A 56,682-nucleotide genomic window follows, 5' to 3' on the forward strand; every position below is an offset into this window, starting at 1 on the left:
TCGTGCAGCCAGCCGATCGCCGAGCGGCGCGCCTCGACCGGGTCGGGCACCCGATCGCCCGCGCCCGCGGCCATCGCGGCGACGATCTCGGCCGGAACCCGCGTCACGTCGTTCAGGGCCGCTGCCATCGCGGCGGCATCGTCGCGCTCGAAGGCGGCACGGTACCGGTCGAGCAGCGGCGCGACCTGCGCCCCGGCCGCGTAGAGCGGCGGCTCGAAGATGGCCAGGGAACGTACGTCGCGCGGATCAGCCACTGCGGTGTGCAACGCCAGTGTCGCTCCGTAGGACGCGCCGACGAGATGGACCGGCTGGCCCGAGGATTGCCGGGCGGCCTCGATGACGGCGAGCAGATCGGCGGTCTCGGCCCGGAAGGACTTGGTGCCGGCCGGGACGTCGCTGGGACCGTATCCGCGCCGGGCCGGCAGCCATAGCTCGTGCTCCTGGGCCAGGTGCTCCGCGACGGTGGCCCAGGAGTGCAGCCCGCCACCCGAGCCGTGCACCAGGACGACGGGGTCTCCGACGCCCAGTCGTCGTGCCACAAGGTGGGTCCCGTCGGCCGACTCGACCGTCTGATCGTGGCTGTTCACCGCTGCTCCTGTTTCTGGGTTGGCCAGTTGCTCAACGTGGTGTGCACCGCGTCGAGGATCGACTGCCACGACGCGTCGACAGCGCGGGGATGCCCGAAACCGTCGACCGTCTCAAGGCTTGCGAAGCCGTGGAAGGTGCTTCGGACGAATCGCATCGCGTCGGTCAGGGCCGGCTCGTCGAGCCCGTACCCGCGCAGCATCGCGTAGCTCAGCTCGATCATCCGTAGGTGCCCGGCCGACCCTGTGCCGACCTCGGGCGGCAGCTGAAGCTGGGTGGCCGCGTACTGCCCCGGATGGGCGACGGTGAACGCGCGCCAGGCGTCGGCGAACCCGATCAGGGCCTGGCGGCCGGCCCGCCCCGCCACCGCTATCGCGAGCGCGTCGGCGAACGTGGCCGCGGCCCGGACTGCGACGTGTTCGATCAACGCGTCGCGACTGCGGACGTGTACGTACAGGGCGGCGTCCGAGACCCCGAAGTGCCGGGCGACGGCCGCGACGGTCAACCGGGACAGGCCCACCGAATCCGCCAGCTCGGCTGCGGCGGCCGAGACGCGCGAGCTGGTCAACCCCTGCCGTGGCATATCGAACCTTTGCTTCGCTAGGAAGAAACTTAGGGGCCCAAAGATAGCACCGCCACCGGCTGCTGGGTCGGGCAGGCATGAACGGCCCAGTCGGGGGAAGACCGGCCGTTCCACAGCCGAACAGGAGAGCAGGGATGAGAGCCGTCGTCTACGCGGACGTCCGGACGGTCGCGGTCCGGGAGGTGCCCGACGCGACACTGGAGGCGGAGACCGACGCGCTCGTGCGGATCACCTCCACCGCCCTGTGTGGCACCGACCTGCACATGTACGACGGACGGACCAGCGCCGAGCCCGGCCTGGTGCTCGGTCACGAACCGCTCGGCGTGGTGCAGGAGGTGGGCGCCGCGGTGCAGACCGTCCGACCGGGCACCCGGGTGGTGATCCCCACGCACCTGTTCTGCGGTACGTGCGTGATGTGTGCCCGCGGGCTCTCCGCGGCCTGCCTGCGGGCCCGGGCCGAGGGGCCGGGCGCGGCGTACGGGTACGCGGGGATGGGTCCGTACCGGGGCGCGCAGGCCGACCTGCTGCGGGTGCCGTGGGCCGACGCCAACTGTGTACCCCTGCCGGGCGAGCCGGGGGACGGGTACGAGGACGACTTCGTGCTGCTCGCCGACGCGTTCGTCACCGGGTGGCACGCCGCCACCCTCGCCGAGGTCGGGCCCGGTGACACGGTGGCGGTGTTCGGCGCCGGCACCGTCGGTCTGCTCGGCGCCCACGCGGCGCTGCTCCGAGGGGCCCGGGTCGTGTACTCCGTCGACGGGGTCGACGCCCGACTCGACAAGGCCGGCGAGATCGGCGCCGTGCCGATCGACTTCCGACGGGGCGACCCGGTCGAGCAGATCCGCGCCGACCGGGCCCGGACCGGGCTGCCGCTCGGCGAGGAGAAGCTGGGCGGGGTCGACAAGGTCATCGACGCGGTCGGGTTCCAGGCCCGCGACCGGGAGCACCCCGACCGGGAGCGTCCGAACCAGGTCATCACCGACGCGGCCCGGCTGGTCAACGCCGCTGGCGCGATCGCGGTCGCCGGTGTGTACCCGGACCAGGATCCACACCCCGCGCCCGGTGCGGACGGTCACGAGGATGTGGTCGCGCCGTGGGGAGCGCTGTTCAGCAAGGGGGTGGCCGTCCGGTTCGGTCGTACCCACGACCGCCGCTACACGGTCCTGCTGCGGGACCTCGTCGTCGCGGGCCGGGCCCGGCCCAGCATGATCGTCACCCACCACGGCACCCTCGCCGACGCCCCGGAGTTGTATCGCCACTTCGACCGCCGGCGCGCTTAACGGACGCCAAGGCATGGACCCGCCGTCATGTGCTCGCCGCTCCGTGACGGTGACCGTCGATGTGTCCGGCCGGCAGAGGCGTGGGTCACATCAGTTGTCCGAGACCCCTGGGCGCGCCGCTCGTACGACGTTGCGCCTGGTGCCGATCATCATCGCTCGATGGCACGGCGGGTGCGCTGTGTGACCGGCCCGATCCTCCCTAGCGCGTCTTGCCTGGTGGGAAAGCTGCCGGTAGCGGCACGGGTCAATCGGCGCGTTGTCGCAGGTCGGCGTGGGTGCTGTGCTCGAGCCGGGGCGCCGGGAGGGGCTGCGGTGGCCGCTGTGGCAGGCGAACACTGTGCCACATCTATATTGCCGGATTGTTACCTTTTCAACAGTCCCTCGCCTTGCGGATGGCCCTCCGGCCGCAATACGTTGCCGTCAACAACAAAACCAAGTGAAGGTTCAACCTTCCGGAGGCAACCGATGACGTTGGCGAGGTGGTACGAGCTATGAGCGACGTGCCCATCCTCCTTGAGATGCGCTCCATCACCAAGGAGTTTCCCGGAGTCAAGGCCCTCTCCGACGTCAACCTGGTGGTTCGCGCCGGCGAGATCCATGCCATCTGCGGCGAGAACGGTGCGGGCAAGTCCACCCTGATGAAGGTGCTCAGCGGGGTGTACCCCCACGGCACCTACGACGGCAAGATCATCTACCAGGGGTCGGAGAGCAAGTTCTCCGACATCCGGGCCAGTGAGAACGCCGGCATCGTGATCATCCACCAGGAGCTCGCGCTCATTCCAGGGATGTCGATCGCCGAGAACATCTTCCTCGGCAACGAACCGCGCAAGCGGGGCGCGATCGACTGGAAGGCCGCGAACCGGATGGCGCTGGACCTGATGGCCCGGGTCGGTCTGGAAGAGGACCCGGACACCCTGATCAAGGACATCGGGGTCGGCAAGCAGCAGCTCGTCGAGATCGCCAAGGCGTTCGCCAAGGACGTGAAGCTGCTCATCCTCGACGAGCCCACCGCGGCGCTCAACGAGGCGGACTCCAAGCACCTGCTGGACCTGCTGCGCGGGTTCCGCTCCCGTGGCATCACCTCGATCATGATCTCGCACAAGCTGAACGAGATCGAGGCGATCGCCGACCAGATCACCATCCTGCGCGACGGCCGGACCGTGGAGACCCTCGACGTCAAGGCGGACGGGGTCGACGAGGACCGGATCGTGCGGGGCATGGTCGGCCGCGAGCTGAGCAGCCGGTTCCCGGACCACACGCCGAAGATCGGTGAGGTCTTCTTCGAGGTCCGCGACTGGAACGTCCGGCACCCGATCTCCGCCGAGCGGCAGGTCTGCAAGAACGAGAGCTTCGTGGTGCGCCGCGGCGAAATCGTCGGCTTCGCCGGTCTCATGGGCGCGGGCCGCACGGAACTCGCGATGAGTGTCTTCGGCCGCTCCTACGGGGTGTTCGAGTCGGGCACGATCATCAAGGACGGCAAGGAGATCGTCCTGAAATCGGTGGCGGATGCCATCGACAACGGCCTCGCCTACGTCAGCGAGGACCGCAAGGCGATCGGCCTCAACCTGCTCGACGACATCAAGACGTCGACGGTGGCGGCCAAGCTGTCCAAGATCTCGCACCACGGCGTCCTGAACGAGGTCGAGGAATACCAGGCGGCTGAGTCGTACCGCAAGGAGTTGCGGACCAAGGCCCCGACGGTCGACGAGAGCGTCTCCAAGCTCTCCGGCGGCAACCAGCAGAAGGTCGTGCTGGCCAAGTGGATGTTCACCGACCCGGACCTGCTGATCCTCGACGAGCCGACGCGCGGCATCGACGTGGGCGCCAAGTACGAGATCTACGGCATCATCCAGCGGCTCGCCGACCAGGGGAAGGGCGTCATCGTCATCTCCTCGGAGCTGCCTGAGCTGATCGGACTGTGCGACCGCATCTACACAGTGTTCGAAGGCGCCATCACGGGCGAGATCGCCCGGGCGGACGCCACCCCGGAAACCCTCATGAAGCAGATGACCTCGACGAAGAAGATGGCCACACGATGAGCCGATTGAAGGACCTTCAGAAGAACCTGTTCGGAGGCACCACCTCCAACGCTCGCCAGTTCGGAATGATCTTCACCCTGGTGGCGATCGTCGTTCTGTTCCAGATCCTGACCGATGGCCTCACCCTTCGGTCGGACAACCTGATCGCGCTGTTCCAGCAGAACTCGTACATTCTGATTCTGGCCATCGGCATGCTCATGGTGATCGTGGCCGGGCACATCGACCTCTCGGTCGGCTCGGTCGCCGCCTTCGCCGGCATCCTGGTGGCCAAGTCGATGACCGAGTGGGACCTTCCCTGGCCCGCTGCCATCGTGTTCGGCCTCGCCATCGGCGCGGCGATCGGCGCCTGGCAGGGCTTCTGGGTGGCCTACATCGGGGTGCCGGCGTTCATCGTCACCCTGGCGGGCATGCTGCTCTTCCGGGGCGGCAACCAGTTCATCGGTAACGCGAGCACCGTCCCGGTGCCGGAGGGCTTCCGGGAGATCGGCTCAGGCTTCCTGCCCGAGTTCGGTCCGAACACCGGCTACAACAACGCCACGCTGCTGCTCGGCCTGGCCGCGGCGTTGGCGGTGGTGTGGCGCGAGATCCAGTCCCGCAAGACCCGACGGGCCATGGACGCCGACCCGGCGCCCATGTGGATCTCCATCCTGCGGATGGCCATCATGGTCGGCGTGATCGCCTTCGCGGCGCTGCGCTTCGCCAGCGGTCGCGTCGGCACCAGCTTCCCGATCTCCGGCATCATCCTGCTGGTCCTGGTCATCGCGTACTCCTTCTACACCCGCAACACGGCCGGTGGCCGGCACATCTACGCGGTGGGCGGCAACTCCCGGGCGGCCGAGCTGTCCGGTGTGAAGCTCAAGCGGGTCAACTTCTTCGTCATGATGAACATGTCCGTCCTGGCAGCGCTGGCCGGCATGATCTTCGTGGCCCGCTCGGCGGCCTCCGGGCCGCAGGACGGCAACGGCTGGGAACTGGACGCCATCGCTGCCGTCTTCATCGGTGGCGCGGCCGTCGCCGGCGGTATCGGCACCATCAGCGGCTCCATCGTCGGTGGTCTCGTCATGGCCGTGCTCAACAACGGCCTGCAGCTGATGGGCGTCGGCACCGACCGCGTCCAGATCATCAAGGGTCTGGTCCTGTTGCTGGCCGTCGCGATCGACGTCTACAACAAGAGCCAGGGGCGCTTCTCCATCATCGGGAGCCTGATGCGGCCCTTCCGCCGCGAGGATTCCGCCCCACCCGCCTCACCGCCGGACGCGGAGCGCGAGCCCGCCAAGGCAGCGGTGTCCGGCTGACGGCCACCGACCTCACTACCCGCCTCACCATCTAGAAAGGCAAGTCCTCACCATGCGTAAATTCTTCGGCACGTCGGTGGTGGCCATCAGCGCCGCCGCCATGCTGGCCCTCGCCGGCTGCGGCTCCGGCCGCGACGGCGACTCCGACACCAAGGGCGGCGACGCCAAGGGCTTCGCGGCGAACTCGCTGATCGGTGTCGCTCTGCCGGCCAAGACCTCGGAAAACTGGGTCCTCGCCGGTGACCTGTTCAGCAACGGCCTCAAGGAGGCCGGCTTCCAGGGTGACGTGCAGTACGCCGGCGCGTCGACCACTGTGGCCGACCAGCAGGCTCAGATCACTGCCATGGTCACCAAGGGCGCCAAGGTCATCGTCATCGGCGCGACCGACGCCGCGCAGCTGTCGACCCAGGTCGCGGCGGCCCACACGGCCGGCGTGAAGGTCATCGCCTACGACCGGCTCATCACGAACACCCCGGACCTCGACTACTACGTCGCCTTCGACAACTTCAAGGTCGGCCAGCTCCAGGGCCAGGCCCTGCTGGACGGCATGAAGGCCAAGAAGCCGAACGGCCCGTACAACATCGAGCTGTTCTCCGGCTCGCCGGACGACAACAACGCCGGTGTCTTCTTCAACGGCGCGATGGACGTGCTCAAGCCGGAGATCGACAAGGGCAACGTGGTCGTCGCCTCGGGTCAGAAGGACGTCAAGCAGACCGCCATCCAGGGCTGGAAGGCCGAGGGTGCGCAGGCCCGCATGGACCAGCTGCTGACCTCGACCTACGGCAACAAGGAGCTGGACGGCGTCCTCTCCCCGAACGACACGCTGGCCCGCGCCATCCTGACCTCGGTCAAGGGTGCTGGCAAGCCGACCCCGATCGTCACCGGTCAGGACTCCGAGGTTGAGTCGGTCAAGTCGATCGTCAAGGGCGAGCAGTACATGACGATCAACAAGGACACCCGCAACCTGGTGAAGGAGACCATCAACATGGTCAAGGCTCTCCAGGCCGGCGACAAGCCGCAGGTGAACGACACCAAGTCCTACAACAACGGCAGCAAGGTCGTCGACACGTACCTGCTCCCGCCGGTCGCCGTCACCAAGGCGAACGCGGCTGAGGCGTACGCCACCGACCCGAAGCTCGCGCCGCTCACCAAGTAATCACCGCACGGTAGGTAGTAACGCCGATGGGTCCCGGGTCTCCTCTACCGGGACCCATCGTCGTCCCTGCACCCCCGCACCAACCGGCCTCGACCCGGAAGGAGGTCTGACCGTGGCGACACCAGTACGGGCCAGGCCAGCCGGCGTCGGCCGCAACGCCGAATCCCCGCTGCCGTCGGTCCCCGGCGCCAGCCAGGAGGAGATCCGGCGGCAGAACCTCGGCGCTGTGCTGCGCTACGTCCACCTGCACGGACCGACGTCCCGCGCCGAGCTGACCAGCCGGCTCGGCCTCAACCGAAGCACCATCGGCGCCCTCGCAGCCGACCTGGTCACCAGCGGCCTGGTCACCGAGGAGGCGCCGACCACCGCTCGCCGCGCCGGCCGTCCCTCGCTGGTGGTCAGCCCCCGCTCCGACCGGGTCTACGCGCATGCGTTGAGCATCGACGCGGATCGGCTGCGTGCCGCCCGGGTCGGCCTCGGCGGGCAGATCCTCGATCTGCGGGAGATCCCCCGACCCAGCGGCATGTCGGCGATCGAAGCCGTCGGGCCCCTCGCCGGCCTGGTCCGCGACATGGAACGCGCGGTGGCGGGCGACGCGCTGCTGGTCGGCGGCGCCGCCGCGGTCACCGACACCACCCGCGACCCGGACGGCAGGCTCCGGATCGCCAGCATCGACGAGACGCTCGGCGCCGCGCTGGAGGCGGAGTTCAGCTCCGGCCCCGGCTTCGTGGCAGGGGACCTGGCCGACATCGCCGGCCTGGCCGAGCACGTCCGGGGCGTCGCGGTCGGCATCGACGACCTCATCTACCTGCACGGAGACCTGGGCATCAGCGCCGGCATCATCGTCGGTGGCCGACTGGTGATCGGCCATCGGGGTCACAGCGGCAAGGTCGGCCACATGGTCGTCAACCCCAATGGCCTGCCCTGCGGCTGCGGTTCACGCGGCTGCTGGGAAACCGAGATCTCGGAAGCCGCGCTGTTGCGGCACGCCGGCCGTGACCCGAGCGACCGCGCGGCGGTGGCCGAGGTGCTGCGCGCCGCGGCGGCCGGCGATCCGACCGCCCGCGCGGCCGTCGAGCAGGTGGCGGACTGGCTCGGCTTCGGCGTGGCGAACCTGGTCAACGTGGTCAACCCGGACGCCGTGGTGTTCGGTGGCTCGCTGCGCGACATCTTCACCGCCGGTGCGGACGTGGTCCGGGACCGGCTCGACACCATGCCGCTGCCCGCCTCCCGCGAGCACCTGCGGTTGCGCGCGGCGGCGCTCGGCCGCGACGCCGTCCTGATCGGCGCCGCCGAGTTGGCGTTCGACAAACTCCTGGCCGACCCGTTGAACGTCGGCGTCGCGGGCCAGGTCGGGACCGCCGAGCCCGCGTAGTCGCGCGACTTCCCGTCCGGTGTCGGCCCGGCTCCGAACGGGTGGCGTGTGACCCCACCCACCCTGCCGGCCCCGGACCCCGACACGGCGGCCACACGACGTGATCGACTCGGGTTCACGGAAATCGCGGCGTCCGGGCGCCGGGGACACGCCGACTTCATGAAACGCGAGTGGATCACGCCCGTCTGCGCCGTTCGGCCGCCCCGAACCGGTCCGAGGCGGGACAGCGCCAGGCAACAAGGCCGCTACATCCACAGTCGACAGCGACGGTTATCGCCGGCCCTTCATGCGTCTGTCCGTACGCGCTATCGTACGTTGTACGGTAGTGCGGGAAGACAGTTTCGGGAGGGGAGCGCTGTGACGACAAGAGCCGACGCGATAGTGGCGCAGGGGCTGCGCAAGCGGTATCGGGACCGGTACGCGCTGGACGGGTTCGACCTGCGGGTGCCGCAGGGAACGGTGTGCGGCCTGCTCGGCCCGAACGGGGCCGGCAAGACCACCTCGGTACGGATCCTCTCCACCCTGCTCCGACTCGACGAGGGTCGCGCCGAGGTGGCCGGCTTCGACGTGACCCGCCAGCCCGACCAGGTGCGCTACCGCATCGGGCTGGTGGGGCAGCATCCCGCCCTCGACGAGGCGCTGAGCGGCCGGCAGAATCTGGTGCTCTTCGGCCGGCTGTTCCACCTGGGTCGCCGCCGGGCCCGTCAACGGGCGGTCGAGCTGCTGGAACGCTTCGGTCTCGCCGACGCCGCCGAACAGCCGGTCAGCACGTACTCCGGCGGTATGCGCCGACGGCTCGACCTGGCGGCCGGCATGATCCTGGCCCCCGCGGTCCTCTTCCTCGACGAGCCCACCACCGGGCTGGACCCGCGTGGCCGCAACGAGGTGTGGGAGTCCGTCCGGGAGTTGGTACGCACCGGCACCACCGTGCTGCTCACCACCCAGCAACTGGACGAGGCCGACCAACTCGCCGACCGGATCTCGGTGGTCGAGGCCGGCCGGGTGATCGCCGAGGGAACTCCGGACGACCTCAAGACCCGCCTCGGCGGCGATCGCATCGAGGTCGTCGTCGCGGCACCGACCGACCTCGCCGCCGCCGTTGCCCAGATCCGCCGGGCGGCCGACGACGAACCGACTGTCGACGTGGACCGGCGGATGGTGAGCGTCCGGGTCGGTCACCAGGCCGGTGCACTCGTCGACGTGTTGCGGGCGCTCGACGCCGTGAACGTCCCGGTGGCGGACGTCGCGCTGCGCCGCCCAACCCTGGACGACGTGTTCCTGCACCTCACCGGGCACCGCGCGGCGACCGTCGAGGTGGCGGCATGAGCGCGGTGACCATGCCGGCCCCGCCGGTGGATCTGACGCCCGGCCGGCCCGCCCTCCTGGCCGACAGCGGCACGCTCATCTGGCGCGGCCTGGCCCGGTGGCGACGCGATCCTGGCCCACTGATCGCCTCGCTCGGCTTCAACATCCTGATCGTGTTGATGTTCGCCTACCTGTTCGGTGGCGCGTTGCAGGTGCCCGGCGGTGGCAGCTACCGAGAGTTCCTGATGCCGGGCATGTTCGTGATGACCATGGTCTTCGGCATCAGCCTCACCACGATCGCCGTTGCCGAGGACCTGGAGCGCGGGGTGACCGACCGGCTCCGATCGATGCCCGTGTCACCGCTGGCGCCGCTGGCGGCCCGGGCGGTGGCCGACATGCTGTTCGCGCTGGTCACCCTCGGGGTCCTGCTGCTGACCGGTCTCGCAATCGGGTGGCGAACACACGGCGGGATCGGTGCCACGCTGGCGGCGGTGGGACTGATCCTGCTGCTGCGCTTCGCCCTGATCTGGGTCGGCATCTTCCTCGGGTTGGTCGCCCGTGGGCAGACCGCCGTGGTGGCCGTGCAGACCCTGGAGTTTCCGCTCGGCTTCCTCTCCAACGCGTTCGTCGCACCGTCCACTATGCCCGCCTGGCTCGGGGCGGTGGCCGCGTGGAACCCGCTGTCGGCGACCGTCGGCGCCACCCGTGAGCTGTTCGGGAACCCCGGTTGGGGCGGCGACTCCTGGGCGGCGCAGCACTACCCGTTGCTGGCGGTGCTCTGGCCACTCGTCCTGGTCGCGGTCTTCCTGCCGCTCTCGGTCGCCCGGTACCGACGGCTGGCAGGCTGAGCCCGCACGGGCGCGCGGTTTGACCCTCTGGGCCCGATCGGTGTCGGTGGTCGTCGTTAGGCTCACCGGCGTGGGTGCGCACCGACTCGATCGGGCCCAGGCGCGGCGGATCGCCGTCCGGGCCCAGCTGCTGGCCGCTCCGCGTCCGACCGACCTGATGACCGTGGTCCGCCAGTTGACCCTTGTGCAGATCGACCCGACCGCGGCCGTCGCGCCCAGCGCCGACCTCGTCTGCTGGAGCCGGCTCGGCTCGTCGTACCAGCCAGCGCAGATGCGCGAGGCCCTCGAACGGGACCGGACGCTCTTCGAGCACCAGGCGATGGTGCGACCGATGGACGACCTGGGGCTCTTCCTCGCGGCGATGGTGGCGTCGCCCGGTCATGAGCGCCACCGCGAGTGGCTGCGCGCCAACGACTCGTTCCGGCGAGATGTCCTCGACTTGCTCGGCCGTGCCGGTCCGCTGCTCTCCCGCGACATCCCGGACACGAGCGCCGTGCCCTGGCCGTCGTCGGGCTGGACCAACAACCGCAACGTCACCCAGATGCTGGAGTTCCTGGTCCTACGCGGCGAGGTCGCGATCGCGGGCCGCCAGGGCCGACAGCGGCTCTGGGACGTGGCCGAGCGGGTCTACCCGGCCGAGGTGCCCGTCATCGAGCTGGAGCAGGCGCGCCGGCTCCGCAACGAGCGACGGCTGCGGGCGCTGGGCATCGCGCGGGCGAGGGCGGTGATCGTGCCCGGCGAGCCGGCCGAGGTCGGTGACGCCGGCGAGCCAGCGATCATCGAGGGCGTCGCGGGGGAGTGGCGGGTGGACCCGGCCGCACTCGGGCAGCCCTTCACCGGGCGTACGGCGCTGTTGTCACCGTTCGACAGGCTGGTGCACGACCGGGTCCGCCTCGCTGACCTCTTCGAGTACGAGTACGTGCTGGAGATGTACAAGCCCAAGGCGGCCCGACGGTGGGGCTACTTCGCGCTGCCGATCCTGCACGGCGATCGGCTGGTCGGAAAGGTGGACGCCACGGCCGAGCGTCGGCGCGGCACGCTCACTGTGCACGCCGTCCACGAGGACGTGCCCTTCACCCCGGAGGTGACCCGGGCCGTGCACGACGAGGTGCGCGACCTGGCGTCCTGGCTGTCGTTCACCGTCGAGGGCCTGCGCTGACGGGTGATCGCCGAGGCCCCCGCTCCCCGACGAGCACCCGTCGCCCAGCTAGGCGATCCGGCGGATCCGGCGCACCGCCAGGTAGAGCAGGAGCACGGCGAGGGCGACGAAGATGCCCGTCTCGATGCCCTGGAACAGCCAGAACCGGTCCGCCGGCTGGTAGAGCTGCCAGTTGTACGCGCCCGGTTCGAGGCCCAACTCGGCGCCGCAGACCCGACCGTCCGGCCCCTTCCCGCCCGGCGGGCACTGGATCCGGCCGCCCTCCGAGATCATCGTGCCGTCGGGGTTCCGGACGCCCTGCGCGAGGACCCAGTCGCCCCGGCTGACCTCCGGTGGCCCTTCCCCCTCGATCGGGAAGGTCTGGGTGCGGGCCGGCTGATAGTGCCGTCGGGCCAGCAGCTCCACCGCCGCTCGTACGCCGATGTAGCCGGCGAGAGTGATGCCCATGGCGGGCAGCATCCGCTTCCAGACGGTGCCAGCGAAGACGCCCAGCGCCACGGCGAACAGGGTGTACCCGATCGGGACGATGCCCTGCAGATCAAAGACGATCATGCCGAACCGGCCCTCGTGCGCGGCCTTGGTGAGCGGGTCGACCCACCAGGACATGCCCAGCCCGTAGACCGTCGCGAGGATCAGGACGGACCCGCTCACCAGACCGAACTTCACCAGGGCCCAGCGGGTCCGGCCGACGCCCTGGGTCCAGACGAACCGGTGCGTGCCCTGCTCCACCTCGCGGGCGACCAGCGGCGCACCCCAGAAGAGGCCGACCAGCACCGGCAGGGTGATCAGCAGTACGGCCACCAGACTGAGGTTGCCGTACTGATTGCCGAAGCGCCGATAGCCCGCATCGCACGTCTCCCGGGTCGCCTGCGCCACGTCGGCGCGGGCGAGTTGGCTGGCGCAGTCGGTCAGCCCGAGGTCGGAGAAGGTGTGCCGCATCGCCAGGCCGATCGGCACCAGCAGGGCGGCGAGCGCCGCGAGCCCCAGCAGGGTGTAGAACGCCTGCTTGCGGTGTTGCCGCCAGGTCAGCCAGATCATGCTGCCACCCCCCACTCGCTGTGACTGGTCTGCGTGGTGCCGTCGGCCAGGTAGGCCAGCACGACGTCCTCCAGGCTGACCTCGCGGACCGTCCAGGCCGGATCGGTGACCGGGCCGTCGGTGCGGACGAGCAACGTGGACTGACGGTCGGTGTGGCTGGCCCGGATCACTGCGGCGACGCCCCCGATGACGCCGCCGTCGTGTCGTGGCCCGACTAGCTGCCGGTGCTCGGCGACCAGGTCGTCGACCGTGCCGGTGAGCTGCACCTGGGAGGCGTTCAGCACGATCAGGTAGTCACAGACCCGTTCCAGGTCGGCCAGTAGGTGCGAGGAGAGCAGGACGGTGGTGCCCGACTCCGCGACGCTGCCCATCAGCGACTGGAGGAACTCCCGTCGAGCCAGCGGGTCGAGGCTGGCGACCGGCTCGTCGAGCAGCAGCAGCCGCGGCTGCTTCGCCAGCGCCAGAGCCAGCGCGACCTGGGCCCGTTGCCCACCGGAGAGCTTGCCGACCGGCTTGTCCGGTGGAATGCCGAGCTGCGCCAGCCGTTGGCGGGCCAACGCCGCGTCCCACCGCTTGTTCAGCTTGCCGCCCGCGATGACCAGCTCGGCCGCGGTGAAGTCCCGATACAGGGGGGTGTCCTGGGCGACGAAACCGATGTCGGCCAGGCCCTCCGTGTCGCCGTACGGGGACCGGCCGAACACCCGGACCGTGCCGGCGTCGGGCTTGAGCAGCCCGACGGCCAGGTGCAGCAGCGTGCTCTTGCCCGCGCCGTTCGGCCCGACCAGCGCGGCGATCCGGCCGGCCGGCAGATGCAGTGAGCAGTCCCGCAATGCCCAGGTGCTGCCGTACCGCTTGCCGAGCCGGTCTGCTTCCAAGACCATGTCCATCCCTTGTCCTCTCGTTCCGTTCACGCCACTGCTTCGCGGTCGCGCGAGCGCTTGCGGTGCCTCATGGTTCGTTCGGTCTCCTCGCTCACGCGGGCTCCTTCTGCGGGGCGTCGTCGGCGAGGGTGGCGCGCAGCGTCGTCTCGACCAGGGCGATGACGTCCTCTGCGGTGAGGCCGGCCGCTTGCGCCCGGTGCAGCCAGGCGACCAGGTCGTCGCGCAACTCGGCCTGGTTGGGCAGGGACGCGCTGGCCAGGGTGCGTTGGACGAACGTGCCCACCCCGGGTCGGCCGCCGACCAGACCCTCGATCTCCAACTCCCGGTACGCCTTCAGCACCGTGTTCGGGTTGATCGCCAGGGATTGCGCGACGTCCCGGACCTTCGGCAACTGGTCGCCCGGTGTCAGCAGGCCAACCCGTAGCGCCTGTTTCACCTGCTGCACGAGCTGCATGTAGGTGTTCACCTTCGACCGGCTGTCCAGTACGAACTCGATCACTCCCGATGATCCTTCCTGTTGTCCTACGACAGTAGGACTAATAGACAGCTTCATCCGGTGACCCACCGGCTGTCAAGCCCGGCGCGGCAGGTCCTGTTCGGGCACGGCGCGTCTCGTTCGGCGCGCCGCGTGCTGGCCGGCGGCGCATCGGGTCCCGCCCGGCGCGCCGGTGCCGACCCGGTGGCACCGGCAGGCCACCGGTTGGCCCCCAAGGGTCAACCGGCGGGGAAGGGACCGGCAGCGATCCGCGTGGACGGGAGGTGTTCGATGGTCACCAACGAACTGACGACGTCGAGGGCGACTCCACTACAGGCCGCTCGCGCCCGGGGCCGCGTACGCGGACGGTTGATCCTGCTCGGCCCGGCGTTCGTCGCCGCCGTCGCGTACGTCGACCCCGGCAACTTCGCCACCAATTCCGCCGCCGGCGCCCGCTACGGCTACCTGCTGGTCTGGGTTGTGGTGGTGGCCAACCTGATGGCGATGCTGGTGCAGACGCTCACCGCGAAGCTGGGTCTGGCCACCGGGCGCAGCCTGCCCGAGCTGTGTCGGGAACGCCTGCCCCGGCGGGTGAACCGGGTGATGTGGGTACAGGCCGAGCTTGTCGCCATGGCCACCGACCTGGCCGAGGTGATCGGTGGCGCGGTCGCCCTGTACCTGCTCTTCGGCATCCCCCTGCTACCCGGCGGGATCATCATCGGCACTGCCGCGTTCGCCGTGCTCGCCCTGCGCTCGCGCGGGTACCGCGCCTTCGAGGTCGCCATCGCCGTCCTGCTCGGAGTGATCGTGCTGGCCTTCGCCGCCAACCTGCTCGCCTCCGGCTCCGATCCCGGCTCGGCCATGGCCGGCATGGTGCCGCGCCTACAGGGCACGGACAGCGTGCTGTTGGCCGCCGGCATCCTCGGCGCGACAGTCATGCCGCACGTCATCTACGTGCACTCTGCGCTCACCCGCGACCGCATCCCCGCCGCCGACGACGCCGAGCGTCGGATCCTGTTCCGCGGCCAGCGCACCGACGTGCTGCTCGCCCTGAGCGCCGCCGGCGCGGTCAACCTCGCCATGCTGCTGATCGCCGCAGCCAGCTTCCGGGGCGGCGGCCCGGGTGGCGCGGACAGCCTGGAGGGGGTGCACGCCGGGCTCGGCCAGACCATCGGGACCGCCGCCGCGTTCGGGTTCGCCGTCGCGCTGCTGGTCTCGGGGCTCGCCTCCACCAGCGTCGGCACCTACGCCGGAGAGGTAATCATGCAGGGCTTCCTGCGTCGGCGGGTGCCGCTGCTGCTGCGTCGGCTGGTCACTCTGCTGCCCGCGTTGGCCGTGCTCGCCATCGGCCTCGACCCGACCCGGGCGCTTGTGCTGTCCCAGGTCATCCTCAGCTTCGGCATTCCGTTCGCGCTGATCCCGGTGGTCGCCTTCACCCGCCGACGCGACCTGATGGGAAACCTGGTCAACCATCCGCTCACCACCGCCGCCGCGTCCCTGGTGGCCGTGCTGGTGGTCGCGCTCAACGCGTTCCTCCTCTGGCAGGTCGTCGCCGGCTGAGCCGGCTGGTCAGTGTCGCCGGTTGAGCCGGCTGGTCAGTGTCGCCGGTTGAGCCGGCTGGTCAGTGTCGCCGGTTGAGCCGGTCTGGCTGCCTGGGCACGGACACCCCTACGAGCGTGATGCCTGTGAGTCATCGTTATGACTCACAGGCATCACCCGTGAAAGACCATGTCGGGCCCGGACCCCGTGTGGGTGGCCGGGCCCGTACTGAGGCCCGCACCGCCTTGGCGGCCGTAGCCGGCGGGGTGGCCCGGGTCGGCCTGGAGCGGGTGTGATCAGGTGCGACGTCCTTCGTCGCGGGCCGGGATCTCCTGGCGCTGTTCGAGGGCGTCCGCCGGGTTGGCGTCGGCCGGCAGCGATGTCACCTCCTCGAGCGTGCCCGCCGGGAAGGCGCCCTGCTCGGCCAGGTCGGCCTCGGCCGCCTCCGGGTCCACATCACCCGACACCCGGTCCGGCGGTCCGACGTCGAACGCGTCCTGCCGTTGTTCCAGGGCATCCGCCTCCGGCGGAGGGAACGTTCCGCCCTGTTCGTCCCGGTACGTGCTCATCGGAGCCTCCCACCCGGCGGGTGTCGACATGCCGCCGGGCCGCTGCCTACCCGCCAGCGACGCACTCACGCCGCCCCGCTGCTCTGATCGTCATGTCGCCGGCGGCAGGGCGCGACGGCAGTGGCCCGCTGCCGGATTCCGCACCGTGGTGGGTGCCCCCAGGTCGACAGGGGTCGGGCCGACCGAGCAGGTCAACGCGCTTACCTCGCCGCCAGCGAGGATGGGTGCCGATGCGGTGCCGGTCAGCGCCAGCGGCCCGGCCACCCGGGACCCCACCATCGTGACGTGGTCGCTGGTGGCGGTCAGCGTCACCGCGCCGCGTACCTCGGTGTTCAGCACCTCGACGGCAGTGGCGCGGGACGCCGTCAGGTCTCCGGCGATCGAGGAGCCCTGGGCGACCAGTGCGGCGCCGGGCGCGACGGTGACCGGGCCGGTCACGGTGGCCGCGCGCAGGCAGGTGACACCGGCGGCGACGGTCAGCGGGCCGGCGTGCCGGCCGGTGACCACTGTGGTGCAGGCCGGTGGTGGCGGGATCAGCGTGGCCACGAACGCGCGGGCCGGCCCGACGTTGCCGACGGCGTCGATGCCCCGGTACTCGACGCGGTGCCGGCCGTACCCGGGAGACCGCTCGGCGAACGGGGACACTGACAGGCCGCCCGAGCCGAGGTTGCCGTAGACCAAACCGTCCACGTCGGTGCCCGTGGCGGTGAACAGGAACGGGGACCGGGCGTCGGTGGGCCAGCCGTAGTAGTTGTGCCATCCGTCGCCGTCGAGCCGGAACTCCGAGGTGACCTGGCCGGTGCCGTCGTCGGTGCCGGTCAACCCCATGGTGAACGGGCCGTTGTACACGTACTCGGTGGGTCGGCCGGGCGGGGTCGTGGTGAGCAGTGGCTCGGAGAGGGCGTACGCCACGTCGGGCCGCGTCGCGTCGACCGTCCAGGTGCGGGTCACCGCCCTTCCGGTGCCCGGCTCGCTGACGCGGGCGGTCAGCCGGTGGGTGCCCCGCGACAGGCGCAGGGCGCTCAGGTCCACGTCCCGGTCGGTGCCGGTGTCAGCCACCGGTCGGCCATCGAGCGTCCAGCGCACGCGTGGCGCCCGATCGGTGGGCTGGCTGGTCCGCACGTACACCACGTCGTGCGCGCCGACCGGCCGGTCGGTCGCTGTGGACGCGGTGATCGCCAGCGGCGACTCCACCGCCGGGGTACGCACCGCGGTGTCCACGGTCCAGGAGCGGGTCTGGGTCAGCGCCGGTGAACTGCGGACCGCCGGGTCGCGGACGAAGTCCGTCGGGTCGGTCACCGTGGCGGTCACCGTGTGCCGGCCGGGGGAGAGCCGTAGTTTCCGCAGGTCAAGATGGCGGGCGTTGTCGGTACGCGGCACCGCTCTGCCGTCCACCGACCACGTCACGGTCAGCGCGTGGCTCACCGGGTGCAGGGTGTCCACCCAGAGCAGCCGGTCCGCGCCGACCACCTGATCGGTGGCCGTGCCGCCCTGCACGATGCCGACCCGGGCGGCGATCCGTTCGGTCATCCGCTCCCGGCCGACCTGGTCGAAGTAGAAGCCCAGCGACTTCATCATCGAGTGCCGGCTCGGCCGCCACACCCCACGCTGGAGGTACAGGCCGCCCTCGTAGCGGCCTATCGTTCCGCCCGCCTCGCTCGGCTCACCCAGCCAGCGCCACCACTTGGCCCGGGTGTCGCGCATCTGCCGCTCGGTCAGCACCGTGTGGTGCACCGAGTCCGGTTCCGGCCCGCTGTAGGTGTCGCCCGGCACCCCACGGCCGTAGTAGTCGTACTCGTCCTGCAAGCCACCGAGTGAGTGCCCCAGCTCGTGCGGGCTGATCAGCGCGGAGAGCGCGTTGCCACCGGAGGCGGTGGCGTTGCTGCCGCCGGCCCCACCGTAGGTGCCGCTGTTGGCGAGCGCGATCAGCTGGCGGTTACCGGGGTTGGTGCCGACGGCCAGGTCGGCGTACGCGTTGGCGGCGGTGCCGTCGACAGTGAGCAGGCGTTGCACGCTCGCCGGGTTGCAACCACCCCAGAAGCCCATGCCCAGCGCGGTGTCGCGCCGCGGGGCGGACAGGCCAGGGTCACAGTCCACCCCGGACTCCGCCGAGACGATCTCGACGGCGTAGACGTTGAAGTAGCTGCGGTAGGACTTGAACGGCTCGATCGTCCACAGGGTGTTGAGGTGACGGTCCACGTGTGCTCGGAAGGTGGGCAGGTCGGCCGCTGTGTAACCGTCGCCCAGCAGCACCAGGTTGAACCGCGTCGCCGGGTCGCCGGTGACCTGGATCGGCACCACGGTGGCCTCGGCCACCGGGACGGCGGCCGGTGTGGCGGCGGCCGGTGTGCCGACCGCCAGCCCCGCCGCGACGAGCGCCGCGACACACAATCCCGGTCTGATCCGCACCCTGTGCCCCTTCCATGGCCGGTCGGCCCGGCGGTGCCGGGGCCCGGCAGGGGCGCCGTCGTCCGGGCCTGCCGCGACAGTGGACATCTCGGACCGTACCGGTCTGCGCACCGACTGGTAACCCTCGGCGGTCAGTCGGCGGTCGCCTCGGGCGCGCTGTTCCGGCGGGTACCGGCGGCCAGTCCCAGCGCCATCAGCACGCACACCGCGCCGACCAGGAAGAGCAGCGAGGCGGCCGGCTGGCCCAGCCACTCCCAGTACGGGTGCCAGGCCGGGTGCGGCTCGCCGAGGTGGTGGTGCAGCCACTGCGGTGCGGCCAGCAACACCGGCAGCCACCACAGCACAGTGGCCACACCGATCAGGCCGTTCACAGTGCCGCGGCTACGGCGTCCCTCGGTGCGTCGGCTGGCCCAGCCGAAGACCAGCCAGCCGGCCACCGCGCCCAGCACCGTGCCGAGCATTCCGGCGGGGATCACCAGTGGCGGTGGCGCGCGGTGCAGCTCGACCGAGAGGTAGCTGGCGTCGACGGCTGTCTGCGAGGAGATCGAGGCGTTCAGGATGGTGTCGCCACGTCGGGCGGTCAACGCGGTGTCGGTGACCGCCCGTGGGGTGGCGCACACCTTGTCCGCGCAGCTGACCCGGTCGGACACCTGCGGCTCGTACACCCGCCAGCCGGCACCCGTCAGGCGCTCCCGGGCCACTGAGACGATCTGCTCGGCGGGCACCGGCGGCGCGCCGAGGGCGCCGGCGCCGGTGGCGCTCTCCTGATACTCGCCGCCGTCACCGAACACCAGGGTCTTGACGGTCCCCAGGCGCAGCGCGTGCCCGTAGACGACGAAGAGCGCCGGTGGGGTGTCGATCTCGCCCAGGTCGTGGCCGGGAAAGACCTCGGTGAGGATGGCGGCGGCCTCGGCCCGGTCGGGTTGCGGTCGGGACGTCTCCCAGGCGGCCCGGCTGGCCAGTGCGCCGGTGAAGAGGCCGCAGACGACCGCGGCGAGCGGCACCCACGCGACGGCGGCGCCATCGGCCGGGCGGCCGAGGCGGCGCAGCAGCCGCCGTCCGAACCGGGTGGCCGGCGCGGTGTCGCTCACGGACATGTCCACCCTCCGGCTTGAAGATCAGGCGGAGCGACAGTACATCGACCAGGGGTTCCGGCGCGTCCCCCCGTTGACCGTCGGCCGTGGCCGGGATCGGCCAGGATAGGCGGGTGGCCGGTCACGGCCGCGACGAGGAGGGTGGGCGATGCGGGTACGCGGACGGTTGACCTGGGGGCGGCGTGCCCGTGCGGGTGCGGTGGTGACCGCGTTGCTCGCGGGCCTGGTGCCGCCGGCAGTGGCGCTGGTGCCGGGCGCCGCCACGGCGGGCGCGGCGGCGGGGACGCCGGTCTGCCAGGTGCGCGACGACCGGCTGCGCGAGATCTCCGGGATGGTCGCCACCGACGACGGGTACGTGGTGATCAACGACGGGGCCGACGACGAGGCCCGCCGCCGGATCTTCTTCCTCGACCAGCGCTGCGATGTGGTGCGCACCGTCTCCTTCCCGTCCCGGCCCCGCGACACCGAGGACCTGGCCATCGGCCGGGACGGCACCGTCTGGGTCGCCGACATCGGTGACAACGACCGCTCCCGACCGACTGTCGGGGTGTGGCGGCTCACGCCAGGGGCGAAGCAGCCGGTGCTGCACCGGATGACCTACCCGGACCGTCCGCACGACGCCGAGGCGCTGCTGCTCGACGCGTCCGGTCGGCCGCTGATCGTCACCAAGGGCGGCAGTGGCACTGTCTTCCTGTACGCGCCGGCGACAGCGCTACGGCCGGACGCGACGACGCCGCTGACCGCGCTCGGCCAGGTGACAGTGCCCTCGACCACTACCAGCAACCCGTTCTCGTTCCTGGGGCGCGGCGTGATCACTGGCGCGGCGACCGCGCCGGACGGACGGCGGGTGGTGCTGCGCAGCTACGCCGACGCCTTCGAGTACGACGTGCCCGACGGCGACGTGGTCCGGGCGTTGACCACCGGCACGCCGCGGATCACCCCCTTGCCGGACGAGCCGCAGGGCGAGTCGATCACCTACAGTCGCGACGGTCGTTCGTTGCTCACCGTCTCCGAGTCCGCCGGTCAATCAGCCGGCACCCGTTCGACGATCCTGCGCTACCCGGCCACTGCCAGCACTGTCACCGCCGCGCCCGCCACGGAGTCCGTCGACCCGGTGTCGCCCACTGCGGTCCGTCCGGCCGCCGGACAGGTCGGCGGAGGGAGCGGTCGGACCTGGCCGTTGGCCCTCGGCGCGGGAACACTGCTGGTCCTGCTCGGGTTGGCAGGCGCGCTGCGGTGGCGGCACACCGCGCGCCGGTGAGCGGGCCGGGCCTGCGGCAGGATGGGGGGATGTCCGTCCTGTCCACGTTGCGCCACCCGATCATCGCCGCCCCGATGGCTGGTGGCCCGTCCACGCCCGCGCTGGTGGCCGCCGTGTCCGCAGCGGGTGGGCTGGGCTTCCTCGCCGCCGGGATGATCGACACCGGCCGACTGCTCGCCGACGTCGCCGACGTCCGTGCGCGTACCGATCGGCCGTTCGGTGTGAACCTCTTCCTGCCCGACCCCGGCGGCGTCGACGAGGCCGCCATCAGGGCGTACGCCGAACGGCTCGCCCCGCAGGCCGCGCAGCGCGGCGAGCGCCTGGGCGAGCCGGTGGGCGGCGACGACGCGTACCCGGAGAAGCTGGCCGCGCTGCTCGCGGACCCGGTCCCGGTCGTGTCCTTCGTGTTCGGGCTGCCCGACCGGGCGGCGGTGACCGCCCTGCGCGAGCGGGGCACCGAGGTGTGGGCCACCGTCACCCGCCCGGACGCCGCGACCGCCGCCGCCAACCTGGGTGTGGACGCGGTGGTGGTACAGGGCACCGAGGCCGGTGGGCATCGCGGCGGCCTGCCGGACGACGACGACTACGGGTTGCTGCCGCTGCTTCGGCTGGCCGCCGCCCGCTGTGACCGGCCGTTGGTGGCCGCGGGTGGCCTCGTCGACGGCCCCTCGGTGGCCGCCGTGCTGGCTGCCGGCGCCGCCGCCGCGCAACTCGGCACGGCCTTCCTGCGCTGCCCGGAGGCGGGCAGTTCGCCGATGCACCGGGCGGCGGTGGCCAGTACCGCGCCGACCGCGTTGACCCGGGCGTTCACCGGTAAGCGGGCCCGTGGCGTGGCGAACGACTTCCTGCGCCAGCACGACGCTGTGGCACCGAGTGGTTACCCCCAGGTGCTGCACCTGACCCGTCCCCTGCTCGCCGCCGCCCGGCGCGACGCGGACGCATCGGTGGCCAACCTGTGGGCCGGGCAGGCGCACCCGCTGGCCCGGGACGTGTCGGCGGCGCAGGTGGTCGCCGAGGTGAGCGCCGACGCCCGGGCCGCGCTGGCCACAGTGGTCGAGCGATCCAGCCGCTGGGGCTGACCAGGACGCCGGCAACCGGCTCGGGCGGGCGGGACAGGCCGGTCGGGCAACCCGTTAGAGTCTCGCCGTGATCGAGATCGGTGCCCAGGTCGACCTGTCCCACCCGGCTGAGCGGGTCTGGCGCGCTCTGACCGATCGGGAGTTGCTCGGCCGGTGGTTCGCCGAGGCCGAGATGGTCGAGGGCGTACCGGACCGGATGCTGCTGCACACCGCTGGTCTGCCCGGCTTCGAGGCCAACGTCGAGGTCGAGGTGACCGAGCGGCAGGAGCCGGACCTGCTCGTGCTGGCCTGTGACGAGGCCGGTCGGCTCAGCGAGCTGACCTGCACGGTGACGACGACGAAGCAGGGCTGCCGGCTGGAGCTACGGGAGGTCAGCACGCACGGCGCGTGGTCCGCCGAGCAGCACGAGCCGCGCGAGCAACAGCTCCGGCAGGCGCTGACGGTTCGGCTGCCGGCCATCCTCGACTGGCTCGCCTTCCAGCAGGTCGACCTGCGCCGGGCCGACGGTGGGATGACAGCGGAACTGCCGCTGATCGGCGTACGCGGCAAGGCCGGCCGTAACCCTCGTCGGCGTCGGACGCTGGTCGCCGTGGTCGCCGGGGCGGTACTGGTGGCGGGGACCGCGGCATGGGTGACGTTGCCGCCCGACTCGAAGCCGACCGCCGCGCCCGCGCCGACCGCGACCCCGTCACCGACCGTGGCGGCGGCCAGGACCACAGTCGCGCCCACGGCGACCCCCTCGGCGCGTGGCTCCCGGGCCACCGCATCGGCGACCACCCGGCCGAGCCGGACCCCGTCGGCGAAGCCCTCGCGGACGCCCGCGTCGGCTGCGCCACCTCCGCCACCGGCGCCCGTCACGGCCCGCTACAAGACCGAATCCGACCGACTGTTCGGCTACACCGGCGAGATCGTGGTCGGCAACCCCGGCGGCGCACCGGTGGCGGACTGGGCTGTGGTGGTCACCCTCGCCGAAGGCACCACCGTCGACGACGTCGACGGCGCGAACTGGCGACAGGACAGGCGGGTGATCACCTTCACCGGGGGCGCCCTGGCGGCCGGGGGGTCCCAGACGATCAGCTTCGACGTCCGCGACAGCCGGCCGAAGGCCCGGGAACCGGAGAGCTGCACCATCGGCGGGCAACAGTGCGCGGGCCTCTGACTAGGCTGCCGTCATGGCACTGCTGCACAGGGCGACCCTGCACCCCACGAAACTGGACCTGCTGACGGCCTGGCTGCCCGACCGACAGTGGTTCGCCGGACCGACCGGCGTCGAGGTGGTGAGTCGGGGCGCCTACCGCTTCGACGACCCGGCCGGCGAGGTCGGCATCGAGACGATCCTGGTCGCCGCCGGCGACGGGCCGGTCCACCATGTCCCGCTCACCTACCGTGCCGCGCCCCTCGACGGTGCCGACGGCTGGCTGGTCGGCACCACCGAGCACTCGGTGCTCGGCCGACGCTGGGTGTACGACGGCTGCGTCGACCCGGTGTACGCCGCCGCGCTCGCCCACGCGATCCTCACCGGCGGCGGCCAGGCCGAGCAGTACTTCGAGGTCGACGGCCGGCGCGAGGTGCGTGAGCCGACAGTGACCGTCGTCGTCGACGGCGTTGCCGACGCCCAGGTGCCGGCCGTCGGCGCGGTGCGACGGGTGGTCGACGAGGACCGCACGCTCATCGAGACCGACACCGTCGAACTGGTCGTCGTGCGCCGGCCGGGACCCGGGGCGGACGGGCCGGCCGGCGGCACGCTGAGTGGCAGATGGGACGGTCAGTCCACGGCCGTGCCGCTGGCGTACGCCAGGACGCGCTGATCTGTACGCGGTGGGCGGCCCGAGCGATCGGGCCGCCCACCGCTGTCACCACTGCGTCGGAGGCGGGGGCGGCGACACGGGCGGCCGGTCGTCGCAGGTGATGGTGTTGGGCAGCAACCACGGCGCGAGCCACCCGCCGTCGTTACCGCCCAGGTCGGTCACCGTGAACTCGGAACCGGCCGGGGTGAAGTGGAACGATCCGCAGTTGTTGACGCCGACCGCGCCAACGTTGCGGGCGTCCACGTTGGCGAACGAGGCGGACCCGGCCGCGCGGGCGCTGACCACCGAGGTGCCGGTGCCGTCGACCCGGACGTCCCGGAACCGGGCATCGGAGATCGAGTAGAGATCCTTCACCGGCCAGTCGCTGACCAGCATGATCGCGTTGTACGTGTTGTCGAGGTACGCGTCGCCGGTCACTTCGATGGGCGCCTCGATGCTGCGATCCAGGGCGAAGACCCAGATCGCGCCCAGCCCGATGTTCCAGTTCAGCTCGTACGTGCCGGCGCGGGCGGTGGTGTTGTTGGTGAACCGCAGGTGCCCGGTGAACGGCTCCGCGCCGAAGCGGGCCCCGGCGTGCAGGGCACTGCCCTCGCGTACCGGGTCGGCGACCAGGTTGTGCGAGACGGTGGTGTCGGTGCCGCCGTAGATGGCGATGCCGTTGGCCAGGGTCGGTGACTGCACGGTGTTGTGGTCGAACGTGTTCCGCGCGTTGGCCGTCTTCTCCGACCACATCGCCAGGCCGTCGTCGCCGGTGTTGCGGACGAAGTTGTGCGCCACGAGGGAGTCGGTCACGCCGGTGTGGAAGTTGAGCGCGTCGGCGATCTGGTCGACGATGATGTTGTTGGTGACCCGGACGTTGCGCATCGGGCCGTCGAACCACAGGCCCGCCTTGGTGTGGCGCAGGTGGAGCCCGTCGATGGTGGAGTCGCTCATCGCCCCGCCGATCGCGTTGACCTGGTCGGTGTCGATGCGCTCCCGCACGTCGCCCTCGATGGCGAAGCCGGAGAGGTGCACGTTGCGGCTGCCGCCGTCGGCGGCGTCCCGACCGTAGAACCCGACTCCGGTGTGTACCGAGCCGTCCGGCGCGGGAGTCGGCAGGGCGACCTCGCGGCCCTTGATGGTGGTGTACCAGTTGCCGGCGCCCTCGATGGTCACGTCGTCGACGATGATGTGCCGGTTCACCTGGTAGGTGCCCGGCGGGATGTAGACCTTCAGGTGGGCGCGCCGAGCGAACGCGATGGCCCGGTCCAGTGCGGCGGCGGAGTCCCGCCGGCCGGTGGGGTCGGCGCCGAACGCGAGCACGTTCGCGGCGAGCAGCCGGACGTGCGGCGGCGCTACCAACTCGGAGTCGAGCAGGTCGATGACGGTCCAGGCGGCGGCGCTACCGGGCGGCGCGGTGAGCCGGACCTTGTCGCCGGCCCGGTAGGTACGTCCGAGCAGCAGCCGCTGCTCGTCGTAGAAGTGGGTGGGCCGGAACGGCTTGTCGATGCTCGGGTACGGGGTGGTGGCCGACGGCACGCACTGGCACTCGGTGATCCACCAGTCCGGGTGCAGCAGCCCGGCCTGGGGGTCGTTGGTGAACGGGTACTGGTTGTAGAGCCACGAGTACTGCGACGTGAGCGTCATGGTGCGCAGGTGTTTGCCGTTGACGGCGACCCGCAGCGGCGCGGTGATTCCACCGCCCTGCGGCGCGTCCGGGATGCTGTAGCGGACGGTGATCCCGTTCGCCGCGCTGGGCAGGACGAACTCCACGTACTCCCCGGGGGTGAGCCGGACCGCCCGGCGGCCGGAAGCCTCCGCGGGCAACGTGTAGGCGGTCCGGTCGGGCCCGATGATCTCGCCGTTGGTGCGGGCGTTCTCCGCTTCCTGCTCGAGGAAGTCGACGTCCGCGCCGCGTCCGGCGACCAGCGCCGGATCGAGGGCGGCCCGGGTGACCACGGGCTGCGCGCCGGCGGACGCCTGTGGACTGGCGGCGGCCACTGTGGGCCCGGCGACCAGTACGGCGAGACCGGCAGCGAGCGCGACGGCGGTGCCGCCGGGCCGGCCGGGGCGTCCCCGCGCCGGCGTGAGGCTGCGAAACATCGGTGACCCTCCTGGGTGGGTGGTGGTGGAGGTCCGCCCGGCGTTCCCCCGACGCCCGACATTGATCGTCATGATGCAGCACTAAACAGGGCACTGCAAGACGCCTATCGAACAACGAAAATAAACGACTGTCAGGCCGCAAGAAATGGACGGTCGTCGAGTTGAGGTGTCGCGCGTCGCCCGCCCCGACCAGCTCGCGCCCGGCGTAGGCTGATCCGCGTGGATCAAGAAGACCGGATTGCCCTCTTCCTCGACTACGAGAACCTCGCGTTGGGCGCGCGCGACCATCGCGGCGGCGCGGCCTTCGACTTCCGGCCCATCGCCGACGCGCTGGCCGAACGAGGTCGGGTGGTGGTCCGCCGGGCGTACGCCGACTGGTCCTACTTCGACGAGGACCGCCGGATGCTCACCCGGTCCCACGTCGAGCTGATCGAGATCCCGCAGCGGATGGGCGCGTCCCGTAAGAACGCCGCGGACATCAAGATGGCGGTCGACGCGATCGAGTTGGCATTCGAACGCGACTACATCTCCACCTTCGTGATCTGTAGTGGTGACAGCGACTTCACCCCGCTGGTGCACAAGCTGCGCGAGCTGAACAAGCGGGTCATCGGCGTCGGGGTCGAGGGGTCCACCTCAGGGCTGCTTCCCCCGGCGTGCGACGAGTTCCTCTACTACGACCGGCTGGAGGGCGTGGACATCCCGCCGGCCCGTGGCCGGCGCGCCCGTCCTACCACCCGGCAGGCCGGCGCGGAGCAACGCCCACCCGAGCCGGAGCAGGAGGTGGACCGTCGACAGCAGGAGGCGGAGCCCGACCGGGACGTGGACGCGCTCGCCGTGCTCGTCGCGCAGTCCGTCGCCGGGTTGCAGGGCAGCGCCAACGGTGAGGTCACCGCCTCCCGGCTCAAGCGGACCCTGCTGCGCAAGGACCCGACCTTCAGCGAGTCCGACTACGGCTTCCGCACCTTCGGCGAGCTGCTGCGCCACCTCGCCGAGCGCAACGTGATCGAGTTGGCCGAGGGTCCGGCGAAGGGTGACCCCGAGGTCTCACTGCCCGAGCACGGCGACCGGGAGGTGGCCTTCGGCCTGCTCCGGGGCGTCGTGGCGGACCTCGGTAGCGGCGGCAACCCGGTCGCGTTGTCCGGGCTGAAGAACCAGGTACGCCGGGCCCGCCCCGACTTCAGCGAGAAGAAGCTCGGCTACCGCAGCTTCCTTCAGTTCTGCAAGGCCGCCGCCACCGCCGGCGTACTGGAGCTGCGCTGGAGCCCCGAAGCCGACGACTACCTCCTGACAACCCAAACCTGACCTCCCGCCCCGTCTCGACATCGGCTGGGGATGGGAGTTGCGGGGAGGGTGCAGAGTGGGGCGGGGTTCCTGATTCGCAAGTCAGGAGCGGGAGAACCGCCCGTTATGGTTTCGAACCGTCAACGGTTGGCCCGAAATGCGCCGGGATTGTCGCCCTTGCCCCGGTCCGGGCATACCTGCGCCGTACCCTCGGCGCGGGAATTGCTATACGGTCGGCGAATGAAGGTGGAGGAGCACTGGTGGAACGGAGACACGACCCCGCGCGGGCGCCGGGACGTGTACATCCGTACTGACGGGCAGGGTTGGGAGGTCCGCGCCCAGATCGGTGGGGCGTCGGGTCGTGAGCGGGTGCAGCAGTGCCCAAGCCGGGCCTCGGCGGCCATCCTCGCCGACGCCTGGCGCGGCACCCACCCATCCTGGCGCGAGCTAAAGCAGCGCTGATCCGGCACCGGGCCGGGTCGGCAACGCTCCCGGGCTCCAGCCCGGCGCGCCGCCGACCGGCCCGGCGCTCGGTAGCCACTTACCAACTCGGCTGAAGTCAGCTCGCAGGTCATCTCTTCTGCAGCATGACGGCGGGGCAGCGTCTGATCACATGATGAGGATTAGTTCCTGGTGGGCCGGCTCAACTACTCATCAAGTGATCAAGTGATCAAGTGATGAAAAGTAGGTCCCGGGCAGCGGATTGAGCTTTTTTTCATCACTTGATCACGGGATTGCGGCGGGTCGCCGTGTCTCCGACCTCAGGCGGGGTACCCGGAGGTCCGCCGGTCGCGCCCGATGGAGGTCCCCATGTCGCAGGGTCCCGACGAGGATAACCCGAAGCTCGACGAGGAGATCCGGGAGGCCGAGCGGCGGCTCGCCGACCTCGCCGCCTCCTCGGATGACGCGTTGACCGACGACGACGCCCGGGCGCCGGACGAGGCCCGCTCCGAGCGGAATGCGGACTAAGAAGGCCCGAACCGGACAGCACGCGTGATCCACTCGACTTCGGTGAAATTGCGGTGTTGGAGGCGGTCTGACACCCCGTCTTCACGGAAACCGAATCGATCAACGTGCTGGTCACTAAAGGAACTGCCCAGGGCCTGCCCGGCGTCGTGCCGGACAGGCCCCCACCGGGCGGGTCAGCGCTTGAGCGTGAAGGCGAAGTCGCCGGAGAGCTTCCCGCTCATCCGGACCGCCGAAACCACCTTCCCCTCCGTGATCAGTCGACCGACTTCGCCCCGTGACAGACCGAAACCGTCAGCGATCAGTCGGGTCGGCCGGACCGGGATCCGCGCCGCGTTGCGGACCGCGACGTCGATCACGTCGAGGTCCAGGTGATCCGATCCGCCGGTGTCGAGACGCCAGGCGTCGTCCCAGTCCAGGGCGAATCGGTTGCGGTGCTGGACGTCCGGATCCTGAAGCAGTTCGGCGATCAGGCCGCGATCGTTGGCGTGGAGCCGGTCCAGCAGCTCGGGTGGGATGGTGCGCACCGTCATCCGTTCCAGAACGGTGAGCTTCGCCGTCTCCCCGCACTCGGTGCAGAGCACGAGAAGCCAGACGTCGATGAGCTTGTGGTTGGCGTTGACCCGGAACTTGCCGCTCGCCCGAAGGCATCGGGAAGCGCACGCGTGGCAACGGCGGCGAACGATGGGCAGGCAGGTGGGCACGACGGCCCAATGAATGAGCACAGAGGTACACCGGTTTCAGTGAGAAAGTCCGCAGCAAAAAGGAGCGCGGCGCACAGGCGCGACGCGCGACAGATCAGCTCTCGGGAGGTCTCACAGGGTGTACAACGGCACGTCCTTGCCTAGACGACCTGGTTGCGCAGCACGGTAACGGCGCACGGCGGCGCCGCTCCACTGGTTTTCGCGTACGCGTCAGGAGCCCGGGTGGCGGGACGTGCGAACCGCTCAGGCGGTCGGGACCGGCAGCACCACGCCCTCGGCCGCCGACCGGTGGGCCAGCTCGATCAACTCGACAGTGTGGACGGAGTCCCGTGGGTCCACCGGCATCGGCGCGCCGTCGCGCAGCGCAGCCGCCACCTGGGCGTAGAAGCTCTGGTACGCGCCGGGTTCGGTCGGCACCGGCCGCAGGTCACCGTCGACGCCGAGCAGGCCGTAGCGGTCCGGCGGGACCTCGCCCCAGCCCGGCTGGTCCGGTCGGCCACCGTCGTGCAGCGCCGCCTCCTGCACGTCCAGCCCGTAGCTGGTGTAGCCGGCCCGGTCGCCCAGCACCCGCAGGCGCGGCCCGAGCTGAGCTGTCACCGCGCCCATCCACAGATGCGAGTGGACCCCGTTGGCGTGGGTCAACGCCACGAAGGCGTCGTCGTCGACGGCCGCGCCCGCGCGGCGACGGTCCACCTCCGCGTAGACCCGCTCGACAGGGCCGAACAGCTGCACCGCCTGGTCGACGAGGTGGGCGCCGAGGTCGAAGAGGGCACCGCCGGCCTCCTCCGGACCGGCGAGCTCCCGCCAGCCCGGCTTGATCGTCGGACGGAACCGCTCGAACCTCGACTCGAAGCGCAGCACCTGCCCCAAATCGCCCTGCTCGACCAGGCGGCGGACGGTCAGGAAGTCGCCGTCCCAGCGCCGGTTCTGGAAGACCGTCAGCGGCACCCCGCGCTCGGTCGCCTCGTCGATCAGCACGCGGCCCTCCGCGGCGGTCGGGGAGAGGGGCTTGTCGACGACGACAGGCAGGCCGGCGGCGAGCGCCGCGCGCGCCATCGGCACGTGCTGCCGGTTCGGCGTCGCCACCACGACCAGGTCCAGGGCATCCGGGGTACGCCACAACTCGTCGGCGTCGTCGACCAGGCGGGCGTCCGGGAAGTGCTGTCGCGCCTGCTCGCGTCGCTGCGGATCACGGGTCACGATGGCGTCGAGCCGCAGCCCGGGAGTCGCGGCGATCAGCGGCGCGTGGAACACCCGGCCCGCCAGCCCGTACCCCAGCAGACCAACCCGCAACGCCTTCGCCATGCCGTGCCCCCGTCTGGATGGTCGGCGCCCTGACCTGGCGCCGTACCGCTGAGAAGAATCTACGCCGGGGGCGGCCGGGCCCGATCTCGGCCCAGCGCCGGTCAGGTCACCGGGTCGGCGCGCAGGTAGGTGAGGACCGCGAGCACCCGCCGGTTGGTGTCGTCGCTGGGGGGCAGGTCGAGCTTCAGCAGGATGTTGCCGACGTGCTTGCCGACCGCTGCCTCGCTGACGTGCAACCGACCGGCGATCGACGCGTTGGACCGCCCCTCGGCGAGCAGCGCCAACACCTCGCGTTCCCGGGCGGACAGCGCGGCGAGCGGGTCGCGGGGGCGGTGCAGAAGCTGCCGGACCACGTCCGGGTCGATGGCGGTGCCGCCGCCCGCGACCCGGCGCAGCGTGTCGACGAACTCGGTGACCTCGGCGACCCGGTCCTTGAGCAGGTAGCCGACACGCTGGCCGTCGCCGCTGTCCAGCAGCGCCGCCGCGTACCCGGTCTGCACGTACTGGCTGAGCACCACGACCGGGAGGTCCTGTCGCTCGGCGCGCAGCGTGACCGCCGCGCGCAGCCCGTCGTCGCGGCGGCCCGGCGGCATCCGAATGTCGGTCAGCACCAGGTCCGGTTGGTGGTCGCGGGCCGCCGCCAGCAGGTCCGGTGCGGAGCCGACGGCCGCGCACACGGTGAAGTCGAAGCGGGTCAGCAGCGCGACCAGACCCTCCCGCAGCAGCACCTCGTCCTCGGCGAGCACCACCCGCGTCACCGACGACATGGCAGCTCCACCCGGACCACTGTAGGCCCGCCGGGCGGGCTGGACAGCAGTAGCCGGCCGTCCACGGCAGCGACCCGGTCGGCGAGCCCGGTCAGGCCGCTGCCCCGGGCCGGGTCGGCGCCGCCGTGACCGTCGTCGGTCACCTCGACGACGAGGTCACCGCCGGCCCGGGTGAGGCGTACGTCGGCGCGGGTCGCCCGGGCGTGCCGGGCCACGTTGCCCAGCGCCTCGGAGACCACGAAGTAGGCGGTCGTCTCCACTATCTCCGGCAGCTCGTCGTGCAGGTCGGCGTGCACGGTGACCGGGATGGTGGCGGCGTCGGCCAGCTCGCGGACGGCGCCGGCCAGGCCGAGGTCCGTGAGGCTCTGCGGTCGGATGCCGTGCACCAACTGCCGCAGCATCACCATCAGACCCCGGGCCTGGTCGTGCGCCACGGCGAGTGGTCGGGAGGCGGGGGAGTCCTCGGGTACGTCCAGCCGGGCCAGCCCCAGCTGAAGGGTGAGGCTGGTCAGCCGGGGCTGCGCGCCGTCGTGCAGGTCGCGCTCGATGCGGCGGCGTTCGGCCTCGTAGGCGCCGACCAGTCGGGTGCGGGAACGGGTGACCTCGCGCAGAGCCGCAGCGTCCACCGGGTGGGCCAGCAACCACCGGGCCACGGCTGCCTGGACGGCGGCGAGCAGACCGATGGCGTACCAGAGAACCGGGATCAGCAGCACCCCCACGATCGCGTACGGAATGGCTTCGCCGGTGCTGTCGATCGGCTGCCAGATCACCACCGGCTGGTTGGCGTCGCCGGCCAGCCAGGGGCTGGAGATCATCCCGAGGTCGAGCAGCACCAGCACCAGGAACACCCAGTACGCGACCGGCGTGAACCCGCCCAGCCAGAACAGGTACGCCACCTCCCGCCAGGTGGCGGCGCTGCGGTAGCGGGCGGTCAGGCCCGGCCACGGCGACGAGGGCAGTGGACGGTTGTCGACGAGCCGGACCCGCCACCGCTCGATGGCGGCCACCGGGAAGCTCACGATCGGGGCCAACGCCAGCAGGGTGAGGCTGCCGATCGCCAGGAACAGCAGCAGCGCGATGCTCGGCGGTCGACCGTGCAGGCGCAGCGAGTTGGCGGCGGCCAACAGGGGTGCGCCGATGACGAGCAGCCCGACGCCGAGCACACCGGCGATCGGCACCGTGGTCACCAGGTAGGCCAGCGCGCGCCAGGGCCACGCGGAGACCAGCCAGCGGCGGCGGCGTAGCACCTCGGCCAGGTGCGAAGGGTGTTCCGTGGTCATGCAGCAGACGCTAATCGGGAGCGACCGGGTGCCCCAGCCGTCCAGATCCACTCTTCGGGGTATGCCCAGCACTACCGGCGAACGGGTGTGCGGGGTCCGGAAACGGGAAGAACGCGCCGTCACGCGCCCCGCGTGACCTGTGCTGGCGGCGGCTGGAGAGACATGGGTGCCAGAACCTTCGTGGTGGTCGGCGGGACCAGCGGTCTCGGCCTCGCGGTGGCCCGACTGCTCGTCGACGAGCATCAGGTGGTGGTGTTCGGCAACGTGCCGGCCGAGGTCGCCGCCGTGACCGACGAGCTGGGTTGCGACGGCGCCGTCTGCGACATCTCCTCCTACGAGCAGGTCCGCGACTCCTTCGCCGAGGTGGTCGAGCGCTACGGCGCGATCGACGGGGTGGCGGCCTGCGCCTCCATGTGGGCGGGCGGCGACCTGGGGGACCTGTCGGTGGAACACATCCGCCGGGCCGTGGAGATCAACGTTCTGGGCATCACGTACCTGCTGCGGGAGGCGGTGCAGCACCTGCACCGGCAGGGTCACGGCAACGTCGTCTACATCGGCGCGCTGGCGCTGGCCGCCCCCCGGCCCGGCATCCCCGTCTACCGGGCCACCAAGAGCTACGGCAACAGTCTTGTCGATTCGCTGGCCGAGGCCCAGCACAGCAACCGGGTGAAGGTGATGCAGCTGCATCCCGGGCCGATGCCGACGCGGCTACAGGAACGGGTGGGCGCCGAGTTCCTGGACGAGGTGTACGCCATGCCCGAACAGGTCGCCACCGAGGTCGTCCGACTGCTGCTGCTCGAACCCGACGACCTCTACGTCTCCGGTGAGCGCGTGCTGCGCGCGGATGGGCGGTGGTGACTGCCGCAGCCGGACCCGCCGACCGTCCGGCCTCGGCCTGGGCGCCGCTGCGGACGGCGGTCTACCGCAACCTGTGGCTGGCCCTGCTCGCCGCCAACATCGGCACCTGGATGCAGACCGTCGGCGCGCAGTGGCTGCTGATCAACCATTCCAACGCCTCCACACTTGTCGCGTTGGTGCAGACCGCCAGTCTGCTGCCGGTGCTGCTGCTGGCGTTGCCCGCCGGGGTGCTGGCCGACAGCTTCGACCGCCGGCACCTGCTGATCGCCGTGCAGCTGTTCCTGGTGGCGGTGGCGGTGGCGTTGACGCTGCTCACGCTGACCGGCCGGATGCCGCCGGCACTGCTGCTGACCCTCACCTTCGCGTTCGGGGTCGGGCAGGCGCTGACCCTGCCGGCCTGGGCGGCGGTGATCCCGGAGCTGGTGCCGCAGGAGCAACTGCGGTCGGCGTCCGCGTTGGGTTCGATCAGCGTGAACGTGGCGAGGGCGGTCGGGCCCGCGGTGGCCGGTGTGCTGATCGCCCGGACCGGCGTCGCGCCGGTCTTCGGCATCAACGCGGTCGCCTTCGGGATCTTCGCGTACGCGCTGTGGCGCTGGCGGCCCGGCAACGCCCGCGCGGTCGAGGTGCCCGAGCGGTTCACCGCCGCATTGCGCGCCGGCAGCCGCTACGTACGCCACTCGCCGACCGTTCGCCGCCTGTTGCGCCGTGCGCTGGTCTTCGTGGTCCCGGCCAGCGCGCTGTGGGCGTTGCTGCCGTTGGTGGCGAGTCGGCGGCTGGGGCTGGGCTCCGGCGGGTACGGGGTGCTGCTGGCCGCTCTCGGTGTGGGCGCCATCGCGGGTGGCGTGCTGCTGGCGGTGATCCGCACCCGGCTGTCGGCCAACCAGCTCCTGCTGATCGCCGGGGCGCTGTTCACAGTGGCGCTGACAGTGGTCGGCACCGTGCGGGCCGTGCCGCTGGTGCTACTCGCCCTGCTGCCCGCCGGGATGGCCTGGGTGACGGTGCTGGCCAATGTCAACGCCGAGATGCAGCTCTTCCTGCCCAGTTGGGTACGGGCCCGGGGCCTTGCCGTCTACCAGGTGTGCTTCGCCGGTGGCCAGGCGGTCGGCGCGCTGCTCTGGGGGTTGGTGGCCGAGATGGCCGGGCTCGTCCCCGCGTACCTGGTGGCGGCGGTGCTGATGCTGATCGGCACCCTGACGAGTCGGATCTGGCCGCTGCCGGACCTGCGGTCGGTGAACCGGGAACCGGCGGCGTACTGGCCGCAACTGCACCTGGCGCGCGAGCCGGACCCTGGGGTGGGGCCGGTGCTGGTGACTGTGCAGTACACAGTCCGGCCGGAGCGGGCCCAACGGTTCCTGGCGGCGATGGACCTGGTGCGTGGCGCGCGGCAGCGGACCGGCGCGATGCGCTGGGGGCTGTTCCGCCCGGCCGAGACGGTGGACCGGTTCGTCGAGGTGTACCTGGTGCCGTCCTGGGACGAGCACCTGCGCCAGCACGGTGGCCGGTTGACCGGTGAGGACCGCGCGGCCGAGCAACGGGCCCGGGAGCTGACCGACGGGGAGCCGGAGGTCCGACACCTGGTGCCCGCCGCCGCCGGTCCGACGCTGTCCGACGACAGCGAGGCGCTCTGACAGCGCGCGGGGACCGGGGAGCAGCCCGCCGGCCGTGCGGGCGTACTGCGTACGGCTGCGTTGTTAGGATGGCCGCACCATGGCTAGTGAGCGCAAGGCGACCGCGGACCCGGCCCGCAGCCTGGCCCTTCTCTGGCGCACCCGGGAGCCGACCAGCCGCAGCGCCGGTCCGGCGCTCAGCGTCGACCGGATCGTCCGGGTCGCTGTCGACATCGCCGACGCGGAAGGGCTCGACGCGCTGACCATGCGCCGGGTCGGTGAGGCGCTGGGGGTCGGCACGATGTCCGTCTACACCTACGTGCCGGGCAAGGCCGAACTCGTCGCCGTCATGATCGACACCGCGTACGGCGAGATGCCGCGCCCCGCCGTCGAGGGCGACTGGCGGACCAGGCTGGAACGGATCGCCCGCGACAATCTGGCGCTCTACCAGCGGCATCCCTGGATGCTGCGGGCCGAGACGACCCGACCGGTGCTCGGCCCGCACCTGATGGCCAAGTACGACTACGAGCTCGCCGCGATCGTCGAAATCGGGCTCACCGACGTCGAGGTCGACGCGGTGCTCACCCTCGTGCTGGGTCATGTGAAGAGCGCCGCCCGGGCCGCCTCCGAAGTGGTCGACCTGGAGCGCGAGACCGGCATGACCGAGGGTCAGTGGTGGCAGTCGCACGCGCCCTGGCTGGAGACCTTCCTGAAGCCCGGCGCCTACCCGACCGCGTCCCGGGTCGGCACCGCGGCCGGCCAGCAGCACGGTGCCGCGTACGGCCCGGAGTACGCGTTCGAGTTCGGTCTGCAACGCGTCCTCGACGGGATCTCGGTGGTGGTCGCCGAGCGGGCGGCCAACCGGTAGCCGGCCCCGGGTCGGGGAGCCGGCGACGCTAGCGTGCTGCCCGTCGGGCCAGCCGGGCCAGCGAGCGCGCCGACGGGCTGCCCGGCTCGGCGTGGTAGACCACCAGCGATTGGGTGGTGCCGCTGATCGTGAGCTTCTCGTAGCGCAGCGCCAGCTCGCCCAGCTCCGGGTGCTGGAACACCCGCACTCCGCCGCCCGCACGGGCCGTGACGTCGTGCCGGGCCCACAACCGTCGAAACCGTTCGCTGCCGGCCGTCAGCTCCTCCACCAGCTCGATCAGGCGGGGGTCGTCCACCTCGGGGCCGACCTGTGCGCGCAGGCCGGCCACCGCGTTTGCCGCGACGGCCGTCAGAGCCGGGTAGAGCGCCGGCACGCTCGGGTCCAGGAAGACCGCGCGCAGCAGGTTCACCCCGGCGCTGAAGATCGGCGAGAGTGCGGTAGCGGCGGTGTTGGCGAAGAGCACGTCCAGGTGTCGACCGTGCACGAAGGCGGGCGTCTCGGCCCAGGAGCCGACCAACTGCCTGATGCCCACCGGCACCCGCTCCGATGGTCGCGCCGCCCGGCGGGAAGGCACCGGCCGGGCCAGACCGTGCAGGTGTGCCGCGGCGTCCGTGTCCAGCCTCAACGCGCGGGCCAGCGCCTCGACCACCTGTGTTGACGGGTGCCGGTCACGCCCCTGCTCCAACCGCAGGTAGTAGTCGGCGCTGATGCCGGCGAGCAGGGCGGCCTCCTCGCGCCGCAGGCCGGGCACCCGCCGACGGCCGTGCGCGGGCAGGCCGACGTCACCCGGCCCGATCAGCTCGCGCCGGGCACGCAGGTATTCGCCCAGCGGGCCAGCCGTGCTCACCCGCCCATCGTAGGAGCCACCACCGACCGCCCTGCCTGGTCCTGCCACTACCAGGAAAAGCAGGGAACCGGCTAGCAGCTGCCACGGGGGTGACAGTGTCGGGGTAAGCGTGATCGAGAGACGGGACAGCAATGACAGAGCGCATCACCACCCCCTTCGGTTTCGCCTCGACCGCCGACGAGGTCATCGCCGGGGTCGACCTGACCGGCAAGCGGGCCGTCATCACCGGCGGTGCCGCCGGTATCGGCATCGAGACGGCCCGTTCGCTCGCCGCCGCCGGCGCCGAGGTCGTGCTCGGGGTCCGTCGGGTCGCGGCGGGTGAGCAGGCCGCCGCCGACATCGCGGCCAGCATCGGCGCGGAGCGGGTCACCGTCCGCGCCCTGGACCTGGCCAACCAGGATTCGGTACGCCAGTTCGTCGCCGGCTGGGACCAGCCGCTGCACATCCTCGTCAACAACGCGGGGATCATGGCGTTGCCCGAGTTGGAGCGCACCGCCGAGGGCTGGGAGATGCAGTTCGCCACCAACTTCATGGGGCACTTCGCGTTGACCGTCGGCCTGCACGACGCCCTCGCCGCGGCCGGCGGCGCCCGGGTGGTGTCGGTCAGCTCCAGCGGCAACCTCTTCTCCCCGGTGATCTTCGACGACCTGCACTTCGCGTTCCGGCCATACGACCCGCTGCTGGCCTACGGGCAGTCCAAGAGCGCCGAGGCCCTGCTCGCCGTGGAGGCCACCCGCCGCTGGGCCGGCGAGGGAATCTACGCCAACGCGCTCAACCCGGGCGCGATCGCCACCGGGTTGCAGAAGCACACCGGTGGGCTCAAGTCGCCCAAGGAGATGCACAAGACCCCGCAACAGGGCGCCGCCACCTCGGTGCTGCTCGCGGCATCCCCGCTGCTCGACGGCGTCGGCGGTCGCTACTTCGAGGACTGCACGGAGGCCCCGGTCGTCACCGAGCGACCCGCTGACTACAGCGGCGTGGCCGCGTACGCGGTCGACACCGGCAACGCCGAGCGGCTCTGGAGCGTGGCGTCCGACCTGATCTCCGAGCGGACAGTCACCACGGGCCGCTGACCCGGATGGTCGGGCTCGCCGGAACCCGCCCGTACCCGGTCGTGCAGGTGGTACGACTGGGTCGGCGGTGGCCGCTGCGGGCCCGGAAGGATGGCGATGGCGAACGGGCTTGCGGAACGGTTGCTGCAACGGCGGGAGAGTCCGCACAAGGCGTCGTTCCTGGAGCTCTTCTTCGACCTGGCGTTCATCTTCGCGCTGACCCGGTTGTCGCGGGCCCTGCTCGACGATCCCAGCCTCAACGGCGGTTTCCAGGTGTCGCCATGACGATCGACGATCCGGGCGAACGCGACTCGGGGCGGTTGGCGGTTGGCGTCATCGGCCCCGCGCTGTTCCTGACCGCCCGGATCCGGCTCGCGGCGCTTGTCGACGGCAGCCGGCCCTGGGCGCGCCTGGTCGGCGTGCCGGCCATCATCGTGGGCGGGCTGGCCAGCGTACGGTTTTCGCAGCTCGTCAGCAGCGCCGTCGTCGCCGGAGTGTTGCTGCTGATCGTCCTCCTCGACGCGATGCCGGGACTGTGGCGGTTCATCGGCGAGTCCGCGGAGAGCGACCAGCCCGACCAACGGCGATCCGGATAGCTGCCCCGATGCCGGAGCAGAGACCGCGACACGCCGACCAACAGCGACGACATGACGTTGTGGAGTTGCGGGTGCACGGCGTCTCCGGGGCGGACCCCACTGTCATCCTCGACCAGCCGCAGGTTCGGCAGGTCGCCGGCGACGGCAGCGGGGGCTTCCACCGGGCCGCCCGCTCGGGTGGCGTGGGTCCGGACGGGGTGACGGTTGAGGCGTACCGCTGGGGTGATCTGCCCACCGGCACCGTCGGTCGGACGCTCGCCATGGTCTTCCTGCTGCCGTTCATGCTGAGCAACGTGGCGGTGTGGATGCGCCCCACCGGCCGCCGCCGCGCCGCCGCAGTCAGCGTGCTGTGTCGACTCCTCGCGCTCAACCTCACAGTGCTGTACGTGGTGTCCATCGCCGGGGTCGCCCTCGACCTGCTCGCCTGGCGGTGCCTCGGCGCGGCCCGCTGCCGCCCGCCCTTCGACACCATGGGCGGGCTCGACGGCCGGCACGTCGGGCAGCGGCTGGCCGTGTTGGCGCTCCTGCCGATCGCCGCCATAGCGGTCCTGCGCCTCCTCGGCACCCGGCGGCCAGGTCCGGCCGACAACCCACTGTGGGCGGTGGAGCCGCTGGTGCATCGACTGCGCGCGATCCACGTGGCCGCGGCGCTCGCCGTACTCAATGTCGTGCTGCTCACGGCCCGTCGCGCCACCGGCGCGACGTTCTCCACGACGCTGCTGCTGGCGCTCAGCGCGGCGGTGTTGCTGGCCTGCGTCGGTCTGCTCGCCACTCCGGGGATGATCGACCGGGCGGCTACCGCGCGAACTGCCACCTGGACCGCCCGCACAGCGGGTGTGGTGGCGGCCGTCCTGAGCGTGGCGACCCTCATCACAGTGGCAAGCGACCGGCGGGACTGGTCGTCGGCGGGCGGACTTCCCGGCTACGGCGGGATCGCCGGCGGGGCGCTGCTCGGCCAGATGGTCCTGCTGGCGCTGCTCAGCGGGGTGGTGTTGGGGCACCACGGCCGGGTGGGCGGCCGGGCCGCGCTGCCTGGTGGCCTGGGCGCGGCGGTCCTCGCCGCCCTCGCGGTCGGCCTGACCGGCGCGCTCTCCGCCGGCCTCGTCTACCAGACGGGGGAGTTGCTCGGTGGCTACCGTGGTGACGGTGGGCCACCGCTGCCGTACCGCTGGACGCTGCTGGCCTTCTTCCTGCACGTGGTCGCGGCGGTGCTGCTCTGCGGCGCGATGTCAGTGGTGTCGCGGCGGCGTCGGCGGCGTGCGGCGGCGGCGATCACCGCCCGTGACTTCCCGGTAGTGCCACCGGAGGCGGTCGGCCGGCTACGGCTGACGACGAAGACCATCGCCCGGGCGCGGTTCACCGAGTGGTTGGGTCTGCTGGCGGCCACGTACGCGGCGCTCGCGGTGGTCGGAGTGATCACGAGTCTGGTGGGGAGTACCGGTCGCGAACCGGAGGAGTTGACCCGGCAGTTGCTCGGGCTGCCGGCCGGCGCCGTCCAGATGGGGCTCAACTGGGGCAGCTACCTGCTCGCCGCGTTGCTGCTCACGCTGTTGGCAGGTGGCGTGTTCGCCTACCGGACCGCGTGGTTTCGCCGGCACGTCGGCATCCTGTGGGACCTGGGCACCTTCTGGCCCCGGGCCGCGCACCCGTTCGCCCCGCCGAGCTACGCCGACCGGGCGGTGCCGGAACTGGCCGACCGGATCAGCCAACTGGCCGAACGGCACGACGGGGTGTTGCTCTGTGGGCACAGCCACGGGTCGGCGCTGCTCGCCCTCGCGGTGCTGCGGCTGCCCCCGCGGGTACGTCAACGGGTCGCACTGCTCACCTACGGGTCACCGCTGGACCGGCTGTATGCCCGGCTCTTTCCGGCCTACCTCAACGAGAAGGTGCTGCGCGAGGTGGGGGAGCGGGTCGAGTGGCGGTGGATCAACCTCTGGCGGGACACCGACCCGGTCGGCGGCTGGGTCTTCGCCGCACACCGCCCCGGCGATCCGGCCCCCGATCCGGCCGATCCGGCCGGGCAGGTCGACCGGCGGTTGCGGGACCCGGCGCACCTGCTGGCGGCACCGGGGGAGCGGTCCGCGCCGCCGCTGCGGGGGCACCATCCGGGCGAGACCGACCCCGAGTTCCGGGCGGCGGTGCGCGAACTCACCGAACGCCTTCGTGGTGCCGGCTGAGCCGGCCGGCCGTGAGTCGGGCCGTGGCGGGACACCACTTCCGTCAATGGTCCATTTCGGGGATCCGGTCGGACTCCGCCACAGTCATCCGGACCTTGCGCAGTGTGGCGTCGGGGGCGCGGATCGCGGTGCGCCAGCGGTCCAGCGTCCGGGTGAGCACCCGGACCACGAACTGCAGCTGGTTGACCTGTTCGCGGAGCGTGCCCAGCTCGGACCGGGCGCTGAACGCCTCGCCCTCCAACTGGGTGATCCGGGTCTGCAACGGCTGCACGAGCGTGAGGGCGGCCTCGGTGAGCGTGTCGGCGGCATCGGCCTTGAACTTGCCCCGCTGCACCACGACGGTGGCGATCGCGGCCAGGCCGGTGCCTCCGCCGAGGATGCCGAGCACGCTGAGCGCCACCTGCACCCAGTGCGGTGCGGTTGGCGCGGGTGCGGTAATCACGTGACACCTGCCTGCAACTGTTCGTAGGTCACAAATTCGCACGCACGGGCCAGGCGACGAAGGTCGATGGCGATCTGCGTGGCCCGCCAGAGTGACCCGACGGTCACCGCTATCACGAACGACGTGGCGACGAGGGAATTTCGGCCTGCCATGACCAACACGGCTACCGCGTACATGCCGGTGATCGTGCCGAGCACCAGCACCGACGCGAGTTCGAGGCCGAGCCCGGTGGAGAGCCGGCCGGGCCACAGGATGCCCAGTAATCCACCCACGCCCACAGCGATCAGACCCAGCTCCCAGGCGACCTGGATGGGCGCCGGCATCGACACCTGAACTGACGTCGGCCGGACATCGAGGGTCATCATCAGGATGCCGCAGAGCGGTGCTGCGGCCAGGACAGCGATCTCGTACGGCTGGTGACGGGATCGGATTCGTAGGGTTCCCACGGCAACTCCTTGGTCGAGGACCGGCGTCCGGCAGCGCTCGGTGGACCAGTGCCGTTCGGTGGGTCGCGACGTCGAGGCGCGGTTCGTGCGGCCAAGCCCGGTGGTGCGTTGCCTGTGGACGGTCGTTGGGCGAGAAGATGGAGCGACACGACGTCGTTGGCTGCCGGTATCTGCCTGTGTAGCACCGATGACCGGTTGCCGTCCACCTGGTGCAACGTCGCGTTCCCGCAGGTCAGAGCCCGTTACTGGCTGGTTTTGGACACCGGGGCGGTGAAGCGCGGCGACCCGGCCCGCACTGCCGCCCCATGACGCCGAGTGTCGGATATCTTGCACAGGGTGAGCGGGTTGGGCCGGGTCGCCGATCGATCAACGGGCGAGCAGGGCGCGTAGCGCCCGGAGCACCTCGGCCGGGGCCTCCTCCGCCATGAAGTGTCCGCAGGTGACCGTCTGGTGGTCCAGGTCCGGCGCCCAGGCCCGCCACACCGCCGCCGCGTCGTAGCCCAGCGCCGCGCCCCAGTCCTGCTGGAGCACCGTCACCGGCATCCGCAGCTGGTTGCCGGCCGTCCGGTCGGCGGCGTCGTGAGTGACGTCGATCCCGGCGGACGCCCGATAGTCGGCGACGATCGAGGGAACGGCGTCGCGGGACGCGCGCAGGTACACGGCCCGCACCTCCGCCGGCAGGGCCTCCGGATCACGGGTCCAGACGTCCAGGAAGTGACCGAAGAAGGCGTCCGGGCTGCCGGCGATCAGCTCTTCGGGCAGGCCGGGCGGCTGCGCCATCAGGTAGAGGTGAAACGCCACAGCGGCGCTGGCGCCGTGCAGCACGTCCCACATGTCCAGCGTGGGCAGCACGTCGAGCAGGGCCAGGTGACTGATCGCCGCCGGATGGTCGAGGCCGGCGCGGAACGCGACCAGGGCGCCCCGGTCGTGCCCTGCCAACGCGAACCGATCGTGACCGAGCGCGCCGGCCAGCGCCACGATGTCGGCGGCCATGGTGCGCTTGGCGTACCCGGTGCCGTCGGTGTCGAGGGGCTTGGCGCTGTCGCCGTAGCCGCGCAGGTCGGGGCAGATGACCGTGTGGTCGGCGGCCAGATCGGCGGCCACGTGCCGCCACATGAGGTGGGTCTGCGGAAAGCCGTGCAACAGCACGATGGCCGGCCCGGAACCGCCCACTGCGGCGTTGAGCGTCACGCCGTCGGCGACTGTGACGCGTCGGTAGTCGAATCCGTTGATCTTGGGGTCCACGGGGAACCTTCCTGGTGAGCAGTGCCGGCGAGGGCGGTGGCCCGTCGCCGTCGTACCGCACCGAGCCTGCCCGGCGGTGATCAGCAGCCGGTCAGCGTCGGATCAGTGCCGGCCGGGCCACCGGCCTAGATTGGTGCCATGACCAGGCAGCTGACGGCGCCCGTCGCGGTGACCTTCGGCGTGCTCGGGCCGGTGATCGCCGCGACCGAGCGCGGCCCGGTCCCCCTGCGGGGACACCGGCAGCGCCTGGTGCTGGGCCGGCTGTTGATCGCCCACGGTCGGGTGGTGCCCGTGGATCGTCTCGTCGACGACCTGTGGGAGGTCGCGCCGGACGGCGCGCTGGGCGCGATCCGGACCTTCGTGGCCGACCTGCGCCGGGCCCTGGAACCCGACAGGCCACCCCGGCAGCCGCCCCGCATCCTGGTCACCGAGCCACCCGGGTACGCGCTGAAGGCCGCCCCGGACGCGGTGGACGCCGGACGGTTCGAGGCGGCCGTCGGCGAGGCGGCCCGGCTGCTGGCAGCCGGACGTCCCGCGCCGGCCCTGGCCGCGCTGGACGCGGCGCTCGGGCTCTGGCGCGGGCCCGCGTACGCCGACTGCGCCAACGAGTCCTGGGCGGTAGCGGAGATCAACCGGCTGGACGAGCTGCGGATGCTCGCCGTCGAGCGGCGGGCGGAGGCGCTTCTGGCGGTGGGTCGACCGGACGAGGCCGCCGCGGACCTGCCGGAGCACCTGGCCAGCCATCCGCTGCGCGAGGACGCCTGGAGGCTGCTCGCGACGGCCCGGTACCGCGCCGGCCGGCAGGGCGACGCGTTGGCCGCGCTGCGGGAGGCCCGCCACGTGCTGGTGACCGAGCTGGGCGTGGACCCGGGGCCCGAACTGCGACGGCTGGAAGCCGACATCCTGGCCCAGGCGCCGCACCTCGCCCCGGCCGTCGATCGGGCCACCACCCCCGGCCTCGGGGAACCCGTTGCACCCGTCCAGGCGGAGCAGCGCCCGTTCGTCGGCCGCGACGCCGAGCTGGAGCGGCTGCGGCGCGCCGCCGCGGCCGCGTCCCGCCGCCGCCAGCCCACGCTCGCCCTGCTCGGCGGCGACCCGGGTGCCGGCAAGACGGCGCTGGCCGAGGCCCTGACCCGGCGACTCGCCGCTGAGGGCTGGGTCACCGCGTGGGGGCGAAGCCCGGAATACGAGGGGGCCCCACCGGCGTGGCCGTGGACCCAGATCACCGACGCGCTCGCCGCCCCCGCCGCCGCCCCCGCCGCCGTCGCCGACCCGGAAGACGGTTCGGCCGACGGTTCGGCTGACCCCGCCACCGTGCGGTTCCGTCGACACCGCGCGGTGGCCGCACTGATCTCGACGGTCGCCGACCGCGAGCCGGTCCTGCTGGTCCTCGACGACCTGCACCGCGCCGACGGCGACACCCTGGACCTGCTGACCGCGCTGCTCACCGGCCCGCAGCCGGCCAGCGGGCCGGTGCTGATCCTCGGCACCTACCGGGCCACCGAGATCAGCCCGGAGCTGACCGCCACCCTGGCCCGCGCCGCCGGGCTGGAACCGGTCCGGGAGTATCTTGCCGGCCTGCCCGCGTCGGCGACCGGCGAGCTGGTCGGCGCCATCGTCGGGGCGGACCCGGACCCGGCCACCGCCCGGGCGATACACCTGCGCAGCGGCGGCAACCCGTTCTTCGTCCGCGAGCTGGCCCAGCTGTTCGCGAGCACGGGGCAGGCGGGGTTGGCCGCCGTGCCGCCCGGGGTACGTGACGTGATCCGGCACCGGTTGGCGCAGCTGTCCGCCTCGACCCGTACCGTGCTGCGGCAGGCGGCAGTGCTCGGTCGGGACCTCGACCCGGACGTGCTGGGTGCGCTGGCCGGTGACCCGACGGCAGCGCTGGACGCCGTGGACCGCGCCCTGGCGGCCGGATTCCTCACCGAACGAGAGTCCGACGGGCGGCTGCGCTTCACCCACATCCTGGTCCGCGACACGCTCTACACCGACCTGTCCGCGCCGCGCCGCGCCGCCTGGCACGCGGCCGTCGCCGAGGTGCTGCGACAACGGGAACCCGTCGAGCCGGCGGCCCTCGCGTACCACCTGCTGCGCGCCGGCGGGCCGGCCCACGCCGCCGAGGCGTCGACATACGCCCAGGTGGCTGCCGAGCGGGCCGAACGGGGCGGCAACCCGCACGAGGCGGCCCGCCTGTGGGGCCAGGTGATCGAGGCGTACGACAGCGCCAGCGGGGTCGAGCCGCGTGGGCGGGTGACAGCGCTGCTCGGTCTGGGGCGGGCGGTGGCCGTGACGGGCCAGCTGGCCGAGGCCCGGCTACGGCGTGCCGAGGCGATCACCGTCGCCGAGTCCACCGGCGACCCCATGCTGATCCAGGAGGCCCTAGCCGGCTTCGACGTGCCCGCCAGTTGGACGCGCAACGACGACGACCTGCTCTCCGGGCACATCGTCCGAGCCGCCGAACACGCCCTGACCGCGCTCGGCCCGACCGGCTCGGCGCAGCGCAGCCGGCTGCTGAGCACCCTCGCGCTGGAGCTGCGCGGCACCACACATGATCGGGGCCGCCGCGCCGCGGCCGAGGCCGAGACGATCGCCCGCGACATCGGTGACCCCGGGCTGTTGGCCTTCGCGCTCAACGCCCGCTTCATGCACGCCTTCCACAGCGTCGGTCTGGCCGACGCGCGGGCCCGGATCGGCGTGGAACTTGTCGAACTGGCCGCCCGGAACCACCTGGTGACCTTCGAGGTGCTCGGCCACCTGGTCCTGGTCCAGGCCAACTGTGCGCTGGCCGACCGGCCCACCGCCGACGCGCACGCCCGCGCCGCCGACCGGCTCGCCGAACGGTACGAGCTGCCGTTGGTCGGTGTCTTCACCCGGTGGTACGCCGCGCTGCGCCTGGCGCTCGACGGCGAGTCGGACGCGGCGGCGCGGGCGTACCGCTCGGCTGCCGACCCCGTGAGCGCCGACGGCATGCCGGGGCTGACCCAGGGGTTGCTCCCGCTGGCCCTGCTCGGTCTGCGGCTGGCCGACACCATCGGCGGGGACCGGCCGACCGCCGGGCTCGGCGGGGACGACTGGGCGGACCTGGACTGGGGTCCGCACGAGCCGTGGGTCCGACCGTTGCTGCTGGTCGCCGCCGACGAGCGGGACGCCGCCACGGCCGCCCTGCTGGCGCTTCCCGAGGGGCCGCACGATCTGCTGCGTGAGGTACGGCTCTGCCTCGTCGGTCGGGCGGCGTGCGCCCTCGACGACCGGGCCACGATGAGCCGGGTCCACGCCGAGCTGCTGCCGGCCGCCGACGAACTGGCCGCCGGCAGCGGGGTGCTCACCGTGGGCCCGGTGGCCGGGCACCTCGCCGACCTGGCCGCCGCGCTGGGTCGGCACGAGGAGGCAGCCGAGCACCGTCGTACGGCTCGTGCGGTGACCGCGCGCGCCCGCGCCACCGCCTGATCCGATCCGAGGCCACGGCGACTTGCCGGTTTCCGCCGGAACCCACCGGCGGGTGCGGTCAGATGGAACCACCGGCGCGTGCACCGTCGGCAGTGGTCCGAGGGGGGGTAGGCGTGGAGGCGCTCATCCTGATCGTGGCGCTGGGCGTCACAGTCCTCGTCGGCACCACTCTCGGCGGCCGGTACCGGGTGGCCCCGCCGGTTCTGCTCATCGCGTTGGGCGTACTGCTCGGACTCACGCCGCCGCTGTCCGAGGTCGCCCTGGAACCCGACCTGGTCCTGTTGATCTTCCTGCCGGCGATCCTGTACCGGGAGAGCCTCACCATCAGCCTGCGGGAGATCCGGGCCAACCTGCCCGTGATCGGGCTGCTCGCCGTGGTGCTGGTGGTGCTCACCATGGTCACTGTGTCGTTCGCCGCGCAGGCGTTCGGGGTGAACCCCGCCGCCGCCTGGGTGCTCGGCGCGGTCCTCGCGCCGACCGACGCCGCCGCGGTCACCGGCCTGGCCAAGCGGCTGCCCCGGAAGCTGCTCACCACCCTGCACGCGGAGAGCCTGATCAACGACGGCACGGCGCTGGTGGTCTTCGCGGTGGCTGTGGGTCTGCTCAGCCACAGCGCCGACCCGGGCGTGCTGGGCGTCGGAGAGGAGTTCGTCGGCGCCAGCGTCGGCGGTGTGACAGCCGGTCTGCTGGTGGGGGCCGCCGTGGTGCTGATCCGCAAGCGGCTCGACGATCCGCTGCGCGAGGGCGCCTTGAGCGTGCTGACACCGTTCGGTGCCTTCCTGCTCGCCGACTCGGTGCACGCCAGTGGGGTGCTGGCGGTGGTGGTCGCCGGCCTGGTGCTGGCCTACGCCGGCCCACGGGTGATCCGGGCCCGGTCCCGGGTGCTGGCGTACGCGTTCTGGGACCTGTCCACCTTCCTGATCAACGGCGGTCTGTTCGTCCTGCTCGGCACGCAGATTCCCCGCGCGGTCCGGGGCATCACCAGCACCTCGCCCGGGCGGGCTCTGATGATCGTGTTGGTGGTCACAGTGGTCGTGATCGGCACCCGGCTTCTCTTCGTCTACCTGACCGCGCAAGCCGCGAGGCTGGGGCGGCGCCGCATCATGGACCCGAGCCAGGGGCCGTCCGCCTGGCGGGTGGGGACCGTCGCGGGCTGGTCCGGTTTCCGGGGCGCAGTCTCGCTGGCCGCCGCCCTGGCCGTTCCGACGGTGATGGTCGACGGTCGACCGGTGGTCGAACGCGATCTGATCATCTTCGTCACCGCGCTGGTGATCGTGCTGATCATGCTGCTTCAGGGCACCACACTGCCGTTGGTGGTCCGCTGGGCCGGGCTCAGCGGCGACCCGGAACGCGTCGACGAGGCCCGCAACGCTCGGCGGCGCGCCACCGAGGTGGGCCTGGCCGCCCTACCACGGGTCGCGGCGGAGATCGGTGCCCAGGATGACTCGGTGCGTCGGCTGGAGGCCGAGTACCGGCGGCATCTGGAGGACCTCAACGAGAGCGGCGGGAACACCGCCGAGGAGCGCCGGTTGGAACGCCGACTGCGCCTCGGTGTCCTCGCCCACAAGAGGCGGGAGGTCACCCGACTGCGCGACAACCGGGAGATCGACGACCTGGTGCTCCAGGAACTCCAGGCCGCGCTGGACAACGAGGAGATCCGGCTGCTGGGGCGTGGATCCAACGAGTGACCGAGGGCTCAGAGCACCTGGTCGAGGAACCGGCGAAGCCGCTGATGCTCGGCCCGCTCGAAGATCGCCTCGGGTGGGCCGGCCTCCAGCACCACGCCCCGGTCCATGAAGGCGACGGTGTCGGCTACCTGCCGGGCGAAGCCCATCTCGTGGGTCACCACCACCATCGTCATGCCGGCGGCGGACAGGTCGGCCATCACCCCGAGGACGCCCTTGACCAACTCCGGGTCGAGCGCCGAGGTGGCCTCGTCGAAGAGCATCACCTCGGGCCGCAGCGCCAGCGCGCGGGCGATCGCCACCCGCTGCTGCTGACCACCGGAGGGCTGCGCAGGGCGGGAGTTCGCCTTGCCGGCCAGCCCCACCAGCTCCAACTGGGCCCGGGCGACGGTCTCCGCCTCGTCCGCACCGAGCTTGCGCAGCCGGCGTAGCGCCAGCGTGACGTTGCGCAGCACGCTCATGTGCGGAAAGAGGTTGAACTGCTGGAACACCATGCCCACCCGCTGCCGCAGCGCGTCCGGGTCGTCGCCCAGCACGCTGCGCCCGTCCAGCAGCACGTCGCCCCGGTCCGGTTCGATCAGTCGGTTGATGGTGCGCAGCAGTGTGGACTTGCCCGACCCGGACGGCCCGATGACGCAGGCCGTCGCGCCGCGCGGCACCGAGAGGTCGACGCCGCGCAGCACCCGGTTCGGTCCGAAGGCGAGGTGCACGTCGCGTACGTCGAGGCTGACCGAGGTCGTCGTGGCGGTGGTCATCGTCGATCTCCTTCCGTCGCGGCGTACGACGGGATGTCGTCGTCGTCCTCTTCGGTCGACACGGTGGCCGGCCGACCGTTGCGCAGCCGTCTGTCGATCCAGTTGACGACGTGCGTCAGCGGGACTGTCAACGCCAGGTAGCAGAGCCCTGCCAGCAGCAGTGCCGACTCGTTGCCGGTGGTGGCCGCGTAGTCCTGCCCGATCCGGAACAGCTCCCGCTGGCTGGCCACCAGGCCGAGGAAGTAGACCAGGCTGGAGTCCTTGATCAGCGCGATGAGCTGGTTCACCCAGGCCGGCAACACCCGCCGGATGCCCTGCGGAATGATCACCAGCCGCATCGAGTCGGCCCAGGAGAAGCCGAGCGCCCGGGAGCCCTCCAACTGGGCGGCCTCCACCGACTGGATGCCCGAGCGGAAGATCTCCCCGATGTACGCGGCGGCGATGAGCGACAGCGCCAGGATGCCCAACGGGTAGGGATCCGGCCCCCAGACCTGCATGCCCAGCGGGGCCAGCCCGACGCCGATCAGCAGGATCGTCGCCGCGGCCGGCAGTCCCCGGAACACGTCGGTGTAGACCCGCGCCGGCCAGCGCAACCAGCGGCTGCGGGAGATGCCCGCCACGGCCAGCAGCAGGCCCAGCACCGAGCCGAGCAGGGCGGCGGAGACCGCCAGGATCAGCGTGTTGGGCAACCCGACCGTCAGCATCTCGGGCAGCGCCTCGCGCATCGCGTCGGCGTCGAAGAAGGTCTCCCACAGGGTGCTCAACGGATCCATCGGTCGCTCCTACCGCCCCGCTCGCTCGTCACCGGTTCAGGAAGCGGTCGACGCGGACGCCGACGGCCCCGTCGGCACAGCCGACACCGACGGCGTGGCCGACGCGGACGGGGCGTTCACAGTGCCGCTGCCCGGTGTGAAGTCCGCCGGGATCGGCCGACCCGGGTAGTACTGCGCCTGCAACCGGCTCCAGGTGCCGTCGGCGATGACCTCGTCGAGGCTCTTGTTCAGCGCCTCGCGCAGCTTGTCGTTCCCCTTGGCCACCGCGTACGCGGTCGGTGCCGGGCTGAGCTGTTTGGCCGCCACGGTGATCTTGCCGTTGCTGTCGGCGGCCGACTTCTCGCCGATCTCCGCCGGGGCGATCCAGGCGTCGGCGGTGCCCGCCTTGAGCTGGTTGATCGCACCGTTGTAGTCCGGCACCCGCACCGGGTTGAGCTGCTTGCCGGTGGCGTAGTCGTCCTGGACGGTGCCCTGCACCACCACGACCCGCTTGCCGGTGAGCTGGTCGAAGCCGGTGATCGGCGAGCCGGCCGGGACGTCCAGGCCGAAGTAGCCGAAGTCGTAGCCGTTGCCGAAGTCGACTGTCTTCTTGCGGGCCTCGGTGATGGTGATCGAGGAGCTGCCCACGTCGAACTTGCGGTTGTTCACCTGGCTGAGCAGCGCGGAGAAGTCGGTGCCGACGAACTCGACGGTGAGGCCGAGCTTGCCGGCCACGGCGGTCAGCAGGTCGTTGTCGAAGCCGGTGAACCTGCCGTCCTTGAGGTACACGTTCGGCGGGGCGTCGGTAAGCGTTCCGGCGCGCAGCACACCCGCCTGGGCCAGGCGGTACGGGTTGGCGGTGGCGTCGGACGAGCTGTCGTCGCCGCAGGCGGTGAGGGTGGTGGCGGCCAGGATCGTGGCCGCGCCCAGGGCGGCGGCACGGGTCAGGGCAGGAAGGAATCGCACTGGTGTCTCCGAATGTGGTGTCTGGGCGCGTATCGACGTGCGCCACCGACGGCACGCCCGATGGGCGTACCGGTGGGAAACGAGCTGGGGAAGGGGGTGCTAGAGCGCGGTGCCGCGACGACAGGCGGCGCTGCACATTCGCATCATGTCCACGTGCCGCCGCCGGATCAGTGCGGGCGAGGGTCGACCGGTGCGGGAGTCCGCGACGTCGGTCGGTGGGGTGGTGCTGAGGATGCGCATGGTTCTCCCGGGTCTGTGCTGACCTGGGTGCCAGGCCACGCTTGCACCGACGTCCTGCCGGTGCCTGGTCTTCACCCGGGGCACCCCACCGCGGAGGAGGGTTGCCGGCCAGCGAGCCGGGGCTTCGCGCTGGCGCTCATGACCTGCGCCGAGGCTAGCAGCACGAACGGGTGGATCGTCCAGTCGGTATGACCACGCTCACTGTGCGCGACGGGCTGTCGACTCGCAGGTCAGCCGGCGTGCACGTGCGGTCGACGGTGCGGGTCGGGCTCCTGGCGGCGCAGGATCTCCCGGGTCACCGAGGCGATGGCGCCCTGTCCGAACGCCAGGTAGCGCAGGAAGTTGCGGGTTGGGCCGCCCTCGGACCACTCGAAGTAGATGTGGGGGCGGCGACGGCTGCGGTCACGGATCTCCAGCAGCAGGGCGGCGAGCGCGGTGGGCACCGACGAGCTGGCCAGGCTGAGCACCGGGAAGCGGCCGTCGACCACGCTGCCGCGGACCAGCAGCTCGGTCTCGAAGTCGGACGGGTCGGTGACAGTGACCTCGACGAAGATGACGTCGCTGTCGTCGGGAAAGTCGTTGTCCGCCATGGTCTGCGCCAGCTTCGCGTGGTACTCCGCCTCGTCGCGCCGGTCGGGTTCGTGCGCGATGAGGCGGATCCGCCGTCCGGCGCGCTCGTCGATCATCCGGGCCGCGGCGTGGTCCAGCTCAACGTGGTCGACGCGCAGCTCGTAGGCCCGCCTCAGCCGGGACAGCGCCGACACCAGGATGATCCCGCCGATGAAACAGCCCGCGATCTTGACGCCGCTCGGGCGCTCCACCACGTTCGCCAGCGTGGTGTAGACGAAAATCACCGCGATGACCCCGAACGCGATGGTGCGGCCGCGCTGACGCTGCCGGAGCGCCGCGAGCGTCACCGCCGTCGCGGCCGAGGTGATCAACACCAGGACCCCGGTGGCGTACGCGCCGCCCTGCGCGTCCACGCTGGCCTCGAAGATGATCGTGATCAGGAACGCCACGGCGGTGAAGACCAGCACCAGCGGCCGGACGGCTCGCGCCCAGGTCGGCGCCATGCCGTAACGGGGCAGGTAGCGCGGCACGAGGTTGAGCAGACCAGCCATCGCGGATGCCCCGGCGAACCAGAGAATTCCGATGGTGGACAGGTCGTAGATGGTGCCGAACACCTCGCCGAGGTGGGCGTGCGCCAGGTAGGCCAGCGCGCGCCCGTTCGCCGGCCCGCCCGGCTGGAAGGCCTCCGGCGGAATGAGCACTGTGGTCGTCACACTGCTGGTGATCAGGAAGACGCTCATAATCACCGCCGCGGTGGTGAGCAGCCGGCGGGCGCCACGGATCCGGCCCAGCGGTTGGGCCTCCGAGTCCTGCGGGTCACCCCGTACGCTCGGCATGACCGCCACCCCGGTCTCGAAGCCGGACAGACCCAACGCCAGCTTCGGAAAGACCAGCAGCGACAACCCGACCACCAGCCACGGATCGCCGTGCCCGGTGGTCAGCGCGGTGGTCCAGTCACCTACCGCGCTCGGGTGCGTCACCACCCGCCACAGCGCGTCGGCCACCACCACGGCATTCAGCGTCAGGTAGACCGCGACCAGCACGACGGCGATCCCGATGGCCTCGGCGAATCCCTTGAGGAACACCGTGCCCAGCAGCGACAGCAGCAGCAGCGTGACCAGCACCTCGTGACCCTTGAGCCCGCTCGGCCAGAACGGGTTCTCGTCGATGTGCGCCGTCGCGTCGGCGGCCGAGAGGGTGATGGTGATGATGAAGTCGGTGGCCGCGAAACCGAGCAGCACCAGCACCAGCAACTTGCCCGGCCAGTAGCTCAGCAGGCGTACCAGCATCGCGATGGAGCCCTCACCGTGCGGGCTCTCCACCGCCACCCGCCGGTAGACCGGCAGCGCCCCCAGCAGGGTCACCAGCACCAGCACCACCGTCGCCACCGGTGAGAGCGCCCCGGCGGCCAGCGCCGCGATGCCCGGCTGGTAACCCAGCGTGGAGAAGTAGTCGACGCCGGTCAGGCACATCACCTTCCACCACGGGTGGTGCCGGTGCTCCGGCGGGCGCCCGTGCGGCCCCGGGTGCTGCACGGCCTGGTCCGAGCCGGCGTCGAGCAGCCACCCCCGCAACCGGCCGGCGCGTCTGTCGACAGTCACCGGCGCGTCCCCCGTCATCCCAACCCCGGTCACCGTGAGTATCCGCCCGCCGGGCCGGCCCCGTCCGCCGGTGTGCGGAACCCAGCCGACGCCACTGCGGGTTTCAGGGCCCAGGACACTGGGGAAGCAGCGCCCCGGGCTGGATGGGACGGCACCCGGGGGAGGGGACAGGGCATGGTCGGCGGCCGTCGCTTCCGCCCGGGTGATGGCTTCGGACGCCAACTCGACGAGTACGAGACGACTGTCGGCGTGGCGCCGTCCGCGGAGTCACCCGGCGCGTCCCACGGCGGCCTGGTGGACAGCGCGGTCTACCTCCGGGGGCACCGGTTCGCCTCGCCGTCCGGCCTCGCCGAAACGTACCGCTGTCTCCAGGAGCAGGACGGCGCGATGGCCTGGATCGGGTTGTACCGGCCGGACATCGAGCAGATCACCTCGCTGGCGCGGGAGTTTCGGCTGCACGACCTGGCGGTCGAGGACGCGATCAACGCCCACCAGCGGCCCAAGCTGGAGCGGTACGGGCACACCCTGTTCGTGGTGCTGCGCGCCGCCCGCTACGACGACCTCCGGGAGGAGGTCGAGTTCTCCGAGCTGCACCTGTTCATCGGCCCGGGCTTCGTGGTCACCGTGCGACACGGCGAGGCGCCCGACCTGGCCGCGGTGCGGCGGCGGCTGGAGACCGAGGCGCAGATGCTCGCCCGGGGGCCGGAGGCGGTCCTCTACGCGATCCTCGACCAGGTCGTCGACGGGTACGCGCCGGTGGTGGCCGGACTGGAGAACGACATCGACGAGATCGAGACCCAGGTGTTCGGTGGCGACCCGAACGCCAGCCGGCGCATCTACGGGCTCAGCCGCGAGGTCATCCAGTTCCAGCGGGCCGCCCGTCCGCTGCTCAGCGTGCTCGACGCGCTGGCCGACGGCGCCGGCAGCGCCAGCGCCGACGAGGAACTGCGCCGCTATCTGCGTGACGTCACCGACCACCTGACCCAGGTGGTGGAGCGGGTGGACGGTTTCCGGCACCTGTTGCAGAACATCCTCACCGTCAACGCCACCCTCGTCTCGCAGCAGCAGAACGAGGAGATGCGCAGCCTCACCGCGGCCAGCTACAGCCAGAACGAGGAGCTGAAGAAGGTCTCCTCCTGGGCGGCGATCCTCTTCGCTCCCACGCTCATCGGCACCGTGTACGGCATGAACTTCATCCACATGCCGGAGCTGAACTGGCGCTTGGGTTACCTCTTCGCGCTGCTGCTGATGCTGCTGGTCTGCGGCACCCTCTATGTGATCTTCAAGCGGCGCGGCTGGCTCTGAGCCGCGCGGCCGGGATCACTCGATGCCGCGCAGGATGTGCCGCTCGTCCTCGACGTCGTCGTCGCCGGCACCGATCCGGCCGAGCAGTACGGCCGCCGCCCAGATAGTCAGTGGCGTGGCCGCCCCGGTCATTCCGCCGCCGGTCCGGTCGTCCCGGGTCTGGCTCCGCTCCGTGCGCGGTGGCCTGCGCTGAGCCTGCATGGGCCCTGCCTCTCCTCGTCGAAGCCGCCGTGGGCGGCGCGGGGTGACCCCGCGCCACACCGGCCGGGCGGACCGCCTACGAGCAGCCCACCACCGGTACGACAGCCACTCGAACCTTCCCACGCCCGGCCACATCCGCACCGCTTGTTTTCGGGTTTCCGACTGTCGCCCGCCAAACCGGACATTACGCCTCGACGATCGAGGCGCGGTCAAGGCAGCGGGTAGGCGATGCCGCGCGCGTGGTCGGTGAGCGCCGCGCCGACCACTGTCGCGGCCAGCGGCAACACCTCCAGACAGCGGCGCACTGCGGCGGCCATCAGCGTGTTCGGCACCCGCATGGAGAGCGTGCAGTGCGGCACCCACCGCCCCGGCTGGTAGTGCTCGGCGAGGGCGATGCCGGCGGCGGCGAGCCGGTCGTGCACCAGCCGGTGGTGCGCCAGCAACTCCGGTGTGGGTGCCGGGCCGAGCCAGAGCACCCGACCGACGAACTGGCCCGCGTACTGGAAGTCGAGCCGCAGCGGGGCGGCCACCACCGTCCCCTTCAGCGCCTCGGCGACCTGCTCCCTGTCGAACCGGGGTGCCACCATGAGCGAGACGTGCGGGCGGTGGCGCTGCTCCAGCAGCGAGCGCATGCTCTGCACGCCCTCGGCCTCCAGGGCGTCCCAGAGCACCCGGATCCGGCGGGTGGCGTCCGGGTCCAGGTACAACTCCACCGCGGCGACCATTCGATCACCGTAGCGGCCGAGGTTTGCCCGTCCGGGGCCGGCGGTACCTGTGAGGGAACCGACCAGGAAGGCGTACCCGTGGACGTGAATGACCTGCTGACCGAGGCGTATGACCGGCTGCCCGACCTCGTCCGCGCGGCCGTCGACGGCCTCAGCCCCGAGCAACTGCGCCACCAGCCCGCCCCGGGCGCCAACTCGGTCGGCTGGCTGGTCTGGCACCTCACCCGGGTGCAGGACCACCACGTCGCCGACCTGCTCGACGCCGAGCAGATCTGGGTGAGCGGCGACTGGGCGGGTCGGTTCGGGCTCGCCGCCGACCCCGACAACACCGGCTACGGGCACTCGCCCGCCCAGGTCGCTGCGGTGCGGCCGGAGAGCGCACAGGCGCTGATCGACTACTACCAGGCGGTCGCGGCGCGTACCGGACGCTTCCTGGCCGGCCTGGGTCCGGCGGACCTGGACCGTGTGGTCGACGAGGCGTGGGACCCGCCGGTCACTCTCGGCGTCAGGTTGGTCAGCATCGTTGACGACGACCTGCAACACGTGGGCCAGGCCGCCTACGTGCGCGGCCTCATCGAGGCCGACTGAACGCCGGGGTCACGGCACGATCACCGCCCGGCCCTCCAGTGTGCCGTCGCGCATCTGGCGGTACGCGTCCAGAGCGTCGTCCAGCGCGAAGGTGGTGGTCTTCGGACGGACCAGGCCCTGGGCACCCAGGTCGAGCACCTCCACCAGTTCCGGGCGGCTGCCCCAGTAGGTGGTCGCGATGCTCACCTCGTAGGGCACGGAGAAGAACGACACCCCCACGCTGCCTCCGCCGATCCCCACGATGGTCAGGTCGCCAACGGTGCGGGCCGCCGCCACGCCGAGCGCCAGGGTGGTGTCCGTGCCGACGAAGTCCAGCACCACGTCGGCGCCCCGCCCCCCGGTGGCGTCCCGGATCTCCTCGGCGGCGGTCGGTCCGGCGGTCACGGTGCGCTCGGCGCCGCACTCCTCGGCCAGCCGCAGCGCCTCAGCTCGGGTGTCCACGGCGACCACGCGCGCGGCTGTGGTGGCCTTGAGGATCTGCACACCCACATGCCCCAGCCCGCCGACCCCGATCACGACTGCCGTGCTGCCCGGTGGCAGCTTCGGCCAGGAACGCCGGATGGCGTGGTACGGGGTGAGTCCCGCGTCGGTCAACGGTGCGGCTTGCGCCGGATCCAGGCCCTCCGGAAGAGGCACGACGTGCCGCGCGTCCGGGACCAGCTCGAACTCGGCCATGCCGCCGTCCAGTCCGAGCCCGCCGCCCCCGCTCGGTACCGGCGCGGCGGACGGGTTCTCGCAGTACGGGTCGACCCCGACCCGGCATCGGGCGCAGGTGCCGCAGCCCCACGCGCCGAAGACGGCGACCGGTTGGCCGACGGACAACCCGGTCACCCCATCGCCGAGGGCGTGCACCCAGCCGGCGTTCTCGTGCCCGAGGGTGAACGGTGGGTTCCAGGGCATCGTGCCGGGCTCGAACTCGTCCATGAGGTGCAGGTCGGAATGGCAGGCGCCGGCACCGCCGACCCGGACCACCACCTGACCCGGCCCCGGCGTCGGATCGGGAACCTCGACCAACTCCGGTTCCGACCTCCACTCCCGCAACCGCAGCGCGCGCATACCGCTACTCCCGTCCGTCTCGACTGAACCATGGGCTGCCCACCTCGTTCCAGAACAAACAAGCCGAGGCCAGGACAGATCTGGCACCTCACCCGTTCCGGGTGAACCGGGCTCACCCCGACGCGGGTGATCCTGCGGGAAACCGTGGGGAGGGGACCCGATGGGCGCGACGGCGGAGCAGTACCTGCGACAGCTGGACACCGGTCGGCGGCCCGACCTGCCGGAGACCACAGCGGGGACGCTGCGGTTGGATGTCCGCGACGACGGCAGCACCAATCACTGGTACCTGACCATCGCCGACCAGCAGGTCCGGGTGACCCGCTCGGCCGACGACGCCGAGCTGGTGGTGCGGGCCGACCGGGCGGTCTTCGACCGGATGGCCCGCGGCGGGCTGCACCCGGGCGCGGGCCTGTTGCGCAACGAGCTGACCGTGCAGGGCAACATGCAACTGCTGATGCTGCTGCGGCGGATCTTCCCCGGGCCGGAC

At 71.6% G+C, this 56,682-nt stretch carries 53 protein-coding genes and 1 riboswitch (2 of these 54 running past the window's edge); of the genes, 28 read left to right on the forward strand and 25 right to left on the reverse strand.

Translation table 11 applies throughout. The features are described from left to right. Both MED01_RS15480 and MED01_RS15485 read right to left on the reverse strand, forming a co-directional pair. Window positions 1-587, reverse strand: the 5' portion of a protein-coding gene (locus MED01_RS15480) for an alpha/beta fold hydrolase (RefSeq protein ID WP_238669268.1). Its footprint begins 247 nt before the window's first position; 587 of the gene's 834 nt are visible here — the first part of the coding sequence; it begins with the start codon at window positions 585-587; its stop codon lies off the left edge, out of view. After that, complete coding sequence (locus tag MED01_RS15485) at window positions 584-1,168, reverse strand: TetR/AcrR family transcriptional regulator (protein ID WP_238669269.1); 585 nt, start codon at window positions 1,166-1,168, stop codon at window positions 584-586. The genes MED01_RS15480 and MED01_RS15485 overlap by 4 nt, the downstream gene beginning before the upstream one ends. A 134-nt stretch (window positions 1,169-1,302) precedes the next feature. Between MED01_RS15485 and MED01_RS15490 the strand changes: the two genes are divergently transcribed. The 8 genes from MED01_RS15490 to MED01_RS15525 all read left to right on the forward strand — a co-directional run bounded on the left by MED01_RS15490 (window position 1,303) and on the right by MED01_RS15525 (window position 11,625). Then, entirely contained in the window at window positions 1,303-2,448 is a 1,146-nt protein-coding gene (locus tag MED01_RS15490) for an alcohol dehydrogenase catalytic domain-containing protein (RefSeq protein WP_238669270.1), read from the forward strand. A gap of 491 nt (window positions 2,449-2,939) precedes the next feature. Continuing rightward, entirely contained in the window at window positions 2,940-4,487 is a 1,548-nt protein-coding gene (gene mmsA, locus MED01_RS15495; RefSeq protein ID WP_238669271.1) for a multiple monosaccharide ABC transporter ATP-binding protein, read from the forward strand. Further along, window positions 4,484-5,782 (forward strand): multiple monosaccharide ABC transporter permease, encoded by a 1,299-nt coding sequence (gene mmsB, locus MED01_RS15500; protein WP_238669272.1) that lies wholly within the window; start codon window positions 4,484-4,486, stop codon window positions 5,780-5,782. The genes mmsA and mmsB overlap by 4 nt, the downstream gene beginning before the upstream one ends. A gap of 52 nt (window positions 5,783-5,834) precedes the next feature. Next, a complete protein-coding gene (locus MED01_RS15505) occupies window positions 5,835-6,938 on the forward strand; it encodes a substrate-binding domain-containing protein (RefSeq protein ID WP_238669273.1) in 1,104 nt (367 codons plus the stop codon). Window positions 6,939-7,050: 112 nt separating this feature from the next. Next, on the forward strand, window positions 7,051-8,313 hold the full coding sequence (locus MED01_RS15510; RefSeq protein WP_238669274.1) for an ROK family transcriptional regulator: 1,263 nt from the start codon (window positions 7,051-7,053) through the stop codon (window positions 8,311-8,313). A gap of 357 nt (window positions 8,314-8,670) precedes the next feature. After that, complete coding sequence (locus tag MED01_RS15515; protein WP_238669275.1) at window positions 8,671-9,639, forward strand: ATP-binding cassette domain-containing protein; 969 nt, start codon at window positions 8,671-8,673, stop codon at window positions 9,637-9,639. Then, on the forward strand, window positions 9,636-10,466 hold the full coding sequence (locus MED01_RS15520) for an ABC transporter permease (RefSeq protein ID WP_238669276.1): 831 nt from the start codon (window positions 9,636-9,638) through the stop codon (window positions 10,464-10,466). Before MED01_RS15515 ends, MED01_RS15520 begins: the two co-directional genes overlap by 4 nt. A gap of 70 nt (window positions 10,467-10,536) precedes the next feature. Continuing rightward, a complete protein-coding gene (locus tag MED01_RS15525; protein ID WP_238669277.1) occupies window positions 10,537-11,625 on the forward strand; it encodes a DNA glycosylase AlkZ-like family protein in 1,089 nt (362 codons plus the stop codon). Between the two features lie 48 nt (window positions 11,626-11,673). Here the strand turns inward: MED01_RS15525 and MED01_RS15530 are convergent, their stop codons facing one another. From MED01_RS15530 to MED01_RS15540, 3 genes are all read right to left on the reverse strand, one after another. Then, the gene (locus MED01_RS15530; RefSeq protein ID WP_238669278.1) at window positions 11,674-12,663 is read right to left on the reverse strand and encodes an ABC transporter permease; all 990 of its coding nucleotides are present in this window, start codon (window positions 12,661-12,663) and stop codon (window positions 11,674-11,676) included. Beyond that, window positions 12,660-13,550: an ABC transporter ATP-binding protein gene (locus MED01_RS15535; RefSeq protein ID WP_238669279.1), complete on the reverse strand. Its 891-nt coding sequence runs from the start codon at window positions 13,548-13,550 to the stop codon at window positions 12,660-12,662. Before MED01_RS15535 ends, MED01_RS15530 begins: the two co-directional genes overlap by 4 nt. A gap of 85 nt (window positions 13,551-13,635) precedes the next feature. Then, complete coding sequence (locus MED01_RS15540) at window positions 13,636-14,043, reverse strand: GntR family transcriptional regulator (protein ID WP_112678633.1); 408 nt, start codon at window positions 14,041-14,043, stop codon at window positions 13,636-13,638. 267 nt (window positions 14,044-14,310) lie between these two features. Between MED01_RS15540 and MED01_RS15545 the strand changes: the two genes are divergently transcribed. Then, window positions 14,311-15,579 (forward strand): Nramp family divalent metal transporter, encoded by a 1,269-nt coding sequence (locus MED01_RS15545; RefSeq protein ID WP_238669280.1) that lies wholly within the window; start codon window positions 14,311-14,313, stop codon window positions 15,577-15,579. Window positions 15,580-15,854: 275 nt separating this feature from the next. Here MED01_RS15545 and MED01_RS15550 read toward each other — a convergent pair whose 3' ends face one another. The 3 genes from MED01_RS15550 to MED01_RS15560 all read right to left on the reverse strand — a co-directional run bounded on the left by MED01_RS15550 (window position 15,855) and on the right by MED01_RS15560 (window position 19,627). Further along, window positions 15,855-16,127, reverse strand: coding sequence for a hypothetical protein (locus MED01_RS15550; RefSeq protein WP_091401262.1), 273 nt, complete (start codon window positions 16,125-16,127; stop codon window positions 15,855-15,857). A gap of 90 nt (window positions 16,128-16,217) precedes the next feature. Further along, entirely contained in the window at window positions 16,218-18,536 is a 2,319-nt protein-coding gene (locus MED01_RS15555) for a M64 family metallopeptidase (protein WP_238669281.1), read from the reverse strand. 131 nt (window positions 18,537-18,667) lie between these two features. Next, the gene (locus MED01_RS15560; protein WP_238669282.1) at window positions 18,668-19,627 is read right to left on the reverse strand and encodes a hypothetical protein; all 960 of its coding nucleotides are present in this window, start codon (window positions 19,625-19,627) and stop codon (window positions 18,668-18,670) included. A gap of 151 nt (window positions 19,628-19,778) precedes the next feature. Between MED01_RS15560 and MED01_RS15565 the strand changes: the two genes are divergently transcribed. From MED01_RS15565 to MED01_RS15580, 4 genes are all read left to right on the forward strand, one after another. Continuing rightward, complete coding sequence (locus MED01_RS15565) at window positions 19,779-20,891, forward strand: NHL repeat-containing protein (RefSeq protein WP_238669283.1); 1,113 nt, start codon at window positions 19,779-19,781, stop codon at window positions 20,889-20,891. 29 nt (window positions 20,892-20,920) lie between these two features. After that, the gene (locus MED01_RS15570; protein WP_238669284.1) at window positions 20,921-21,970 is read left to right on the forward strand and encodes an NAD(P)H-dependent flavin oxidoreductase; all 1,050 of its coding nucleotides are present in this window, start codon (window positions 20,921-20,923) and stop codon (window positions 21,968-21,970) included. A gap of 67 nt (window positions 21,971-22,037) precedes the next feature. Further along, window positions 22,038-23,129 (forward strand): SRPBCC domain-containing protein, encoded by a 1,092-nt coding sequence (locus tag MED01_RS15575; protein ID WP_238669285.1) that lies wholly within the window; start codon window positions 22,038-22,040, stop codon window positions 23,127-23,129. Window positions 23,130-23,142: 13 nt separating this feature from the next. Beyond that, a complete protein-coding gene (locus MED01_RS15580; RefSeq protein WP_238669286.1) occupies window positions 23,143-23,778 on the forward strand; it encodes a CG0192-related protein in 636 nt (211 codons plus the stop codon). 45 nt (window positions 23,779-23,823) lie between these two features. Here MED01_RS15580 and MED01_RS15585 read toward each other — a convergent pair whose 3' ends face one another. Further along, window positions 23,824-25,860, reverse strand: a complete 2,037-nt coding sequence (locus tag MED01_RS15585; protein ID WP_238669287.1) for a glycosyl hydrolase family 28-related protein — start codon at window positions 25,858-25,860, stop codon at window positions 23,824-23,826. Between the two features lie 219 nt (window positions 25,861-26,079). Between MED01_RS15585 and MED01_RS15590 the strand changes: the two genes are divergently transcribed. From MED01_RS15590 to MED01_RS15600, 3 genes are all read left to right on the forward strand, one after another. Continuing rightward, complete coding sequence (locus MED01_RS15590; protein ID WP_238669288.1) at window positions 26,080-27,162, forward strand: PIN domain-containing protein; 1,083 nt, start codon at window positions 26,080-26,082, stop codon at window positions 27,160-27,162. A 219-nt stretch (window positions 27,163-27,381) separates the two neighbouring features. Beyond that, window positions 27,382-27,603, forward strand: coding sequence for a hypothetical protein (locus MED01_RS15595; RefSeq protein WP_030335934.1), 222 nt, complete (start codon window positions 27,382-27,384; stop codon window positions 27,601-27,603). A gap of 348 nt (window positions 27,604-27,951) precedes the next feature. Beyond that, window positions 27,952-28,110, forward strand: a complete 159-nt coding sequence (locus tag MED01_RS15600) for a hypothetical protein (protein WP_238669289.1) — start codon at window positions 27,952-27,954, stop codon at window positions 28,108-28,110. A gap of 173 nt (window positions 28,111-28,283) precedes the next feature. On the opposite strand, the gene MED01_RS15605 is transcribed toward MED01_RS15600, so the two are convergent. From MED01_RS15605 to MED01_RS15620, 4 genes are all read right to left on the reverse strand, one after another. Beyond that, window positions 28,284-28,832 carry a DUF1062 domain-containing protein gene (locus MED01_RS15605; protein ID WP_238669290.1) on the reverse strand — a complete coding sequence of 183 codons (549 nt, stop codon included), beginning with the start codon at window positions 28,830-28,832 and terminating at the stop codon, window positions 28,284-28,286. A 222-nt stretch (window positions 28,833-29,054) separates the two neighbouring features. Next, window positions 29,055-30,116, reverse strand: coding sequence for a Gfo/Idh/MocA family oxidoreductase (locus tag MED01_RS15610; RefSeq protein ID WP_238669291.1), 1,062 nt, complete (start codon window positions 30,114-30,116; stop codon window positions 29,055-29,057). A gap of 101 nt (window positions 30,117-30,217) precedes the next feature. Next, the gene (locus MED01_RS15615; protein ID WP_238669292.1) at window positions 30,218-30,883 is read right to left on the reverse strand and encodes a response regulator transcription factor; all 666 of its coding nucleotides are present in this window, start codon (window positions 30,881-30,883) and stop codon (window positions 30,218-30,220) included. After that, entirely contained in the window at window positions 30,871-32,163 is a 1,293-nt protein-coding gene (locus MED01_RS15620) for a sensor histidine kinase (RefSeq protein WP_238669293.1), read from the reverse strand. The genes MED01_RS15615 and MED01_RS15620 overlap by 13 nt, the downstream gene beginning before the upstream one ends. A 162-nt stretch (window positions 32,164-32,325) precedes the next feature. On the opposite strand from MED01_RS15620, the gene MED01_RS15625 reads away from it, so the two are divergent. From MED01_RS15625 to MED01_RS15635, 3 genes are all read left to right on the forward strand, one after another. Then, window positions 32,326-33,021, forward strand: a complete 696-nt coding sequence (locus MED01_RS15625) for an SDR family NAD(P)-dependent oxidoreductase (RefSeq protein WP_238669294.1) — start codon at window positions 32,326-32,328, stop codon at window positions 33,019-33,021. After that, window positions 33,015-34,649, forward strand: a complete 1,635-nt coding sequence (locus tag MED01_RS15630; protein WP_238669295.1) for an MFS transporter — start codon at window positions 33,015-33,017, stop codon at window positions 34,647-34,649. The genes MED01_RS15625 and MED01_RS15630 overlap by 7 nt, the downstream gene beginning before the upstream one ends. Before the next feature lie 79 nt (window positions 34,650-34,728). Beyond that, window positions 34,729-35,496 (forward strand): TetR/AcrR family transcriptional regulator, encoded by a 768-nt coding sequence (locus tag MED01_RS15635; RefSeq protein ID WP_238669296.1) that lies wholly within the window; start codon window positions 34,729-34,731, stop codon window positions 35,494-35,496. Between the two features lie 28 nt (window positions 35,497-35,524). Here MED01_RS15635 and MED01_RS15640 read toward each other — a convergent pair whose 3' ends face one another. Beyond that, entirely contained in the window at window positions 35,525-36,343 is an 819-nt protein-coding gene (locus MED01_RS15640) for a helix-turn-helix transcriptional regulator (protein WP_238669297.1), read from the reverse strand. Between the two features lie 131 nt (window positions 36,344-36,474). Between MED01_RS15640 and MED01_RS15645 the strand changes: the two genes are divergently transcribed. The 4 genes from MED01_RS15645 to MED01_RS15660 all read left to right on the forward strand — a co-directional run bounded on the left by MED01_RS15645 (window position 36,475) and on the right by MED01_RS15660 (window position 40,168). Then, the gene (locus MED01_RS15645; protein WP_238669298.1) at window positions 36,475-37,416 is read left to right on the forward strand and encodes an SDR family NAD(P)-dependent oxidoreductase; all 942 of its coding nucleotides are present in this window, start codon (window positions 36,475-36,477) and stop codon (window positions 37,414-37,416) included. 96 nt (window positions 37,417-37,512) lie between these two features. Next, the gene (locus tag MED01_RS15650; RefSeq protein ID WP_238669299.1) at window positions 37,513-37,680 is read left to right on the forward strand and encodes a low temperature requirement protein A; all 168 of its coding nucleotides are present in this window, start codon (window positions 37,513-37,515) and stop codon (window positions 37,678-37,680) included. Further along, the gene (locus MED01_RS15655) at window positions 37,677-37,991 is read left to right on the forward strand and encodes a low temperature requirement protein A (protein ID WP_238669300.1); all 315 of its coding nucleotides are present in this window, start codon (window positions 37,677-37,679) and stop codon (window positions 37,989-37,991) included. The genes MED01_RS15650 and MED01_RS15655 overlap by 4 nt, the downstream gene beginning before the upstream one ends. A gap of 8 nt (window positions 37,992-37,999) precedes the next feature. Beyond that, entirely contained in the window at window positions 38,000-40,168 is a 2,169-nt protein-coding gene (locus MED01_RS15660) for a hypothetical protein (protein WP_238669301.1), read from the forward strand. 43 nt (window positions 40,169-40,211) lie between these two features. Here MED01_RS15660 and MED01_RS15665 read toward each other — a convergent pair whose 3' ends face one another. From MED01_RS15665 to MED01_RS15675, 3 genes are all read right to left on the reverse strand, one after another. Then, window positions 40,212-40,610 carry a hypothetical protein gene (locus MED01_RS15665; RefSeq protein WP_238669302.1) on the reverse strand — a complete coding sequence of 133 codons (399 nt, stop codon included), beginning with the start codon at window positions 40,608-40,610 and terminating at the stop codon, window positions 40,212-40,214. Beyond that, complete coding sequence (locus MED01_RS15670; RefSeq protein ID WP_238669303.1) at window positions 40,607-41,056, reverse strand: hypothetical protein; 450 nt, start codon at window positions 41,054-41,056, stop codon at window positions 40,607-40,609. The genes MED01_RS15665 and MED01_RS15670 overlap by 4 nt, the downstream gene beginning before the upstream one ends. A 366-nt stretch (window positions 41,057-41,422) precedes the next feature. Then, window positions 41,423-42,301: an alpha/beta fold hydrolase gene (locus MED01_RS15675; protein WP_238669304.1), complete on the reverse strand. Its 879-nt coding sequence runs from the start codon at window positions 42,299-42,301 to the stop codon at window positions 41,423-41,425. Between the two features lie 138 nt (window positions 42,302-42,439). Here MED01_RS15675 and MED01_RS15680 point away from each other — a divergent pair, with 138 nt between their 5' ends. Both MED01_RS15680 and MED01_RS15685 read left to right on the forward strand, forming a co-directional pair. After that, a complete protein-coding gene (locus MED01_RS15680) occupies window positions 42,440-45,751 on the forward strand; it encodes an ATP-binding protein (RefSeq protein WP_238669305.1) in 3,312 nt (1,103 codons plus the stop codon). 113 nt (window positions 45,752-45,864) lie between these two features. Then, window positions 45,865-47,439: a Na+/H+ antiporter gene (locus MED01_RS15685; RefSeq protein WP_238669306.1), complete on the forward strand. Its 1,575-nt coding sequence runs from the start codon at window positions 45,865-45,867 to the stop codon at window positions 47,437-47,439. Between the two features lie 8 nt (window positions 47,440-47,447). On the opposite strand, the gene MED01_RS15690 is transcribed toward MED01_RS15685, so the two are convergent. From MED01_RS15690 to MED01_RS15710, 5 genes are all read right to left on the reverse strand, one after another. Further along, window positions 47,448-48,191, reverse strand: coding sequence for an amino acid ABC transporter ATP-binding protein (locus tag MED01_RS15690; RefSeq protein ID WP_238669307.1), 744 nt, complete (start codon window positions 48,189-48,191; stop codon window positions 47,448-47,450). Continuing rightward, the gene (locus tag MED01_RS15695) at window positions 48,188-48,964 is read right to left on the reverse strand and encodes an amino acid ABC transporter permease (protein ID WP_238669308.1); all 777 of its coding nucleotides are present in this window, start codon (window positions 48,962-48,964) and stop codon (window positions 48,188-48,190) included. Before MED01_RS15695 ends, MED01_RS15690 begins: the two co-directional genes overlap by 4 nt. 36 nt (window positions 48,965-49,000) lie before the next feature. After that, window positions 49,001-49,909 (reverse strand): ABC transporter substrate-binding protein, encoded by a 909-nt coding sequence (locus tag MED01_RS15700; protein ID WP_238669309.1) that lies wholly within the window; start codon window positions 49,907-49,909, stop codon window positions 49,001-49,003. 99 nt (window positions 49,910-50,008) lie between these two features. After that, a complete protein-coding gene (locus tag MED01_RS15705; protein ID WP_167457726.1) occupies window positions 50,009-50,149 on the reverse strand; it encodes a hypothetical protein in 141 nt (46 codons plus the stop codon). Between the two features lie 32 nt (window positions 50,150-50,181). Then, window positions 50,182-50,293, reverse strand: a riboswitch (SAM riboswitch). 86 nt (window positions 50,294-50,379) lie between these two features. After that, window positions 50,380-52,320, reverse strand: a complete 1,941-nt coding sequence (locus MED01_RS15710) for an amino acid transporter (protein WP_238669310.1) — start codon at window positions 52,318-52,320, stop codon at window positions 50,380-50,382. A gap of 174 nt (window positions 52,321-52,494) precedes the next feature. Here MED01_RS15710 and corA point away from each other — a divergent pair, with 174 nt between their 5' ends. Continuing rightward, the gene (corA, locus tag MED01_RS15715) at window positions 52,495-53,625 is read left to right on the forward strand and encodes a magnesium/cobalt transporter CorA (RefSeq protein WP_238669311.1); all 1,131 of its coding nucleotides are present in this window, start codon (window positions 52,495-52,497) and stop codon (window positions 53,623-53,625) included. A gap of 15 nt (window positions 53,626-53,640) precedes the next feature. Here the strand turns inward: corA and MED01_RS15720 are convergent, their stop codons facing one another. Together MED01_RS15720 and MED01_RS15725 are read right to left on the reverse strand one after the other, a co-directional pair. Continuing rightward, a complete protein-coding gene (locus tag MED01_RS15720) occupies window positions 53,641-53,826 on the reverse strand; it encodes a hypothetical protein (protein ID WP_091401337.1) in 186 nt (61 codons plus the stop codon). Window positions 53,827-54,035: 209 nt separating this feature from the next. After that, a complete protein-coding gene (locus tag MED01_RS15725) occupies window positions 54,036-54,551 on the reverse strand; it encodes a 2'-5' RNA ligase family protein (RefSeq protein WP_238669312.1) in 516 nt (171 codons plus the stop codon). 78 nt (window positions 54,552-54,629) lie between these two features. Between MED01_RS15725 and MED01_RS15730 the strand changes: the two genes are divergently transcribed. Next, entirely contained in the window at window positions 54,630-55,139 is a 510-nt protein-coding gene (locus MED01_RS15730; protein ID WP_238669313.1) for a mycothiol transferase, read from the forward strand. Window positions 55,140-55,148: 9 nt separating this feature from the next. Here MED01_RS15730 and MED01_RS15735 read toward each other — a convergent pair whose 3' ends face one another. Continuing rightward, window positions 55,149-56,195 (reverse strand): NAD(P)-dependent alcohol dehydrogenase, encoded by a 1,047-nt coding sequence (locus MED01_RS15735; protein ID WP_238669314.1) that lies wholly within the window; start codon window positions 56,193-56,195, stop codon window positions 55,149-55,151. A 160-nt stretch (window positions 56,196-56,355) separates the two neighbouring features. Here MED01_RS15735 and MED01_RS15740 point away from each other — a divergent pair, with 160 nt between their 5' ends. Beyond that, window positions 56,356-56,682, forward strand: partial view of an SCP2 sterol-binding domain-containing protein gene (locus MED01_RS15740; protein ID WP_238669315.1) — the 5' portion only. The gene runs 96 nt beyond the window's last position; only the first 327 of its 423 coding nucleotides appear in the window; the start codon lies at window positions 56,356-56,358; its stop codon lies beyond the right edge, outside the window.

Source organism: Micromonospora alfalfae (assembly GCF_022230925.1).
Taxonomy (GTDB): Bacteria; Actinomycetota; Actinomycetes; order Mycobacteriales; family Micromonosporaceae; genus Micromonospora; species Micromonospora alfalfae.

Bases quoted from the DNA above. Each gene is read 5' to 3' on its own strand.
- MED01_RS15705 (WP_167457726.1), bottom strand. From the start codon at position 50,149: ATGCGCATCCTCAGCACCACCCCACCGACCGACGTCGCGGACTCCCGC.
- mmsB (WP_238669272.1), top strand. From the start codon at position 4,484: ATGAGCCGATTGAAGGACCTTCAGAAGAACCTGTTCGGAGGCACCACC.
- MED01_RS15645 (WP_238669298.1), top strand. From the start codon at position 36,475: ATGACAGAGCGCATCACCACCCCCTTCGGTTTCGCCTCGACCGCCGAC.
- MED01_RS15505 (WP_238669273.1), top strand. From the start codon at position 5,835: ATGCGTAAATTCTTCGGCACGTCGGTGGTGGCCATCAGCGCCGCCGCC.
- MED01_RS15650 (WP_238669299.1), top strand. From the start codon at position 37,513: ATGGCGAACGGGCTTGCGGAACGGTTGCTGCAACGGCGGGAGAGTCCG.
- MED01_RS15615 (WP_238669292.1), bottom strand. From the start codon at position 30,883: ATGTCGTCGGTGACGCGGGTGGTGCTCGCCGAGGACGAGGTGCTGCTG.
- MED01_RS15520 (WP_238669276.1), top strand. From the start codon at position 9,636: ATGAGCGCGGTGACCATGCCGGCCCCGCCGGTGGATCTGACGCCCGGC.
- MED01_RS15680 (WP_238669305.1), top strand. From the start codon at position 42,440: ATGACCAGGCAGCTGACGGCGCCCGTCGCGGTGACCTTCGGCGTGCTC.
- MED01_RS15600 (WP_238669289.1), top strand. From the start codon at position 27,952: ATGTCGCAGGGTCCCGACGAGGATAACCCGAAGCTCGACGAGGAGATC.
- MED01_RS15570 (WP_238669284.1), top strand. From the start codon at position 20,921: ATGTCCGTCCTGTCCACGTTGCGCCACCCGATCATCGCCGCCCCGATG.
- MED01_RS15695 (WP_238669308.1), bottom strand. From the start codon at position 48,964: ATGGATCCGTTGAGCACCCTGTGGGAGACCTTCTTCGACGCCGACGCG.
- MED01_RS15635 (WP_238669296.1), top strand. From the start codon at position 34,729: ATGGCTAGTGAGCGCAAGGCGACCGCGGACCCGGCCCGCAGCCTGGCC.
- MED01_RS15625 (WP_238669294.1), top strand. From the start codon at position 32,326: ATGGGTGCCAGAACCTTCGTGGTGGTCGGCGGGACCAGCGGTCTCGGC.
- MED01_RS15535 (WP_238669279.1), bottom strand. From the start codon at position 13,550: ATGGACATGGTCTTGGAAGCAGACCGGCTCGGCAAGCGGTACGGCAGC.
- MED01_RS15620 (WP_238669293.1), bottom strand. From the start codon at position 32,163: ATGACCACGGAACACCCTTCGCACCTGGCCGAGGTGCTACGCCGCCGC.
- MED01_RS15720 (WP_091401337.1), bottom strand. From the start codon at position 53,826: ATGCAGGCTCAGCGCAGGCCACCGCGCACGGAGCGGAGCCAGACCCGG.
- MED01_RS15655 (WP_238669300.1), top strand. From the start codon at position 37,677: ATGACGATCGACGATCCGGGCGAACGCGACTCGGGGCGGTTGGCGGTT.
- MED01_RS15690 (WP_238669307.1), bottom strand. From the start codon at position 48,191: ATGACCACCGCCACGACGACCTCGGTCAGCCTCGACGTACGCGACGTG.
- MED01_RS15485 (WP_238669269.1), bottom strand. From the start codon at position 1,168: ATGCCACGGCAGGGGTTGACCAGCTCGCGCGTCTCGGCCGCCGCAGCC.
- mmsA (WP_238669271.1), top strand. From the start codon at position 2,940: ATGAGCGACGTGCCCATCCTCCTTGAGATGCGCTCCATCACCAAGGAG.
- MED01_RS15660 (WP_238669301.1), top strand. From the start codon at position 38,000: ATGCCGGAGCAGAGACCGCGACACGCCGACCAACAGCGACGACATGAC.
- MED01_RS15585 (WP_238669287.1), bottom strand. From the start codon at position 25,860: ATGTTTCGCAGCCTCACGCCGGCGCGGGGACGCCCCGGCCGGCCCGGC.
- MED01_RS15725 (WP_238669312.1), bottom strand. From the start codon at position 54,551: ATGGTCGCCGCGGTGGAGTTGTACCTGGACCCGGACGCCACCCGCCGG.
- MED01_RS15565 (WP_238669283.1), top strand. From the start codon at position 19,779: ATGCGGGTACGCGGACGGTTGACCTGGGGGCGGCGTGCCCGTGCGGGT.
- corA (WP_238669311.1), top strand. From the start codon at position 52,495: ATGGTCGGCGGCCGTCGCTTCCGCCCGGGTGATGGCTTCGGACGCCAA.
- MED01_RS15580 (WP_238669286.1), top strand. From the start codon at position 23,143: ATGGCACTGCTGCACAGGGCGACCCTGCACCCCACGAAACTGGACCTG.
- MED01_RS15610 (WP_238669291.1), bottom strand. From the start codon at position 30,116: ATGGCGAAGGCGTTGCGGGTTGGTCTGCTGGGGTACGGGCTGGCGGGC.
- MED01_RS15595 (WP_030335934.1), top strand. From the start codon at position 27,382: ATGAAGGTGGAGGAGCACTGGTGGAACGGAGACACGACCCCGCGCGGG.
- MED01_RS15735 (WP_238669314.1), bottom strand. From the start codon at position 56,195: ATGCGCGCGCTGCGGTTGCGGGAGTGGAGGTCGGAACCGGAGTTGGTC.
- MED01_RS15530 (WP_238669278.1), bottom strand. From the start codon at position 12,663: ATGATCTGGCTGACCTGGCGGCAACACCGCAAGCAGGCGTTCTACACC.
- MED01_RS15545 (WP_238669280.1), top strand. From the start codon at position 14,311: ATGGTCACCAACGAACTGACGACGTCGAGGGCGACTCCACTACAGGCC.
- MED01_RS15490 (WP_238669270.1), top strand. From the start codon at position 1,303: ATGAGAGCCGTCGTCTACGCGGACGTCCGGACGGTCGCGGTCCGGGAG.
- MED01_RS15550 (WP_091401262.1), bottom strand. From the start codon at position 16,127: ATGAGCACGTACCGGGACGAACAGGGCGGAACGTTCCCTCCGCCGGAG.